The organism is Bacillus sp. SRB_331, from assembly GCF_003264175.1.
Taxonomy (GTDB): Bacteria; Bacillota; Bacilli; order Bacillales; family Bacillaceae_G; genus Bacillus_A; species Bacillus_A mycoides.
The window spans coordinates 115,343-173,013 of record NZ_NADV01000026.1; the positions used below are offsets into that span (position 1 = coordinate 115,343).

The 57,671-nt window shown below is 34.9% G+C and carries 50 protein-coding genes and 1 pseudogene (2 of these 51 running past the window's edge); 16 read left to right on the forward strand and 35 right to left on the reverse strand.

From position 1 onward, the window contains the following. Together B5P42_RS17315 and B5P42_RS17320 are read right to left on the reverse strand one after the other, a co-directional pair. A protein-coding gene (locus B5P42_RS17315) for a FecCD family ABC transporter permease (RefSeq protein WP_113734771.1) crosses the window boundary here: on the reverse strand, window positions 1-33 show its beginning. The gene continues 1,026 nt to the left of window position 1, outside the view; only the first 33 of its 1,059 coding nucleotides appear in the window; the start codon lies at window positions 31-33; the stop codon falls past the left edge of the window. Next, the gene (locus B5P42_RS17320; protein WP_113734772.1) at window positions 30-1,034 is read right to left on the reverse strand and encodes a FecCD family ABC transporter permease; all 1,005 of its coding nucleotides are present in this window, start codon (window positions 1,032-1,034) and stop codon (window positions 30-32) included. The genes B5P42_RS17315 and B5P42_RS17320 overlap by 4 nt, the downstream gene beginning before the upstream one ends. Window positions 1,035-1,206: 172 nt before the next feature. Here B5P42_RS17320 and B5P42_RS17325 point away from each other — a divergent pair, with 172 nt between their 5' ends. Beyond that, window positions 1,207-2,175 (forward strand): ABC transporter substrate-binding protein, encoded by a 969-nt coding sequence (locus B5P42_RS17325; RefSeq protein ID WP_113734773.1) that lies wholly within the window; start codon window positions 1,207-1,209, stop codon window positions 2,173-2,175. Window positions 2,176-2,556: 381 nt separating this feature from the next. Next, window positions 2,557-3,942 (forward strand): peptide MFS transporter, encoded by a 1,386-nt coding sequence (locus tag B5P42_RS17330; RefSeq protein ID WP_016093355.1) that lies wholly within the window; start codon window positions 2,557-2,559, stop codon window positions 3,940-3,942. Window positions 3,943-3,982: 40 nt separating this feature from the next. On the opposite strand, the gene B5P42_RS17335 is transcribed toward B5P42_RS17330, so the two are convergent. Both B5P42_RS17335 and B5P42_RS17340 read right to left on the reverse strand, forming a co-directional pair. Beyond that, window positions 3,983-4,162: an acid-soluble spore protein H gene (locus tag B5P42_RS17335; protein WP_002091002.1), complete on the reverse strand. Its 180-nt coding sequence runs from the start codon at window positions 4,160-4,162 to the stop codon at window positions 3,983-3,985. Window positions 4,163-4,369: 207 nt separating this feature from the next. After that, window positions 4,370-4,657: an ArsR/SmtB family transcription factor gene (locus B5P42_RS17340; RefSeq protein ID WP_001075217.1), complete on the reverse strand. Its 288-nt coding sequence runs from the start codon at window positions 4,655-4,657 to the stop codon at window positions 4,370-4,372. 498 nt (window positions 4,658-5,155) lie between these two features. On the opposite strand from B5P42_RS17340, the gene B5P42_RS17350 reads away from it, so the two are divergent. Both B5P42_RS17350 and B5P42_RS17355 read left to right on the forward strand, forming a co-directional pair. Continuing rightward, window positions 5,156-5,584, forward strand: a complete 429-nt coding sequence (locus B5P42_RS17350; RefSeq protein ID WP_113734774.1) for a TlpA disulfide reductase family protein — start codon at window positions 5,156-5,158, stop codon at window positions 5,582-5,584. Window positions 5,585-5,787: 203 nt separating this feature from the next. Then, complete coding sequence (locus B5P42_RS17355; protein WP_002029741.1) at window positions 5,788-7,407, forward strand: lactate permease LctP family transporter; 1,620 nt, start codon at window positions 5,788-5,790, stop codon at window positions 7,405-7,407. A 184-nt stretch (window positions 7,408-7,591) separates the two neighbouring features. Here the strand turns inward: B5P42_RS17355 and aspA are convergent, their stop codons facing one another. The 3 genes from aspA to gloA2 form a co-directional block, all read right to left on the reverse strand. Further along, window positions 7,592-9,028, reverse strand: a complete 1,437-nt coding sequence (gene aspA, locus B5P42_RS17360; RefSeq protein WP_016093356.1) for an aspartate ammonia-lyase — start codon at window positions 9,026-9,028, stop codon at window positions 7,592-7,594. Window positions 9,029-9,209: 181 nt separating this feature from the next. Beyond that, window positions 9,210-10,508 carry a hemolysin family protein gene (locus tag B5P42_RS17365; protein ID WP_044444467.1) on the reverse strand — a complete coding sequence of 433 codons (1,299 nt, stop codon included), beginning with the start codon at window positions 10,506-10,508 and terminating at the stop codon, window positions 9,210-9,212. A gap of 107 nt (window positions 10,509-10,615) precedes the next feature. Continuing rightward, window positions 10,616-11,002, reverse strand: coding sequence for an SMU1112c/YaeR family gloxylase I-like metalloprotein (gene gloA2 / locus B5P42_RS17370; protein ID WP_001017670.1), 387 nt, complete (start codon window positions 11,000-11,002; stop codon window positions 10,616-10,618). Between the two features lie 91 nt (window positions 11,003-11,093). Between gloA2 and B5P42_RS17375 the strand changes: the two genes are divergently transcribed. From B5P42_RS17375 to B5P42_RS17385, 3 genes are all read left to right on the forward strand, one after another. Continuing rightward, window positions 11,094-12,272 (forward strand): NupC/NupG family nucleoside CNT transporter, encoded by a 1,179-nt coding sequence (locus B5P42_RS17375; protein ID WP_113734775.1) that lies wholly within the window; start codon window positions 11,094-11,096, stop codon window positions 12,270-12,272. A 186-nt stretch (window positions 12,273-12,458) separates the two neighbouring features. Next, window positions 12,459-13,475, forward strand: coding sequence for an LCP family glycopolymer transferase (locus B5P42_RS17380; protein ID WP_002029713.1), 1,017 nt, complete (start codon window positions 12,459-12,461; stop codon window positions 13,473-13,475). A 223-nt stretch (window positions 13,476-13,698) separates the two neighbouring features. Next, entirely contained in the window at window positions 13,699-14,961 is a 1,263-nt protein-coding gene (locus B5P42_RS17385; protein WP_113734776.1) for a VanW family protein, read from the forward strand. 54 nt (window positions 14,962-15,015) lie between these two features. On the opposite strand, the gene B5P42_RS17390 is transcribed toward B5P42_RS17385, so the two are convergent. Beyond that, entirely contained in the window at window positions 15,016-15,288 is a 273-nt protein-coding gene (locus B5P42_RS17390) for a hypothetical protein (RefSeq protein WP_016097207.1), read from the reverse strand. Window positions 15,289-15,302: 14 nt separating this feature from the next. Then, window positions 15,303-15,821, reverse strand: a complete 519-nt coding sequence (locus B5P42_RS17395; RefSeq protein ID WP_002091018.1) for an RNase A-like domain-containing lipoprotein — start codon at window positions 15,819-15,821, stop codon at window positions 15,303-15,305. Between the two features lie 399 nt (window positions 15,822-16,220). On the opposite strand from B5P42_RS17395, the gene B5P42_RS17400 reads away from it, so the two are divergent. Continuing rightward, entirely contained in the window at window positions 16,221-16,769 is a 549-nt protein-coding gene (locus B5P42_RS17400) for a TVP38/TMEM64 family protein (RefSeq protein ID WP_113734777.1), read from the forward strand. A 63-nt stretch (window positions 16,770-16,832) separates the two neighbouring features. Here B5P42_RS17400 and B5P42_RS17405 read toward each other — a convergent pair whose 3' ends face one another. The 3 genes from B5P42_RS17405 to B5P42_RS17415 form a co-directional block, all read right to left on the reverse strand. Continuing rightward, window positions 16,833-18,533 (reverse strand): M4 family metallopeptidase, encoded by a 1,701-nt coding sequence (locus tag B5P42_RS17405; RefSeq protein WP_113734778.1) that lies wholly within the window; start codon window positions 18,531-18,533, stop codon window positions 16,833-16,835. Between the two features lie 175 nt (window positions 18,534-18,708). After that, the gene (locus B5P42_RS17410) at window positions 18,709-18,963 is read right to left on the reverse strand and encodes a Phr family secreted Rap phosphatase inhibitor (RefSeq protein WP_113734779.1); all 255 of its coding nucleotides are present in this window, start codon (window positions 18,961-18,963) and stop codon (window positions 18,709-18,711) included. Then, window positions 18,960-20,234, reverse strand: a complete 1,275-nt coding sequence (locus B5P42_RS17415) for a tetratricopeptide repeat protein (RefSeq protein WP_060750764.1) — start codon at window positions 20,232-20,234, stop codon at window positions 18,960-18,962. Before B5P42_RS17415 ends, B5P42_RS17410 begins: the two co-directional genes overlap by 4 nt. A 199-nt stretch (window positions 20,235-20,433) precedes the next feature. Here B5P42_RS17415 and B5P42_RS17420 point away from each other — a divergent pair, with 199 nt between their 5' ends. After that, window positions 20,434-21,897 (forward strand): nicotinate phosphoribosyltransferase, encoded by a 1,464-nt coding sequence (locus B5P42_RS17420; protein WP_002010465.1) that lies wholly within the window; start codon window positions 20,434-20,436, stop codon window positions 21,895-21,897. A gap of 223 nt (window positions 21,898-22,120) precedes the next feature. Here B5P42_RS17420 and B5P42_RS17425 read toward each other — a convergent pair whose 3' ends face one another. The 8 genes from B5P42_RS17425 to fdhF form a co-directional block, all read right to left on the reverse strand. Further along, on the reverse strand, window positions 22,121-24,475 hold the full coding sequence (locus tag B5P42_RS17425) for a heavy metal translocating P-type ATPase (protein ID WP_113734780.1): 2,355 nt from the start codon (window positions 24,473-24,475) through the stop codon (window positions 22,121-22,123). A gap of 20 nt (window positions 24,476-24,495) precedes the next feature. Next, window positions 24,496-24,873, reverse strand: coding sequence for an ArsR/SmtB family transcription factor (locus B5P42_RS17430; protein WP_002113975.1), 378 nt, complete (start codon window positions 24,871-24,873; stop codon window positions 24,496-24,498). A 350-nt stretch (window positions 24,874-25,223) separates the two neighbouring features. Further along, on the reverse strand, window positions 25,224-25,784 hold the full coding sequence (locus B5P42_RS17435) for a class I SAM-dependent methyltransferase (RefSeq protein WP_002140334.1): 561 nt from the start codon (window positions 25,782-25,784) through the stop codon (window positions 25,224-25,226). Between the two features lie 126 nt (window positions 25,785-25,910). Next, entirely contained in the window at window positions 25,911-27,326 is a 1,416-nt protein-coding gene (locus B5P42_RS17440; protein WP_002125151.1) for an amino acid permease, read from the reverse strand. 103 nt (window positions 27,327-27,429) lie between these two features. Further along, the gene (gene ald / locus B5P42_RS17445) at window positions 27,430-28,563 is read right to left on the reverse strand and encodes an alanine dehydrogenase (RefSeq protein WP_002140333.1); all 1,134 of its coding nucleotides are present in this window, start codon (window positions 28,561-28,563) and stop codon (window positions 27,430-27,432) included. Between the two features lie 369 nt (window positions 28,564-28,932). After that, window positions 28,933-30,804, reverse strand: a complete 1,872-nt coding sequence (locus B5P42_RS17450; protein WP_113734781.1) for a glycerophosphoryl diester phosphodiesterase membrane domain-containing protein — start codon at window positions 30,802-30,804, stop codon at window positions 28,933-28,935. 154 nt (window positions 30,805-30,958) lie between these two features. Beyond that, the gene (locus B5P42_RS17455; protein ID WP_002140332.1) at window positions 30,959-31,441 is read right to left on the reverse strand and encodes a helical membrane plugin domain-containing protein; all 483 of its coding nucleotides are present in this window, start codon (window positions 31,439-31,441) and stop codon (window positions 30,959-30,961) included. A 12-nt stretch (window positions 31,442-31,453) separates the two neighbouring features. Continuing rightward, window positions 31,454-34,396, reverse strand: a complete 2,943-nt coding sequence (gene fdhF / locus B5P42_RS17460) for a formate dehydrogenase subunit alpha (RefSeq protein ID WP_113734782.1) — start codon at window positions 34,394-34,396, stop codon at window positions 31,454-31,456. A gap of 295 nt (window positions 34,397-34,691) precedes the next feature. Here fdhF and fdhD point away from each other — a divergent pair, with 295 nt between their 5' ends. Both fdhD and B5P42_RS17470 read left to right on the forward strand, forming a co-directional pair. Continuing rightward, window positions 34,692-35,498 (forward strand): formate dehydrogenase accessory sulfurtransferase FdhD, encoded by an 807-nt coding sequence (fdhD, locus tag B5P42_RS17465; RefSeq protein ID WP_002125147.1) that lies wholly within the window; start codon window positions 34,692-34,694, stop codon window positions 35,496-35,498. Window positions 35,499-36,000: 502 nt separating this feature from the next. After that, on the forward strand, window positions 36,001-36,507 hold the full coding sequence (locus B5P42_RS17470) for a GNAT family N-acetyltransferase (protein WP_002010444.1): 507 nt from the start codon (window positions 36,001-36,003) through the stop codon (window positions 36,505-36,507). A gap of 362 nt (window positions 36,508-36,869) precedes the next feature. Here the strand turns inward: B5P42_RS17470 and B5P42_RS32760 are convergent, their stop codons facing one another. Beyond that, the gene (locus B5P42_RS32760; protein ID WP_002125145.1) at window positions 36,870-36,992 is read right to left on the reverse strand and encodes a hypothetical protein; all 123 of its coding nucleotides are present in this window, start codon (window positions 36,990-36,992) and stop codon (window positions 36,870-36,872) included. Window positions 36,993-37,321: 329 nt separating this feature from the next. Here B5P42_RS32760 and B5P42_RS17475 point away from each other — a divergent pair, with 329 nt between their 5' ends. From B5P42_RS17475 to B5P42_RS17485, 3 genes are all read left to right on the forward strand, one after another. Then, window positions 37,322-37,993 (forward strand): response regulator transcription factor, encoded by a 672-nt coding sequence (locus tag B5P42_RS17475; RefSeq protein WP_002010439.1) that lies wholly within the window; start codon window positions 37,322-37,324, stop codon window positions 37,991-37,993. A 77-nt stretch (window positions 37,994-38,070) separates the two neighbouring features. Then, entirely contained in the window at window positions 38,071-39,534 is a 1,464-nt protein-coding gene (locus B5P42_RS17480; RefSeq protein WP_113734783.1) for a sensor histidine kinase, read from the forward strand. Between the two features lie 146 nt (window positions 39,535-39,680). After that, window positions 39,681-40,193: a GNAT family N-acetyltransferase gene (locus B5P42_RS17485; RefSeq protein ID WP_002029700.1), complete on the forward strand. Its 513-nt coding sequence runs from the start codon at window positions 39,681-39,683 to the stop codon at window positions 40,191-40,193. Between the two features lie 34 nt (window positions 40,194-40,227). Here the strand turns inward: B5P42_RS17485 and pdxR are convergent, their stop codons facing one another. Continuing rightward, a complete protein-coding gene (gene pdxR, locus B5P42_RS17490; protein WP_113734784.1) occupies window positions 40,228-41,628 on the reverse strand; it encodes a MocR-like pyridoxine biosynthesis transcription factor PdxR in 1,401 nt (466 codons plus the stop codon). A 120-nt stretch (window positions 41,629-41,748) separates the two neighbouring features. Here pdxR and B5P42_RS17495 point away from each other — a divergent pair, with 120 nt between their 5' ends. Beyond that, on the forward strand, window positions 41,749-42,675 hold the full coding sequence (locus B5P42_RS17495) for a DMT family transporter (RefSeq protein ID WP_113734785.1): 927 nt from the start codon (window positions 41,749-41,751) through the stop codon (window positions 42,673-42,675). A gap of 181 nt (window positions 42,676-42,856) precedes the next feature. Further along, on the forward strand, window positions 42,857-43,381 hold the full coding sequence (locus tag B5P42_RS17500) for a DUF4871 domain-containing protein (RefSeq protein ID WP_002029695.1): 525 nt from the start codon (window positions 42,857-42,859) through the stop codon (window positions 43,379-43,381). 293 nt (window positions 43,382-43,674) lie between these two features. On the opposite strand, the gene B5P42_RS17505 is transcribed toward B5P42_RS17500, so the two are convergent. The 13 genes and pseudogenes from B5P42_RS17505 to B5P42_RS17560 form a co-directional block, all read right to left on the reverse strand. Then, window positions 43,675-44,877, reverse strand: a complete 1,203-nt coding sequence (locus B5P42_RS17505; RefSeq protein WP_088031327.1) for an NAD(P)-dependent malic enzyme — start codon at window positions 44,875-44,877, stop codon at window positions 43,675-43,677. A 59-nt stretch (window positions 44,878-44,936) separates the two neighbouring features. Then, a complete protein-coding gene (locus B5P42_RS17510; RefSeq protein ID WP_002125134.1) occupies window positions 44,937-46,283 on the reverse strand; it encodes a 2-hydroxycarboxylate transporter family protein in 1,347 nt (448 codons plus the stop codon). Window positions 46,284-46,405: 122 nt separating this feature from the next. Beyond that, complete coding sequence (locus B5P42_RS17515; protein ID WP_060750776.1) at window positions 46,406-47,113, reverse strand: response regulator; 708 nt, start codon at window positions 47,111-47,113, stop codon at window positions 46,406-46,408. A 1-nt stretch (window position 47,114) separates the two neighbouring features. Then, window positions 47,115-48,713 (reverse strand): sensor histidine kinase, encoded by a 1,599-nt coding sequence (locus tag B5P42_RS17520; protein WP_113734786.1) that lies wholly within the window; start codon window positions 48,711-48,713, stop codon window positions 47,115-47,117. A gap of 78 nt (window positions 48,714-48,791) precedes the next feature. Further along, window positions 48,792-49,739, reverse strand: a complete 948-nt coding sequence (locus B5P42_RS33535; protein ID WP_440582278.1) for a methyl-accepting chemotaxis protein — start codon at window positions 49,737-49,739, stop codon at window positions 48,792-48,794. Next, a pseudogene (locus B5P42_RS33540) lies at window positions 49,731-50,774 on the reverse strand (HAMP domain-containing protein); the annotation flags it as partial. The pseudogene B5P42_RS33540 and the gene B5P42_RS33535, both read right to left, overlap by 9 nt. A 293-nt stretch (window positions 50,775-51,067) precedes the next feature. Continuing rightward, window positions 51,068-51,796 (reverse strand): C39 family peptidase, encoded by a 729-nt coding sequence (locus tag B5P42_RS17530; RefSeq protein ID WP_060750508.1) that lies wholly within the window; start codon window positions 51,794-51,796, stop codon window positions 51,068-51,070. A 43-nt stretch (window positions 51,797-51,839) separates the two neighbouring features. Further along, entirely contained in the window at window positions 51,840-52,661 is an 822-nt protein-coding gene (locus B5P42_RS17535) for a hypothetical protein (protein WP_060750507.1), read from the reverse strand. A gap of 232 nt (window positions 52,662-52,893) precedes the next feature. Next, window positions 52,894-54,132 carry a sensor histidine kinase gene (locus B5P42_RS17540; protein ID WP_016101860.1) on the reverse strand — a complete coding sequence of 413 codons (1,239 nt, stop codon included), beginning with the start codon at window positions 54,130-54,132 and terminating at the stop codon, window positions 52,894-52,896. A gap of 11 nt (window positions 54,133-54,143) precedes the next feature. Next, on the reverse strand, window positions 54,144-54,815 hold the full coding sequence (locus B5P42_RS17545) for a response regulator transcription factor (protein ID WP_002091066.1): 672 nt from the start codon (window positions 54,813-54,815) through the stop codon (window positions 54,144-54,146). A 212-nt stretch (window positions 54,816-55,027) separates the two neighbouring features. Further along, window positions 55,028-55,732, reverse strand: a complete 705-nt coding sequence (locus B5P42_RS17550; RefSeq protein WP_113734788.1) for a metallophosphoesterase family protein — start codon at window positions 55,730-55,732, stop codon at window positions 55,028-55,030. Between the two features lie 407 nt (window positions 55,733-56,139). After that, window positions 56,140-57,516 carry an ABC transporter substrate-binding protein gene (locus B5P42_RS17555; RefSeq protein WP_113734789.1) on the reverse strand — a complete coding sequence of 459 codons (1,377 nt, stop codon included), beginning with the start codon at window positions 57,514-57,516 and terminating at the stop codon, window positions 56,140-56,142. Window positions 57,517-57,543: 27 nt separating this feature from the next. Continuing rightward, on the reverse strand, window positions 57,544-57,671 hold the end of the coding sequence (locus B5P42_RS17560) for a carbohydrate ABC transporter permease (RefSeq protein WP_002125118.1). The gene runs 694 nt beyond the window's last position; the window shows 128 of its 822 coding nt (coding positions 695-822); its start codon lies off the right edge, out of view; it ends in the stop codon at window positions 57,544-57,546.

Consider the following 57,671-nt stretch of genomic DNA (forward strand, 5'->3'; position numbering starts at 1 on the left):
TTTTCCAATACGAAACGGAATATACTTCTTCATTTGCTAAGCCCTCTCTTACGTGCAATATAAATAAAGAATGGGGCCCCGATAAATGCTGTCATAACCCCTACTGGTACTTCTTGTGGCATAATGACATATCTTGCTGCTATATCAGCCAAGATTAATAGTATTGCACCTAACAATCCGCTATAGGGTACTCTCCATCTGTGATCTACCCCAACAAGAGCTCTTGCGAAATGAGGAGTAACGATGCCAATAAATCCAATTGGACCAGCAACCGCAACTGAACCACCAGACAACAGTACAATAATAAGTAACACAAATGATTTCATTAAAATCGTTCGTTGTCCGAGCCCCTTTGCGACATCTTCCCCCATCATTAATGTATTTACTTTCCCTGCCATCATAAAAGATGCAATCCAGCCTATTAATAAATACGGGAATACAGATTGTAAAATCTCTAACTTTCTTCCTTGCACAGATCCGGCAAGCCAAAATAACACTTCTTCAAATGCTTTTTCATTTAATACAAGTAACCCTTGTGTTAATGATGAAAATAAAGCGCTTATCGCTACACCTGCTAATGTTAACTTAAGAGGCGTTGTCCCTTCTTTTCCTAAAGAACTAGAGGCAAATACAAGTACTGCTGCAACTGCCGCTCCTAAAAAGGCAATCCATGTGAAAGCTGATAATGATGTCACGGAAAAGAGTACAATTGCTACAACTATAAAGAACGCAGCGCCTGAATTTAATCCAATAAAATCTGGAGAAGCAAGCGGATTCTTTGTTAAAGTTTGCATCAAACAACCCGCAATGGCTAAACTAGCACCAACACTTGCTGCAATTAACGCCCTTGGTAGACGCACATTTTGAATAATAATATGCTCATTTGAACCATTAAAATGGAAAAAAGCATCTAAAGCTAATTTCCAACTCGTATTTGTATATCCGAAAATAATACTTCCCGAAATACAAATAACGACTGCAATGATTCCAACAAATAATCCAATCCATTTTGCTTGATTTGTTTTTAATAACATGCAGCGTTTCCCCTTCAATGTATAATGATACGTTGTAAGTGTATTTCAACTTAATTCTCATTGTCAACGATAATGAGAATTATTTTCAGTAATATATATTGACAATCAAAAGATAAAGGCTTAATATCATGCTTGCTATTGAAAAATATTCTCAACATGTAGGGGGTACATAATGAATTTCATGCAAAAGAAATCGTTTATAGTATTTGTATTTCTACTAGCTTTTTCACTTCTTTTAAGTGCTTGTGGAAAATCAAATAACAAAGAAGAATCAACAAAAGAAGATAATAAAAAAGAAATGATTACCGTTGAACACGCAATGGGTAAAACAGAAGTTCCTGCTAATCCAAAACGTGTAGTTATTTTAACGAATGAAGGAACTGAAGCTTTACTTGAATTAGGTGTGAAACCCGTTGGTGCTGTAAAGTCTTGGACTGGTGATCCGTGGTATCCACATATTAAGGATAAAATGAAAGATGTAAAAGTTGTTGGCGATGAAGGACAAGTTAACGTTGAAACGATTGCTTCTTTAAAACCAGACTTAATTATCGGTAACAAAATGCGTCACGAAAAAGTGTACGAGCAACTAAAAGCAATCGCACCTACTGTGTTCTCGGAAACATTACGTGGTGAATGGAAAGATAACTTCAAATTTTATGCAAAAGCATTAAATAAAGAAAAAGAAGGTCAAAAGGTTTTAACTGATTACGAAGCACGTATGAAAGATTTAAAAGGCAAACTTGGCGATAAAGTAAATCAAGAAATTTCTATGGTACGTTTTATGCCTGGTGATGTTCGTATTTATCATGGAGATACATTCTCTGGCGTTATTTTAAAAGAACTTGGATTTAAACGCCCTGGTGATCAAAATAAAGATGATTTCGCAGAGCGTAACGTATCTAAAGAGCGTATTTCTGCAATGGATGGTGATGTATTATTCTATTTCACATTCAATAAAGGAAACGAGAAAAAAGGCTCTGAACTAGAAAAGGAATATATAAACGATCCTCTATTTAAAAACTTAAATGCAGTGAAGAATGATAAAGCATACAAAGTTGACGATGTTATTTGGAATACAGCTGGTGGTGTAATGGCCGCTAACCTACTACTAGATGACATTGAAAAACGCTTTGTTAAATAATACATCTCTAGCCAACTCCCTCCAACAGAGGGAGTTGTTTTTTCAATTCACTTAAATGTCACATTATTTCATTTTGTATTTTTATTCCCAATATGTTATATTATAAAAGTAAATAAAATATTTTTTCTCTATATCAGAATAAAAATTTTAATCTAAATTTTCTGATTAATCACTATTTTGAATTCGTTTAGAATTCAATTACTACATTTGAAAACGCTTATTATCGAGTTTTCAGGGCAAAATACAATAACGGTTGAAGAAAAATAGAACTTTTTTAGAAATTTTCTTTCTATTTCCATATAATTCTATTGACTTCTAAATATTTTGTAAATTAAAATGATTACATAAATATCCGTTATACAGGATTAGGGGGAAACAAAAATGGATGCAGCTTTAAAATTAGACAAAGCTGGAGAGCAACAATCACCAAAAAAACATCCACCAGGGTTGTATTTGTTGTTCTTAACAGAAATGTGGGAAAGATTTAGTTACTATGGAATGCGCGGCCTTTTAGTTCTTTATTTAACAACTGCTGCTGTTAGTGGCGGGTTAGGATTTGATAAAGCAGTCGCAGTGCAATTATACGGTACTTTTACAGCGGCAGTATATTTCATGCCAATTATAGGCGGATGGCTAACGGATCATTATATTACAAGACGTCATGCCATTACTCTCGGCGGAATTATTATGGCAATCGGCAACTTTGTACTATTCTCAATGAATACAAAAACAGGACTACTCCTTGGATTAATACTATTAGTTATTGGTAATGGATTCTTCAAACCAAATATTTCTACACTGTTAGGTGAATTGTATGGTGAAAATGATTCACGTCGTGACAGTGCATTTACTATCTTCTATATGGGTATTAACGTAGGTGCTTTCTTCGCTCCACTTATTTGTGGATTTTTAGCAGAAGATTTCTTTAAAACAAGCGCTAATGGCGTTATTGTTATGGGATATAAATACGGATTCTTAGCAGCTTGTATCGGTATGATTATTGGACAAATTGTTTTCAACTTATTAGCTCCTCGTTACCTTGGTAAAGCAGGAACAACAGTTGTCGGTAAAAAATCAAAAAATCAACCTGTAATCGAAAAGAAACCTTTAACAAAGCAAGAGAAAAATCGTACTTGGGCAATTGTAATTTTAACTTGTTTCGTAGTATTCTTCTGGGCAGGATTTGAACAAGCTGGTAGTTCTCTAACACTTTATACAGATAAATTTGTTGATCGTACAATTTTCGGTTGGGAAGTTCCAACCTCTTGGTTCCAATCAGTTAACCCAGCATTCATCGTACTACTTGCACCATTCGTATCTATGTTATGGTTAAAACTTTCTAAAACAAAACGCGGTGATTTAAAAGTGCCAACAAAAATGGCATTAGGTATGATTTTACTAGGTATAGGTTACCTTGCTTTAACATTAGCAGTTCTAAAGACTGGAAGTAGTGAAGCAGATATAACTGTAAAAGCGAACTTATTATTCATCGTTATCACTTATCTCTTCCATACAATTGGTGAGTTATTCTTATCACCAATCGGTCTATCAATGGTAAGTGCGATTGCTCCTGTAAAATTAGCATCATTACTAATGGGGGTATGGTTAGCTGGTACGGGTATGGCTAACTGGTTAGCAGGTAAACTTGCTTCATTTACACAATCATTAGGATACCTTGAAGTATTTGCAAGTATCGGTATTATCGTTATCGTCTTAGGATTTGTACTCCTTCTCTTCTCTAAAAAAGTTGCGAGTATGATGGAATAACACAAAAAAGACGCTTCTAAAATTAGAAGCGTCTTTTTTATTATTTCTCCTCTAAAGCCGTCACGTCCACATGAACGCTCTCATCAGGATTAGATACGTCATACACTTGAGCAACTCCGCTCTGCTCGTCACAGCTCTCAATCCATACTGGTACGCCTTCATATGTAACGTCAATTCTACTTGAAGAAGATAAGATTTGTTTCACACGTGTCACATCCATACTACTATCCCTCCTTTTTCTTACTACACTCCTTTCTATCTTTTCATATCCCCTCAAAATATATTCCATCAATTTAGCACTTCAACCGATAGTTTGTTTCTTTCTAACGCGCTAATATATACGCTCTCAAATCTTCCTATTATTAGATCCTTTCCAAATAAAAAAAGACGTATATTTCACACGTCTTCTTTCCATAATATTCAAAAATTAAGAAAATAATGTTTTTACTACTTCACTTACTTTATCGTTATGAATTTGATAGTACACTTCTAACCCGCGTCTCTCAAAGCGTACTACTTTATTTTGTTTTAATTTCGTTAAATGCTGCGAAACAGTTGATTGCGGAATTTCTAATACCTCTTGTAATTGTGTTACATTACATGTTCCACGCTGCATCAGTTCCATTACTAAACGTAGACGCAATGGATGAGCTAATGCTCTTAACATCTGTACGTCTTCTTCTGAAATACGACAGTCAAATTGGTTTTGGTTCATAAAATTCCCCTCATTTTCATTTTTTATTTTCTCTTTATTTATTTATATATCTGTTCTTATATTTCCTGTTACGACATAACTTTATCAACCTATAATGCTGAGAAAATTTTCCGACTTTTATCAGCACACAGTTCAAGAAAAAATCCCACCTGATTTTGAATATTATACTATATGATACAATAAAAAAGCAAAACAAAGGGCTAGCAATACTTTGCTTACAAACGTTGTTTTATCAGGCTTTTTGTTATATTTTCACCTTACTGAAATGTACAGTAATGATATTGTAAAATACCGTCCATAATTGATAACCTATCGTAAAGTAATTTGACCATATTTAACCACTTTGTTACGATAAAAAGGAAATTTAAGTAAGGAGGATGATGTAATATTAAAAAATGGTTTATTATTGCGTTAATTAGCATTGCGGTTGGCTGGACTATTATCGATCACTTCCTATTAGACAACAAAGAAGATATAGCTTCAAAATCAAACACCCCCATTGGAACTGAAGTTGGCAATGTTGCCCGCAATTTCCTTCTAGAAACAACCACTGGTCAAGAAGTTAGCCTTACAGACTATAAAGGAAAAAAAGTAATATTGAACTTTTGGGCAAGCTGGTGTGGTCCATGCAAAATAGAAATGCCTGATATGGAAAAGTTTTATCACGATACTAAAGATATGGGGATTGAACTTGTTGCTGTAAATGCGACAGCTACTGAAAAAGACCCGAACAATGTTAAACAATTTCTTGAAGAAAACAAATATACCTTCCCCGTCCTATTAGATCAGAAAGGACAGGCAAGTGCTGCATATCAAATTATCAGTATTCCAACATCTTTTGTCATCGATTCAAACGGTGTCATTCAATATAAGCATGTAGGACCAATGACATATGAAAAAATGAAAGAATATGTCAATAATTTATAAAAGCGTATTCAAATCAATTTGATTACGCTTTTTGTCTACTTTATGAACAAAATGTTACTTTTAATACTATTATGGAATAATTATACTTTTTCACGTTGACAATAGTGTTGAAGGAGAATATACTAAGCATGTAAGTTGATTGTGAACAGTTTCACAAATAATGTGAATTTCTTCACATATAATAGATAGGAGTTGTCATTATTATGAGTACTTGGACACAAATTTATGACCCATTAAACAATATTTGGTTATCTGCACTAATCGCAGCACTCCCAATTTTTTGCTTCATTATTTGTTTAGTGGGATTCAAAATGAAAGGTTACATGGCTGGGCTTTATAGTGTGATCGTCGCTATTATTCTTGCTATATTTGTTTATAAAATGCCTGCAACTGTAGCAGTAGCATCTGCCGGATTCGGTGTTTTATCTGGATTTTATCCAATTTGTACTATCGTTATCGCAGCTATCTTCCTTTACAAATTAACTGTTAAAACAGAACAATTCAATGTCATTCGTGATAGCATTTCAAGTATTACAAATGATCAGCGTTTACAAGTATTATTAATCGCTTATTCTTTCGGTGCTTTCTTAGAAGGCGCAGCTGGTTTCGGTGTTCCAGTTGCTATTACAGCTGCATTACTTGTAGGTATGGGCTTTAATCCATTAAAAGCAGCAGGTATTTGCTTAGTAGCTAATATCGCTGGTGGTGCTATGGGTGCTATGGGTATTCCAGTTACAGTACCTGCACAATTAACTGGGCTAGATGCATTAACTGTCGGTCGTCAAGCTGTTTACATTTTGCCATTCATTAGCATTGTTTTACCGTTCTTACTTGTTTCAATGGTAGATGGATTTAAAGGCATTAAAGAAACTTGGCAAGGTATTCTTGTAAGTGGTGTTTCTTTCGCAATTACTCAGTTCCTTGTGACTTACTTCTTAGGCGCTGAACTTACTAATATTTTCGCAGCAGTCGTAAGTATGGTCGCTCTTACATTATTCTTACGTGTTTGGCAACCAAAATCTTCTGCTAAAGAAGAAAAACAAGAAGAAAAAGAATCTCATACATTCAATCAAATTTTATATGCTTGGTCCCCATTCGTATTCTTAACTGCATTTGTAACAATCTTTAATCTAAAACCAATTAAAGCTTTATTTGCTCCGGATGGTCCATTGGCAAACTTAGTATTTAACATTCAATTCCCTGGTCTTCATAATGCGGTTATGAAAACTGCACCAATTACAAAGGCTGATACACCTTTCGCAGCGATTTTCAAACTAGATGTATTCTCTTCTACAACTACTGCGATTGTATTAGCAATCATCGTTTCACTTATCGTCTACCGTGTAAACGGCAAAATGATTAAAGAATTAATGATCGAAACAATAAAAGAACTAAAAGTTCCAGTATATACAATTTGTAGCGTTATCGCTTTAGCTTACGTAGAAAACTACTCTGGTATGTCATCTACACTTGGACTTGCATTCTCTTCTACGGGAAATGCATTCCCAGTTCTTTCTCCAATCTTAGGATGGATTGGCGTATTCATTACAGGTTCAGTCGTATCAAGTGGTTCATTATTCGCACCACTTCAAGCAGTAACTGCCGATCAGTTAAACATCGTACCATCTACTCTCGTTTCATTAAACGTAGTTGGTGGTACAATCGCAAAAATGGTTTCACCACAATCTGTAGCAGTTGCTTGTGCAGCAGTTGGACTAGTTGGTCAAGAATCTGCTCTATTTAAAATAGTAATGAAATATAGTTTAATCTTCTTAGCTATTATTAGCTTACTTCAACTTAACTCTGTATTTAATATCTTCTAAAAAAAGCACCGATCCAAATGGATCGGTGCTTTTTACATTACATTTTTTTATCCCGCATTAACGGGCAGTAAAACTCCCACCCCAAAATTCGGCGAATGCGAGGGAGTTAGGTGGGAGATCAACTGCCCGTAAAAGCCCGATTGGTTCAACTAATAATCAGTGGGGGATTACCCCCCCCCACTGATTAAAGTTTCACTTTATCCTTTAATAAAGAAGCACCAGCAATTTCGGGATGTGTCATTTCGTATGGATCCAAAATAATATCAAGCTCTTCTGCTGTAAGTACACCATGTTCTAAACATAGCTCCCTAACAGATTTTCCTGTCGCAATTGCTTCACGTGCAATACGAGAAGCTGCTTCATAACCAATATGAGGATTCACTGCTGTAATAACTCCAACACTTTTTTCAACATATTGCTTAAGCAACTCTTCATTCGCTGTAATTCCCTTTATACAGTATTCACGGAATACACGGAAACCGTTATTCATAATACTGATGGATTGAATTAAATTAAATACTAATACCGGCTCCATTACATTTAACTCTAATTGTCCAGCTTCTGACGCTAAGCAAATTGTATGATCATTTCCAATTACTTGGAAAGCAACTTGGTTAATTACTTCTGCCATAACTGGATTTACTTTACCCGGCATAATAGATGAACCTGGTTGACGAGCTGGTAATTGAATTTCCGCCAACCCAACACGTGGACCAGACGCCATAATACGAAGGTCATTTGCAATTTTAGACATATTCATCATACATACTTTTAGTGCTGCAGATACTTCTGTATATGCATCTGTGTTTTGCGTCGCATCAACTAAGTGCTCTGCACCAACAAGAGGGAAACCACTAAAAGTTCGTAAATGCTTCACAACTTGTTCTATATAAGTAGGGTTTGCATTTAATCCCGTACCGACAGCTGTCGCACCCATATTAACTTCGTATAAATGTTGACGAGACTGTTTAATTCTTTTTATATCACGCTCTAGCACTCTGCTATATGCTTCAAATTCTTGTCCAAGGCGAATTGGAACTGCATCTTGCAAATGCGTACGCCCCATTTTAATAACGTGATCAAACTCTTTTGCTTTATCATGAAAAGCAGAGTGAAGTTCTTCCATTGTAACAAGAAGTTCTTCCAGCATCATAAGAGTTGCTATATGAATCCCAGTTGGGAACGCATCATTTGTTGATTGGGCCATGTTCACATGAGTGTTTGGGCTAATTTTCGCATATTCACCTTTTTCGTATCCCATACGTTCCAAGGCTCTATTTGCAATTACTTCATTAGTATTCATATTAATTGAAGTACCTGCTCCACCTTGAATCGGGTCTACGATAAATTGATCATGGAACTTTCCATCAACAATCTCTTGTGCCGCTTCTGCAATTTCTTGTCCGATATCTTTAGCTAAGTAACCTGTATCTATATTCGCAAGCGCTGCCGCTTTTTTTACAATTGCCATTGCCGTAATGAGTGACGGATGAATGCGGTATCCTGTAATAGGAAAGTTTTCTACGGCACGTAATGTTTGTACACCATAATAAGCTACACTCGGTACTTCCTTTTCACCTAAAAAATCTTTTTCTATACGTATATCCTTCGTTGCTATCATTTTTCATCACCTATACTTTTCATTCTAAATCCTTATCTAAAGAATTCGCCCTATAAAATACGAGTATCATTAAATGAATTCTTCAGTATCCACTTTCACTATATAGCACCCTTTTTGAAAGCGCAAACATTTATTTTTCTATATATACTTTTTATTAAAGTTTATATAATAGAAAATCCATTCATTCTTCTACTTTCTTTATTTCAACTCGCTTAATTTGATGCATATCCTTTTCAAGAACTTTAAAAGAAAAGCCGTGTTTCTCAATAATATCCCCCTCAGCAACGATTTGCTTTTGTACCATAATCCACCCACCAATTGTATCTACATCATCAGCGATTAAGTGTATGCCAAATAAATCATTTACTTCACTAATAAGCACTTTTCCCTCTACAATTTTACACCCTTCACTTATATGCTCTATAGGCGGGTGTTCATCTTCATCGTATTCATCTCGGATTTCTCCAACAATTTCTTCTAAAATATCTTCTAGCGTAACGATTCCCGCTGTACCACCATATTCATCATATAATACAGCTAATGGAATTCGTTTTCTTTGCATTTGTAATAGCAAATCATGAATAGGGATATTTTCTAACACTTCAATAACTGGCCTTGTATATGGCGTAATCGAGCACCCCTCGTCTCGATTACCATCCATATAACGAATAAATAAATCCTTTACATTAACCATCCCAATAATTTCATCTTTATCTTCACCAAATACGGGATATCTCGTGTACTTTTCTTGTGCGATTATTTTAATATGTGTTTCAAATGGTTCGTCCTCATATAAACCTACAACTTCCGTACGAGGTACCATAATTTCCTTTGCGACTCTATTATCGAATTCAAAAATATTATTTACATATTTAAATTCCCTTTGATTAATCTCTCCACTCTCATAACTCTCAGATAAGATTAATCGTAATTCTTCCTCCGAATGAGCTACTTCATGTTCAGAAGCCGGATGTAATCCGAATAACCCTGTTACAAGCCTTGCAGAACCATTTAAAGCCCAAATAAACGGATACATTACTCGGTAAAAGTAAATAATTGGCTTCGATAATAATAAGCTAACTTGCTCTGCCTTTTGTATAGCGAGCGTCTTCGGAGCAAGTTCACCAATGACAACATGTAAAAACGTAATAACTGCAAAGGCAATAATAAATGAAACTGTACTTGCAATTGCAGGAGATAGGTGTAGTTTTAAAAACAACGGCTCGAGTATATGTTTTATAGTGGGCTCTCCTAACCACCCAAGCCCTAAAGCAGTAATTGTAATACCTAACTGACATGCTGATAAATACTCATCTAAATTCGAAGTTACTTTTTTAGCTGCCAATGCTCCTCGTCGTTTTTCACTAACGAGTTGATCAATACGACTGCTACGCACCTTAATAATTGCAAACTCAACAGCCACAAAAAATGCTGTTAACGCAATAAGGATGGCTACCATCAGTAATTTTAAAATATCCACATATGTCCTTTAGCTTTCTTAGCTAAAGTTACACCTCCTTTAAAAAAGAAGTTTCACTTTAGTTTCTTCATTTATTTGAAAGCAACCCTATATAAAATTCACCAATTTCAAGCCTCATACAATTCTAAAGGCAAGCCATCTGGATCTTGGAAAAAGACAAATTTTTTATCCGTAATTTCATCCATACGTATCGCTTCAGTCTCCACACCGCATTGTTTTAAATGGTTTACAGCTTCTTCTATATTTGTAACAGCAAATGCTAAATGTCTAAGTCCAGCTGCTTCTGGAAAACTTGGGCGCTCAGGTGGACTAGGAAATGAAAATAATTCAATTTGATACTCTTCCCCTACACATAAATCTAACTTATAAGAATCTCGTTCTTTTCTATATACTTCATTTATCGCTTTAAAACCTAATATCCGAGTATAAAAATCCTTTGACAGTTCATAATTCGAACAAATAATTGCAACGTGGTGCACTCTACATATATTCATGCTCTCTCTATTCCTTTCTTTACCAAAGATGCATATTCTCCCTTGAAATGAAAAACATATATAGCAGAATATCTCTTTTAGGGGGCTTACTATGAAATTTATTACTTTTTTCGTGGGACTTATCGTTGTTTTCTTCCTTGCTTATATTGCTAGCAACAATAAGAAACATATTAAATTTAAACCAATTTTCATCATGCTTATTATACAATTGATTTTAACCTATTTATTATTAAATACAGAAATTGGTCTCATACTTATTACGGTAATTTCTAGCCTGTTTACGAGGCTACTTGAGTATGCTGCCAGTGGTATAAACTTTGTATTTGGCGGTCTTGCAAATAAAGGGGAAATGCCATTTTTCCTTAACGTATTATTACCGATTGTCTTTATCTCCGTCTTAATTGGTATATTACAACATTTCAAAATACTACCATTCTTTATTCGTTGGATTGGTTTCTTTCTTAGTAAAATAAACGGTCTTGGGAAATTAGAATCTTACAACGCCATCGCTTCCGCTATTGTCGGCCAATCAGAAGTTTTTATTACGGTTAAAAAACAATTAGCCCAAATTCCAAAACATCGACTATATACACTTTGCGCCTCTGCTATGTCAACAGTATCTATGTCCATTGTCGGTGCCTATATGACAATGATTGAACCAAAATATGTAGTAACCGCACTCGTTCTCAATTTATTTAGTGGTTTTATTATCGTACTCATTATTAACCCTTACGACGTTAACGATGATGAAGACATTTTGGTAATAAAAGGGGAAAAACAAAGTTTCTTTGAAATGCTTGGAGAATACATTCTTGATGGTTTTCGTGTAGCAATTGTCGTCGGTGCTATGCTCATTGGATTCGTCGCATTAATGAGTTGCATTAATGACCTATTCCTCATTATATTCGGCATTACTTTCCAACAATTAATAGGCTATGTATTCGCCCCTATTGCATTTCTTATCGGCGTACCAAGTTCTGAAATTGTCACAGCGGGTAGCATTATGGCAACAAAGCTTGTAACAAATGAATTTGTAGCAATGATGGATCTTAGTAAAATTTCCAGCACTCTCTCTATCCGTACAGTTGGTATTATTTCTGTCTTCCTCGTTTCTTTTGCCAACTTTTCTTCCATTGGAATTATTTCCGGTGCGGTAAAAGGGTTAAACGAAGAACAAGGAAATATTGTTGCCCGCTTCGGCCTAAAATTACTATACGGCGCTACTCTTGTTAGTATTTTATCTGCGATTATTGTAAGTATTATGCTTTAATTAGGTAAAATTTTATCATTTTCTTATCCCTGTCTTTTGTATACAATAACGAATAGATGTCTTATAAATAATCAATACATCTATTTTTTATACATGTACAATACCTTTTATTTAGCGTAAAATATTTTTTATGTGTTTTAATACGCTTCTAGATGTATACACTTTGATTGTTTTAAAGGAGAAAAAATGATGAAATCCGACATTAACAACGAAACTCGAGCCAAAAAAGGACGCTCAAAGAAAAAGCGCCTACTTTGGTTCATTCTTATTCCATTACTTATTGTAGCAATGGGAGCAGGAGGCTATTCCTTCCATATATACAGTAAAGCAAAATCCGTCTTAAGCAACGCTTATTCTGAACTCGGCCGAGGAGATAAATCCAGCAAACGTGAAAAAGCTGTTAAACCTATGACTGATAATATTTCTGTCCTGATCATGGGTGTTGATGAAAGTGATATCAGGGAAAAAGGTTACGGAAAAGCGACTCGTACAGATGCATTACTACTTGCAACAATTAATAAAAATGATAAATCTGTTAAACTAGTCAGCATTCCACGTGATTCACGCGTCTTCATTAAATCACGTGATAAATATGATAAAATTACACATGCACATGTATTTGGTGGTGTAGACAGCACAATTGATACAGTAGAAAAATTTTTAGATGTACCAGTTGATTACTATGTAAAATTTAATTTCAAATCCTTTATCAAGATTGTTGATTCTCTAGGTGGTATAACTGTCGACGTTCCAGTTGAGTTCACAGAACAAAATAGTAGCGACGAAGCAGATGCAATTCACCTAAAAAAAGGGCGTCAACATTTAAATGGAGAAGAAGCACTTGCACTAGCTAGAACGCGTCATATTGATAGTGATTATATGCGTGGTCAACGACAACAACTTGTTTTAGAGGCTATTGCTGAAAAAGCCCTATCTCTCAATTCCATTAATAAAATCGGAAGCCTATTAGATGCTGTCGATACAGACTTAAAAACAAATTTAACTTTTGATGATATGATGACTATTGCAAAAAATTCAATGGATTCAAATTTAAAAATGGATAAATTGCAAGTGGAAGGTACTGATAAATATATAGGTGGTATTTATTATTACGTTCCAAACGAAAAGAGTGTTAATGATATATCGACAACACTTCAAGAACATCTCGGTGTTACGAATAAAAATGAGCATAAAAAATTATAATAAAAAGGCTGCNNGCAGCCTTTTTATTATAATTTTCAACATATTTCTCATGCATATTGTGACAAAAAGAGACAATTATTACAGCAGTGTAACGTTTTTTATGAAAACATTACACACGTAGTGAAAATAATAGTATACTAGGACGTACATAATGTTATTTTCATCATTTTTATACAAAAAATGTAATACATATATTTATACAAATTTTTCTGGGGGGAAATAAATGAAGCTAAGCAAAATACTGATTGGTTCCGCTATTGCTGGTGGCATATTACTTTGTGTTGGTGGTATTGGTGGATATCAATATGTATCCAAATTAAATAATCAACTAAATACAACTGCACTACCAAACACTACATTTGAAGGTATTTCTCTTGATGGAAAAAATAAAGCAGATATTCAAGCCCTTGTTAATCAAAAGGTGAATGAATTAAATCAAAAACCTCTTAACTACGTATTCCAAAATGATAAGCAAAATTACACGTGGAAAGATTTAGGAGTAGATTATAAAGAGAAGGATATTGTCGACAATATCTTTAAAGAACAAGAAGGGAACGTAATGAATCGTTACAACATGCGTAAGCAAGCTGAAAACGGTGAAGTAAAACGTGACTATAAATTAACACCACAATTAAATACAACAACTTATGAAACCTTTATAAAGGATAAATATAATGAAACATTAAAAAATCCTGTCAACGCCGAATTAAGTGTTGAAGGCTCTACAGTAAATATTAGCCAAAGTCAAAATGGAGAAAAAATTGATAAAGGAAAATTAACCGATTTAACAAGCGCAGCTATTACTTCTGGCACACCCGATGTTGTATTACCAGTTACACTAATAAAACCTGAACGTTCTACAGAAGATATACAACAAATGGGGATTAAAGAAGTGATTGCTGAATATTCTACCCCAATGGCTGGCCGTAATGGAAATCAATCCTATAACGTAAATAAGTCAGCTAATACGTTAAGTGGAGTTATTGTAGCACCTGATGAAACGTTTAGTTTTAATGGCCGTGTTGGCGTAACTGATGCTGCACATGGTTATAAATCCGCAGCAGTATATTCACAAGGTAAAGTTATACAAAGTGCAGGCGGAGGCGTTTGCCAAGTAAGTAGTACTTTATACAGCGCAGCTTTAAGGGCAGATTTAGGAATTGTTTCTCGAAGCAATCATTCTATGCCCGTAAATTATTTACCACTTGGGCAGGATGCAGCAGTGGCAGATTATGGTCCGGATTTAAAATTTAAAAACAATACAGGTAAGCATATTTACATTCAAGCATTTTCAAATGGCGGTAGTATTACTACACGTATTTTCGGTACAAATACTGGTAAAAATGTTGAAGTTTCTTCTCAAGTAATTAGTAATACTGGTGATAAAATAACAGCGGTTACGTATAAAAAAGTAACACAAAACGGTGAAGTACTCTCAAATGGACAAATTTCAAAAAGCGTATATAAAAGTGCCCCAAAACAATGAGATAATATCAAACGGACAAATTTCAAAAAGCGTATACAAAAAGGCGTGATCTACTCACGCCTTTTTCTTTTGCAATAATAGTAAAAAATTTTCCAAATGATCTTTCGTTTCTTCTAAAGACCACACACGATTGCCTTGCTTCGCAGCTAATACGCACGCTTCTTCCCACGCATTCTTTTTCTTCATATTTACTAATTCATCGCGTAATTTCAAAACAATCTCTTCGTCCTCTTGCTCTATAAACTCTTCCATCACGCTTACTATTTCATCCTCATGAATACTTAACGTACAGTATGATTTAAGAAAGTATTGTAATGTTGGATACATATATACTCCCCCCTTTATTTATCTGATGGATAAGAAGTAATAATCTTAAATCCTAGATTTCCTGATTTATCTCTCGCTAAAACAGTAACAGTCTTTACTAGTTTGTCTTTTACAATCATATTTTTCTTTATTACTGTTTTTCCAACTGGGAATGAATGAGTTGTATTCAATACAAGACGAGCCTCTTTAGAGTTTTTCAACCAATCCTGAATTTCTTTATCATGTTGTTTTAAACTATCTTTCACAGCCTTTGTCGCTGTTTCCTTATCATAGTATGTACTTGCCGCTGAAACTTTATCTGTCTTCAAACGATTCTTCAAATCCTCTTCTGATTTGCCTACATGCCTTTCAATCGTATGACCATTTTTAGGTGGCCCTTCCATTTCATCTAAAATATTATCACTAATTTTTTCTACTGATGTAGAATGATCCTCTTTTGGTTTTTCTGTTTTTTGTTCTTTTCCTGCACATCCACTTAAAATCAGCATTAGTGCCAATAAACTACTCAAGAAAAGACTACTTAATCGTTTCATCGTATCACCTCTTCCATGATTATTATCGTAACTCCACTAAAAGTCAATTTCACAAAGAAAAAATGTATACAGTTTTAAAATCCTCATTCATTTTGCTATATTTTCCACCCCCCTTTCATCAAATCACTGTTTTTCGCCCTTTTTAAAATATACCCCCATGTTTTTATAATTATTTCCCAGATAAAAACACCAATCGAAACACTCCATAAACCCTTTAAATACAGGATTTATGGAGTGTTTTTTAAACAAACTAAATATACCCCTACTTTCATATACCCAATACCTATATAAGGTATACAATTCCCTTTCTATCAACTGTTTTCTACATTATGTAAATTTGCACTTGCCTATACAATGTAAATATGGTGTAATGCAAAAAAAGATAAAGGATTTTAAAGAATGGCTGAAACAATTCAAAACTTCTTAACAGACTATTATTCAATCGCAATTCCACTTAGTATCTCAATCAACATCATCATCAGTCTTTTAGGTTTTATCCCTAGTATTTTTTTGACCGCCATTAATATACAGCTCTTCGGTGTAACAAATGGCACAATCATTTCGATCGCAGGTGAGGCATTAGGGGCTATTATCTCGTTTTATATTTATCGTATAGGCCTTCAAAAGTTCACTCACGATAAAGTAAATACGTATCCAAAGGTAGAACGCCTTCTTTACGTAGAAGGCAGAGAGGCATTTCTACTAGTCCTATCTTTTCGTTTTATTCCTTTCATTCCGTCCAGTATCGTTACTTTATTTGCAGCTCTAGGCAAAATGTCATTACTCTCTTTCAGTATTGCCAGCACAATAGGGAAAATACCGGCTTTATTGATTGAAGTATATTCTGCATATCATGTCATTAACGGAACAAATGAAGCGAAATGGATTATTACAATCGCAGGTTGTGTTGGATTATTTTATTTGTGGAAAAAATGGAGAAAAAAATAAAGAAGGAGCATAGGCTCCTTCTTTATTTTTGAGGTATTTTATTAATAACTATCCCTTAAAGCCTTAGTTTACACCAACAGCACTAAATGATTGCTTAACTGCTGCTACTTCTGCAGAGCTAGCACCATATAAATCAGCTGCAGCTTGTACTGCACCAGCACGTGCTTGACTAAATGTAGTAGATTGCGTGAAATACTGTGTATTTGCACGGTAGTAAATCGCACCTAATTTATCTTTACCGATACCAGTTACAGTTACACCAGAATGCGTACCACCATTTGCTAATAAATAAGCTTGTTTGTTAATGATACCACTGTTCGTATGAACTCCACCGTTATCACTTGAACCAGTGTAACGCTTAGAATAATGGTCTGGATCACCATATTTCGTTGGATCACTCATAGAGCGAAGCGCGTCTCCTGCTTTACCAGGCGTGTAAATATCTTCACCAATCTCCCAATCTGGATTACGGTTATCATAGAACTCTACTAAAGTACCAAAAATATCAGAAATTGCTTCATTTAATGCTCCTGATTCATTTTGATAAATTAAATTCGAGCTATTTTCCGTAACCGCATGCGTTAATTCATGACCAATTACATCAATTCCACCAGATAATGAAGTAAACGTTACACCATCACCATCTCCGTATACCATTTGTGATCCGTTCCAGAATGCATTATTATAATTACTTCCGTAATGAACTGTTGATTTTAACGGCGCTCCTGCATCATTAATAGAATTTCTATTAAATGTAGCTTTATAGTAATCATATGTTTTACCTGCATAGTAATGAGCATCTACCGCTGCTGCATCATACGCTGCATTGAAAACATTATCTGCATCTGCCCATAATGTTCCTGGTAATGTTGAACGGTTTTTCGCATCATATGTGAAAATCGTTGCCCCGCGTGTATTATCTTGTAAATAGTAAGATGATCCAGATAATGTTGTATTAAGCGACTTCGTATCTCCTAATACACCTTTACCAGTCCCTACTTTATTTGTTCCTGTTACAGGCTTTACAACTGCTTTTGCATCCTGCTTAGGAACCTCTTGTTTAACTGGAGACTTATCATCATTCGTCACATGATCGATTGTATTAAACTTATTTAACACTTTACCGCTTTCTGCCTCAATGAAATAGTAGTAGTTTCCTGGGCTCGGGTCTAAGAAGTTTAAATTCACAACGTATGCGTATGTTGTATCTTCACCATTTTGATATACATATAAGTCCGCCTTTGGTTCTACTTCATACTTCGGCGTTACTCCTAAATCTTGCTGCGCGATTTCAATCGCTTTTGCGCCTTCAATCTTATTTTTATTTTTCAACTTTTCCTTTTTGTCTAAATCAGGCGCAACTGTTCCAGACAATACTTTTAAAGAACCATCTTTACTTACGTGAGCTACTTGAGTAGAACCCCATACAGGCACTCCCTCGTAAACTTGTTGCATACGCACTACCGTTGAATCAGTTACTGCATCTTTCTTCACTTGTTTCACTTTGAAAGAATCTTGCGCACTCTTTTCCCCTAGCTTATAATCACCTTTTGCCGCGTTTAAGTAATCAAACACAACAGATTCCGCTTTCTTGCCAGTTGCTCCAGTTAGATCACCAGAAATAAATTCAGGTGACTGCACCGTCTCATTGTACTTCTTCGTAGAGAGTACATTTTTAGAATCCGCAAACGCAGAGCCTGTCCCTCCAAACGTTGTAACTGCCATTCCTGTCGCTAACACTAACGCTAAACTCTTCCTTTTCATATAACCTTCCCCCTAATAAAAAATTTTTGAAAAAGAGTAATTTTATATTAGCATTATGTTTCCACTATTAATATACTAAAAATTCAAATAATTAATTTCTCAAGTTTTGTAGAATTTTGAGGAACAAATATTGAAAAACCCCTTTCCGATTGGAAAGGGGTTTTTCAATATTTTCTTAACCATAAATATCTGGATTAGAATAATTTATGTCGCTTTTTTCCGAAAAATTAAAACCATAAATATCTGGATTAGAATATTGTATACTTCCTTCTTGTAAAGAGTTCAATCCATAAATATCTGGATTAGAGTAATTTACTGATCCTTCTTTCAAGGATTTTACTCCATAGATATCTGGATTAGAATAGTTAACCCCAAAAGACAAAATTGCCACTATACTCATTCCTACCACACCATACATACGGCTTTTCAATTCAATTCCTCCTTTTCTTCTAAAACTTTAATAGCTTCTTTATAATATCTATTACTTTCTTCATACTTAAATTCATTTTCCAAATACATAGCTAATTCTAAATAAGCATTTTTCAATTCTTTCATACTACCTACACTCTTAAAGAACGGAATAGCCTCATTCTCTAAGAATCTCTTAAATTCTTGAGGTTCACCAAAATATTTATACTTAAATATAAAAAACGAATAAATCATTTTATTATATTTTTCATCACTACGTGAGCAATCAATTCCTTTTTCTATCCATTCCTGCGCCTCTTCATAACGCTTAAGATGAATGCATTGTTTAGCGAGCCCATAAATCGTTTCAATATAATTCATATTGACTGTCTGCTGTAATTCAAAACTTTGGAGAAAATAGTTCTTTGATTTATCATGCTCATTTTTATAATGATATAATTCTCCCATATTATTTAAAGTCATAGCTTTCATCATGTCTTTTTCCGCAAAAGAATCTACTTCTCGCAATATACTTTCATAAATCTTTAAAGCTTCTTCATATTGCGCTTTTTCTACATAACTTAAAGCAATAATCGTTTGGCAATTTATTACATAACGGAATTTATATTCACTACGGAATCCTTCCATAGCAATATGAGCAAAATGCATAGCTAAATGTGGGATATTTAGATGACTATACGCTAGACTCAAGTTATAATATATCCCCGTTTCATAATACCCTTGCTCCTTAGCCATTTCTTCTGTCTCAATTAAATACTTCAAACTTTCTTTATGCTTATATTGCAAACTAAGTAATAGAGCTTTACTATACGTATACAACATCTTCTGAAAAGGTGAGTACTTCTTGTACACTTTTTTCAATCTATCCAATTCTTCTTCAACAGCAGGAAAATCCCTTTTCATAATTAAATAACGTGTATACAGCAGTTTATAATAATTTATAATTTCAAAATCCAACACATGCTTCATTTCACCTTGCAACTCTTCGTATATGCGCTCTACTTGTTGCTTGTCCAAATGAACTAATGCATTCAACCACTCGTCCAACTTCACTTTCACATCTTCTTCTACATCTCTCAAATCCGTCACAGCAATTTCTAGTCTTGTGCAGAGCAATTGTAGAATTTCTTCTGATGCTTCAATCTTTCCATTTTCGATCTTACTTAAGTATGAGACAGAACAAATGCCCTGACATAATTCTTCTTGTGTCATTTTTTGCTGTAGCCGTTTATAAAAAACTTGCTTGCCTATTTTTTCTAATGTTTGTTGCATTGTCCTCCTCCATTCTCATTACCCCCACTACTCTAATAATACATAAAATCTAGAGAAATATAAATTGATAAATGTAAATTTTCTAAAAAATATGCATTATTTCATTTTTTTCTCTCTTGACTTCAATCCCCTATTACTTCTTTGCTACGAAAGGGGAAAAATTGGTATACTATAACCAAATTACGGAGGTGTTTTCGCAATGAATCATTATAAAGACGATAGTTACGCCTTACATACAGATTTATATCAAATCAACATGGCTTATACATATTGGAAAGATGGTATTCATACTCGCCGTTCTGTTTTTGATCTATACTTTCGAAAGCTTCCATTCGAAAACGGCTATGCTGTTTTTGCTGGTCTTGAAAAAATTGTAGAGTACATAGAAAATTTCAGCTTTACCGAAAGTGACATCGCTTATTTAGCAGAGCTGCAATTTGAAGAAGACTTCCTTCATTATTTACAAAACATGAAATTTACTGGCACGATTCGTAGTATGCAAGAAGGCGAAGTTGTTTTTAATAACGAACCATTATTACGTGTTGATGCACCGCTTGGCGAGGCACAAATAATTGAAACTGCCCTCTTAAATATTGTAAATTACCAAACATTAATTGCTACAAAAGCTGCACGTATGAAGCACGCTGCAAATAATGATGAGCTTTTAGAGTTCGGTACAAGACGCGCTCATGAGTTTGATGCTGCCCTTTGGGGAACACGAGCTGCCTTTATTGGTGGTTTTTCATCTACAAGTAACGTTCGCGCAGGGAAACGATTTGGCATCCCTGTAGCTGGCACACATGCCCATTCTTTCGTTCAAGCATATCGCGATGAATATGTTGCATTTAAAAAATATGCTGAAACACATAAAAAATGTGTATTTCTTGTCGATACATACGACACATTAAAATCTGGTGTTCCAAATGCGATTCGTGTTGCAAAAGAGTTCGGGGATCGTATCGATTTTTATGGCATTCGCCTTGATAGTGGTGATATGGCATATTTATCAAAGGAGGCCAGAAAACAACTTGATGCAGCTGGATTTACAAACACAAAAATTATCGCTTCTAGCGATTTAGATGAATATACGATTATGCACTTGAAATCTCAAGGGGCAAAAATTGATGTATGGGGTGTTGGTACAAAGCTGATTACATCCTTTGAGCAGCCAGCATTAGGGGCTGTTTACAAACTAGTTGCGATTGAAGATACTGACGGGAAATTAAATGACACGATTAAAATTTCATCTAACCCTGAAAAGATTACAACTCCAGGGCTTAAACGAATTTATCGTATTATTAACCGTGTTAACGATCATGCAGAGGGCGATTATATTGCTTTAGAGTCAGAAGAACCCGGAAAAGAAGAGCGTTTAAAAATGTTTCATCCAGTTCATACATATATAAGTAAATTCGTAACAAGCTTTGAAGCACGCGAACTGCATCAAGATATTTTCATTAACGGTAAAAGAGCGTATGAATTACCTAATATATTAGATATTCAAAAGTATAATGAACGCAGCCTCTCACTATTTTGGGAAGAGTATATGCGAACTTTAAACCCTGAAGAGTACCCTGTCGATTTAAGCCAAGAATGTTGGGATCATAAAATGAATTATATTCAAACTGTTCGAGAACAGGTTGAAAAAAACATACAAAAATAAAGTGAAGCTTTAATCAGTGGGTTTTGTCCCTCCCCCACTTCTCCATTTTTCAATACTATATGGATATTTGTAAAAAATATATTGAAATAATAAGAAGAATATTATTATTTTGCAAATTTATATATTACATTGTTCAAAAACAAAATAATATTTGATATTATTTTCTTGAGTCCATTTCAACAAAATAACCAATAAAAAAGAGGACGCAATTGCGTCCTCTTTTTTATAAATCTTTTACTCTTAGTACACGCATTGCATTTAATACTGCAAGTAACGTCACACCAACATCTGAGAAGACTGCTTCCCACATTGTTGCAATACCAAAGGCGCCGAGTAATAACACTAACCCTTTTACCCCTAATGCAAATATAATATTTTGCCATACGATGCTACGTGTACGTTTTGCAATTTTTACTGCTGTCACAATTTTTGAAGGCTCATCAGTCATAATAACGATGTCAGCAGCTTCAATTGCTGCATCTGACCCTAAGCCGCCCATCGCAATACCAACGTCTGCCCTTGCTAGTACTGGCGTATCATTAATACCATCACCGACGAATGCAATCTTTTCTTTACCGCGTTTTGCTGCATCAATTTTTTCGATTTCTTCTACTTTTTGGTGTGGTAATAATTCGGCATGAACTTCATCTAAACCTAATTCTTTACCAACAGCTTCCCCGACTGATTTTGCATCACCAGTTAACATGACTGTCTTCTTAATACCTAGTTCTTTTAACTTTTGAATTGCTTGTTTTGAATCCTCTTTTACCTCATCAGAGATAACAATATAACCTGCATATTTACCATCTACAGCAACATGAACTAGTGTACCTACTGTATTTGGTTGCTTAAATGTAATGTTTTCTTTGCTCATTAATTTAGCATTACCTGCGAAAATTTCTTTTCCTTGTACTTTTACAACCGTACCATGACCAGAAATTTCACTATAGTCTTCAATAGCATTTTCATCGATTGATTTTCCATATGCATTTCGAATAGATTGTGCAATCGGATGATTTGAATATACTTCTGCAAATGCTGCATATTCTAATAGCTCTTCAGCTGTGATACCTTCACTAGGCTCCATCTTCGTACCTTTAAAGACACCTTTTGTTAATGTTCCTGTTTTATCAAAAACGATATATTTCACATCATTCAATGCTTCTAAATAGTTACTTCCTTTTACTAAAATACCACTTTTAGATGCCCCACCAATACCGCCAAAGAATCCAAGAGGAATCGATACAACGAGCGCACATGGACAAGAGATTACTAAGAACACTAAAGCTCTATAAATCCAATCGGAGAATGTAGCACCCTCTAAAATAAGTGGTGGAATAAATGCCATTATTGCTGCTGTTATAACTACAACAGGAGTATAATAACGTGCAAACTTTGTAATAAAGTTTTCTGTTGGCGCTTTTTTGCTACTTGCATTTTGTACTAAGTCTAAAATTTTCGATACAGTGGATTCACCGAACTCTTTTGTAACTTCGACAATTAATACACCATTTTGGTTTACAAAACCACTTAATACGTCATTACCAACTTCTACTTCCCTCGGTACAGACTCACCTGTTAACGCTGAAGTATCCATCATTGATGTTCCCTCAACTACTTTCCCGTCTAACGGTACTTTTTCACCTGGTTTTACGATAATATACTCACCAATTTGCACATCTTCTGGTGATACTTGTTTCGTTTCGTTTCCAACTTTCACATTCGCATAGTCAGGACGAATATCCATTAATGACGTAATTGATTTTCGAGAACGATTTACTGCAATACTTTGGAAGAGTTCCCCTACTTGGTAAAATAGCATAACTGCTACCGCTTCTGGATATTGTTGAATCGCGAAAGCTCCTAAAGTTGCAATTGCCATTAAAAAGTTTTCATCGAACACTTGGCCGCGAGTTATGTTTCTTACCGCTCTCCAAACGATATCTCCACCTATTAATAAATAGGCAAGGACGAATAATGGAATTGTTATCATTTGCGGTAATCCGGCTAACGCAGCAATTCCTGTCAAAATTCCACCGACTACTAATCTTCCTATCATCTTTTTCACATTTCCATCACCATGATCATGGTCGTGTCCTTTTTCCTCTTCACGAACAACTTTTACATCAGGCTCTAACTTTTGAACAACATTTTTTATATTTTGTACAGTCGATTCAAGTTCTCGTTTATTTGCAACTTCTACTCGTAATTTCTTTGATACGAAATCAACAGTCGCTTCTGAAATTGTTGGCATTTCCTTTACCTTATTTTCAATCTTCATTGCACAATTTGCACAGTCTAAGCCTTCTAATACAAATACTTCTTTTACTGATTTTGTTTTTTGCTCTTCTTGCACTTTAATATGTGGCTCTAATTTTGTAACAAGTTGCTTCGCTTCCGTAACAACTTGATTTTCTTTATTTTGCGGTGTTTCTAAAAGCATCGTTTTTGTTGCAAAGTTTACGGAACAAGATGTTACCCCTTCTATATTCCCAACACCTTTTTCAATTTTCATTGCACAATTTGCACAATCTAAACCTTCTAGCATAAGTTTTTTTTTCACTAATGCTTCTGCCATCGTTCTCCCTCCTCGCTTTTTTATTCTTCCTCGTTTACGTGTTCAAACGCTTGCTCGAAGATATGAATTACGTGTTGATCAGCTAATGAGTAATAAACTACCTTTCCTTCTTTACGGTTCTTTACAAGCTTTGCTTGCTTTAATACACGAAGCTGATGTGAGATTGAAGATTGCGTCATTCCTAATAAATAAGCTAAATCACAAACACACATTTCAGCTTCAAATAATGCATGTAATATTCTCGTACGTGTACGGTCACCTAATACTTTAAATAATTCTGCTACTTTACTTAAACTTTCATCAGTCGGAATTGTTTGTTTTACTTGATCCACGATTTCCTCGTGAATTACCGTTTGAGAACATGCTTCCTGTTGCGTTTCTATTTTATTTCCAGCCATTATAGCTCACCTCTTTAATTGAACATATGAACAATCATTCATATATCTTATACTCTTATTATATGAGCGTCTGTTCATATGTGTCAATAAAATCCGTAAGATTTTTTTGACAATTTCGTTCACATTTCAAAATAAACACATAAATATTCTCCGCATCTATCATGCTCTTCATACAAAAAGGATGCACGAAAGCTATCGTACATCCCTTCTTATTTATCCCGCATTAACGGGCAGTAAGACTCCCACCTCAAAATGCAGCTGGAACAAGGAAGTTAGGTGGGAGATTAACTGCCCGTAAAAGCCCGATTGGCGAGGGCTAATAATCAGTGGGGGATGAAGCCCCCCACTGATTAAAGTTTCACTTTATTAACTTTCACTGCATCCACAATTAACGAAGCGAATCCTAATTTACCATCTTGATTTCTATGATCAAAACGTTTCGATCGATAAATAAATCCACCGTTCTCTTCCCAATCACTATAATGAAACTGGCCATTCTCATCACAGTATTCTAAAAGCTTTACTTGAAAACCTGCTGCTTCAAACATAGATATAATCGTTTTGTAGTTATGTACAATTTTATGACTTGCAGCTGGATGATCTAACGGACCGGGTCCTCCCACTTGCACACCACGCTGATATTCTTCATTGGGGAAAAATGCATCCGGCACTGCACAACGAATATAACCATCATCTTGTAAAAACTCAAAGCATATTTTAGCTGCTTCTATACCTTCTTCATACGATAAATGCTCCCATACGTGTTCAGCTAAAATTACCGATAAAGAATTAGGCTGAAATTTATTAAGCCACGTTTCTCTTTTTAATAAATTTAATTCTTCTTCATTCGTATGTAACCAACCTGGGTTATTATTATATCCCTCTGCTCCAACGACAACTTTCGTCTCCATCTTTCCACCCCTTCTTATATTCCGACATAAAAATTCGACAACATAACATTGGTCTCCTTTATTTCCCCAAAAGAAAAAGCCTTGCGCGCTCCCTAGACGCACAAGGCTTACTAACTTTATATCCCTTTAATTAGCTTTTTCTAAACTATCTTGCGAACTTCCATCGTCTTTTAAATGACTATGTTTTTTCGAATAAACAAAGTATACAACCACTCCGATTGCTAACCAAACACCGAAGTATATCCATGTTTTTAACGGTAGATTTACCATTAAGAATAGACAGCTTGCAACTGAAATAATCGGTAAGATTGGTACAAGTGGTACCATAAATCCACGTTGTAATTTCGGATGCGTTTTACGAAGAATGATGACAGTTACACCAACCATCGCAAATGTTAATAACGCTCCAATATTCGCTAAATTCGACAATTCTTTTAAATCGATAAATCCGGCAATTAAAGCACTACCAATTCCTGTTAACCAAACTGAAAATGTTGGTGCTTCTGTCTTCTTGTCAATTTTCGCAAAAGATTTTGGCAATAAACCGTCACGGCTCATAGCGAAGAATACACGTGTCGTAGCGTAGATGTATGCGAAAATTACAGCCATAATACCAATTACAGCTCCAATAGCGATTACACCAGCCACTTTATCTTGTCCTACAACTTCTAATACATAGGCCATCGCTTCAGGTACATCTAATTCCTTATAAGAAACCATACCTGTCATAACGAGACAAACTACAACATAAATGATTGTACAAATGACTAATGAAGCAATAATACCAATCGGCAAATCACGTTGTGGATTTTTCACTTCTTCAGCAGAAGTTGCTAATGCATCAAATCCTAGGAAAGCGAAGAATACTGCTGCTCCTCCGGCAAAGACTCCACTTAAGCCGTACGGTGCAAATGGTATCCAGTTTTCTGGTTTCACATAGAATACACCAACTGCAATGAATAAAACAACAATACCAATTTTAATTAATACCATTATGTTATTCACACGCTTACTTTCTTTTGTACCTCGTGATAATAACCAAGTTATCACCAACGTAACGATAACTGCGGGTAAGTTCACCATACCACCTTGCGATGGAATCGTTAACAACGCTTTTGGAATTTCAAGTCCCAATCCACTCACTAAATTATTGAAATAACCTGTCCATCCGCCAGCTACTGCGGCAGTCGTTACGACATATACGGATAACAATGTCCACCCCATTAAATGGGCAACAAACTCACCAATTGTTGCATATGAATATGTGTACACACTACCTGAAACAGGAAGTGCAGATGCAACCTCTGCATAACATAAAGCTGCAAATCCACAAACAATTGCTGCAATCATGAATGAAAAAATAACTGCTGGACCAGCATCTCTTGCTGCTACTAATCCCGTTAATACTAGAACTCCTGTACCAATTATCGCACCAATCCCTAGCATTGTTAGGTCAAATGCCCCTAGCGTTTTCGTCAAAGTTTTACTTTTACTTTCCCCTAACAATTGCGTAACGGATTTCTTTTTAAATAGGTTGGCCACGATGAATGCCCCCTTTTACCAAGAAGAGCTAAGAGGTATTATCTCTTAGCTCTTATCATGTTGTTTTATATATTGTTCGATTTTGTTTTGTATAATGCTTCTATTAGCAAGATACTGTTTCTGCTTCTAATAATTCTTTAGCACCTTTGTACTCTACACCGTGAGCTTCTGCAACTGCTTCGAATGTTACATAGCCTTCTAATGTGTTAATACCTTTTAATAATGCAGAGTTGCCTAGGCAAGCTTCTTTGTAGCCTTTGTTAGCAATTTGTACTGCATATGGTACTGTTACGTTTGTTAATGCAAGAGTTGATGTACGTGGAACCGCACCTGGCATATTTGCAACTGCATAGTGAACAACGCCGTGTTTTTCATAAGTTGGGTTATCATGAGTTGTAATACGGTCAGTTGTTTCGAAAATACCACCTTGGTCAATCGCGATATCTACAACAACAGAACCTTGTTCCATTGATTTAATCATTTCTTCTGTTACAAGTTTTGGCGCTTTTGCACCTGGGATTAATACTGCACCGATTACAAGATCAGATTCTTTTACAGCTTCTGCAATATTGTAAGGATTAGACATTAAAGTTTTTACTTGGTTTCCGAAAATGTCATCTAATTGACGAAGACGTTCTGCACTTAAGTCGATGATTGTTACATCCGCACCTAGTCCAACTGCAATTTTAGCAGCATTTGTACCAGCTTGTCCACCACCGATAATTGTTACTTTACCACGTTTAACTCCTGGAACACCTGCAAGTAAGATACCTTTACCGCCTTTGTTTTTCTCAAGGAATTGCGCACCGATTTGTGCAGCCATACGACCAGCTACTTCACTCATAGGTGCAAGTAATGGTAATGAACGGTTTTCTAATTGTACTGTTTCATATGCGATAGCAACAACTTTCTTTTCAATTAACGCTTTTGTTAATTCTGGCTCTGGAGCTAAGTGTAAGTATGTGAATAAGATTAAACCTTCACTGAAATGTTTGTATTCGCTTTCAACTGGTTCCTTAACTTTCATAACCATTTCCATGTTCCAAGCTTCTTCAGCTGTATCAACAATTTTTGCTCCCGCTTCAACATACTGAGCATCTGTGAAACCAGATCCTACACCTGCATCCTTTTGAATGAATACTTCGTGATTGTTACGAACTAAATGTACAACACCTGCTGGTGTCATTGCCACACGGTTTTCGTTGTTTTTAATTTCTGCTGGTACCCCAATACGCATAATGAAATGCCCCCTTATAATTAACAGAAAAAAGAAAGTCTTTTTTCTTTTTGTAATAATTAATAACTTATGTCCTTATTCTAGCATAACTTAAAAATTATGAAAACGCTAACATACTATTTTTTTAAAGTTTATATATTTAGAATAGTGTAAATATACGAAACATTGATTCTATTGGGTTGTTTGTACTATCTCATTATCTATCACTCTATTTACATTATATCCATTCAAAACGCATAGTAATTATTTATTATTTGACAATAATGTAACAATGCAAAAAAACTAAGTAGTTACGTATACATATACACTTATTACTTTGTACAATACTTTAGAAATATATTCTTTCCATAAAAAAACAGCTACTAGCATTTAGCCAGCAGCTGGATAGATCATAAATAACTTTGAAAATAGATCTTCTGTCGTCTCGGTAATTTTATCAAACATATCACTTTCACGATCTTCTTGCTCTTTTAACATCTTAATTGTTTCACGTGCGTCTTCAGGATAATCGGTAATGATACCATCCACGTTTAACTTATAATATGCCTTTAAACTTTCCATATCATTTACTGTCCATACGTAAATTGGCTTGTTTATCTTCCTTGCTTCTTTTACTAATTTCTTATTTAACATGTATTCTTCTGCTACATAAAAATCAGCCTTCACATTCTTTAAGTCAGCTCTACTCGCATACAGTATATATCCTACTTTTATATTTGGATTTGCACGTTTAAACTCTTTAATAAGCGGATAGTGTAACGTTTGAATGACACATTGCTTCTCAAATTCATTATCTTTAATCGCTTTTAATACTTTGTTTACGAAATCTTTTTCGCCACCATGGAGCTTCACTTCAATATTAAGTTTGATTTTTCCTTTTGCCAGCTTAATGATCTCATCAAGTGTACTTATTTGTCCTGAAAACCCATCTTGACTAAGGGTAAGCTGTCTTAACTCCTCCATCGTTAAATCTGACACGTGAACATTAGCATTCGCAAGACGTTTTAGCTTCAAATCATGTATAACTGCTAGTTCACCGTCTTTTGTTTGCAGTACATCAATTTCAGCGTAGTCTGCTTTGGCATCAATAGCCCCCTGCAGAGCTTCTTTCGTATTCTCTACACCTTTTGAAATATAACCACGGTGAGCCATAATAATTGGTTCTTTATATGAATTTGAAATAAACGTTACAATGAAGGCAACGACCATTCCGGCAGTAATAATTCCTACAATATATACACCAATAAATTTCCAACGATGTTTTTGGAAGAAACATTTATCTGCTTTTGTTTTCGAATAATCTAATCCTTCTTCTAATAAAACATCTTCAACCGGAACCTTTTGTAAATACAATCGTGTTATTGCCATAATATAAAATGGCGTCACGATAAAACTAAATAAATACAATGTACTCGTTAAAAATACAGACATTGTTGATTCTGCTAATAATGCAAATGTTCCCTGTGGATTTGTAAATTCATACATGCCCCATAGACACAATAAATACATTCCAAAAAATACACCGTACACAATCCCTATTGAAATAAAAAATCCTACTAAAAAGAATAGTACTTTAAAAAAACTTTCTTTTACTAACGTTGCACTTTTACGTGCTGCTGTGCGAAACGGCTTTTGCTCTAAAACAACAATAGGTAGAACAAAAATCCAGCGAAGGTTCAAATACGCAACTACAGCAAAGAACGTGTAATAACCAACTTGTCCCATCGTTGTCTTAAACAGTTCTCCTGTAATAAAGTTAGGAATTTGAATTTGCGGAATTAATGCCGTTTCATATCCAAGATTTAAAAGAGGTAACAATACGACAGCATATAAAATAAATCCTGGTAAGCAATATGTGAAAAGAGTAGGTAAATACGTTACGGTTTTATATAAAATCGGACGTAATTTCACCTTTTGTCTTTTATGAGCGAAGTACGAAATGATAATAAGCACCGCAAATTCCGTAAAGATAAGAAACAGTGCTAACAATGATAAAATTACGATTGCCAAAATGCCGTATGGTGTCTTTAAAAACGCTAATAATTCATCATTCGTCGCATTTGCATAACCACCAAAATACAATAACTTATTAAAAATGATCCCAAATAGCGGGACAAATACAACCGCTGCTAATAATTTATAAGCAAGTTGAAAGGTTAATACATTCCAAAAAGCAAATCTAACTGTTTGAAAGGAATGTCCCATTACCCCTGGTATAGATAGTCTTTTACGGTGTTGCATATATTCCTCCACATTCTAAAACGATATTTGAGATGGATTCCATATTTCCATTTCCAACCCATCTTTTTAATAATAATATATTCCGCTTAACATGAACACTCTTATACATACAATGAAAAAGTGATGGCTACTTGCCATCACTTTTTCATTTACTCTATTTTTTCTCTAACCCTTGACCAAATGCTTTCAAGAAGCTAAAACCGAATGTAATTGCTCTATTGATATCTGGATCTTTTAACACTTTAAAGAAATCCATCACTTTTGTTTTTTTACCACTATTTAATTCCTCTGTTGCAAATTGTAATCCAGTGACTAAACTAGATGTTATTTGTTTCGTTATTTCTGGGTCCACTGAAGATAATGCCTCTCCTGCCCCCATCATATTGTTTAATGCATTTTTTACTGGTTCACGATTCAATTGTTCAACAGCTATTTTGGAAACATCTTCTTTTGCAGCAAGTAAACTAATTGCTGCATCTAAAATTCCAGCTTTTTGCAACTGCGCTAATAGCTGCATCGTCTCTTCTACTGCTTCTCTATTTTCAGCTAGATCATTTAACAACTCATCTGTTACTTGCTGTTTTTTTTCTTCTTCTGTTACAATCTTCTTTTTAATTAAAGTAATCTCTTTTGCCATTATCTCCGCCCCCTAATTCTGGTCCACAAGTGATACGTATTGTTTTCTTTGCCACTTTCGCTCGATTTCAACACCATTTTGCGGATGACGTTTTTTATCTCTCGGGTTTGAAGATGGTAACGGACGATTTCCTTTTTCACGTAATACGCGCAGTTTCACCATTGTTTGTTTATAAGCTGGTGTACACGTATAAATGTCTGTTGCTGTTCCTGTTAAAATATTGATTGCCTCTTCATTTACTGTTGCATGCATCGGCAAATATAACTCATTTCCAGTTACACGATCTGTAACAAGCGCTTGTACTTTGATTTTTCCAAATGGTGATGCTAACTCTACAAGACCACCATCTTTCACATTGCGTTCTTTAGCAAGTTCAGGTGAAATTTCAACAAATACTTCAGACACTTTAGATAAAATACCAGCCGACTTATTCGTCATATTCCCTTCATGGAAATGCTCTAGCATACGGCCATTATTTAATAGTAAATCATACTCATCTGGTGCTATAACTGGCGGAACCCATTCATCTAGTGATAAACGTGCTAGTTTGTCTGGGAAGTTAAATCCATCTACATATAATAATGGTGTATCACTACCATCATGGCTACCCCAACATAAACTATTCCAGCCTTCTAGACGGTCGTACGTCGCTTGAGAGTATAACGGTGCAAGCGATGCAATTTCGTCCATAATTTCACTTGGACTTCCATAATTCCAGTCTCCGCCCAGTGCACGAGCTACTTTTTGTAAAATCCACCAATCTGGTTTTGAATCACCAAGCGGTTTCAATACTTCGTATAATCTTTGAATACGGCGCTCTGTATTCGTAAACGTTCCTTCTTTTTCTAAGCTTGGTGCTGCTGGTAAAATAACATCGGCGAAACGAGCTGTTTTCGATAAGAACATATCTTGAACAACAAGGAAGTCTAAATTCGCTAAAATATGTTGTACATGGTTGGCATTTGAATCTACTAAAGCCATTTCTTCTCCCATAACATACATACCACGTAGTTTTCCTTCTTCGGCCGCAAGTAACATTGCGATATTATTTAATCCCGGTTCTTTCGGAATGGTAGTACCGTATGCTGTTTCAAATTTCGCACGATGCACATCATCTGAAACAGCTTGGTAACCCGGAAGCCAGTTCGGTAATGTCGCCATATCACAAGCACCTTGTACGTTATTATGCCCGCGTAACGGATACGCACCGGCACCAGGACGACGGTAGTTACCTGTAACGAGAAGTAAATTTGAAATTGCTGCTGACGTTGTACTTCCTCCTGTATTTTGAGTTACACCCATTCCCCAAAGTACACAAGTACCATCTGCTTCATATACCATACGAGCCATTTCTTTTAACTGAGCTTTAGAAATCCCTGTAATTCCCTCAGTATAATCAAGCGTATATTTTTCTAGCATTTTGCTATATTCATCAAAATTCTTTACATTTTCAGCTATGAACTTTTTATCGTGCCAATCTTGATCAATAATGTATTTCGTTATCCCAGCAAGCCATACATAATCCGTCCCTTGACTCGGGTGAACAAATATATCAGCACGCTCCGCCATTTCATGTTTACGAAGGTCTGCGACAATTAGTTTTTGTTCATGTAATTTATGAGCACGCTTCACTCTAGTTGCAAGTACAGGATGTCCTTCTGTTGGATTTGCCCCAACAATAATAACAAGACCTGCCTCAGCAATATCTTTCACTGTTCCAGCATCTCCGCCCATACCGACAGTTTTAAATAAACCGTCTGTTGCTGGAGATTGGCAATAACGGGAACAGTTATCTACATTATTTGTTCCATATATTTGACGAGCTAGTTTTTGCATAAGATAGTTTTCTTCATTTGTTACTTTCGAAGAAGAAATAAATCCAAACGCATCGCTACCATACTCTGATTTAATATGTTGCATATTAGATGCAACAACTTCAAGAGCCTCTTCCCATGAAGCCTCAACAAACATATCTCCTTGGCGAATTAACGGCTTTGTAATACGCTCTTCACTGTTCACAAAGTCCCATCCGAATTTTCCTTTTACACATGTGGAAATACCATTAACCGGTGCATCTGAAACAGGTTGCACTTTTAAAATTTGACGATCTTTCGTCCATACTTCAAATGAACAACCTACACCACAAAATGTACAAACTGTTTTTGTCTTATTAATTTTCGTCTTACGCATCGCGGACTCTACTTCTGAAACTGCTAAAATACTGCTATATCCAGGCTCTACATCTTTTACAAAATCAATCATTGGATTTAGCACATCTGGTTTTAAACCAGTCATAAATCCAGCTTCTCCTAGCATCGTTTTTTCCATTAATGCATTACAAGGACAAACTGTTACACATTGCCCACAGCTAACACAAGACGAGTCATTTATACTCACACCATTGTCCCAAATAACACGTGGACGGTCTAAACTCCAATCAATCGATAAAGTTTCATTCACTTGTAAATTTTGGCATACTTCTACACACTGCCCACAAGCAATACATTGATTTGGATCGTATCGATAGAATGGATGCGACGTATCCACTTCGCATGCACTTACTTTCGGTTCATATGGATATTTCTGTTCTTCAATCTCCATCATATGTACTGTATTATGGACTTTACAGTTACCATTATTGTTATCACATACTGTACAATACAATAAATGATTCTCTAATATTCGGTCCATCGCTTCAGTTTGTGCTTCCTTTGCACGTTCCGATTGCCTCTCAATATGCATGCCATCTTCCAACTTCGTCGAACAGGCACGTAATAAACTTCCATTCACTTCTACAATACATGTATCACAAGTTTGAATAGGATCTACCTCTGGTACATGACAAATTTGAGGATGTTCTAAATTACTTTCGTTAAACAATTGGAGTATCGTCTTTTCACCTGATACGAAAAATTCTTTACCATCAACGGTTACACGGGCTGTCTGTTCTGTCATAGTTTCCCCTCTCCTTACAACTAACTGTACAACACAATTATGAATCCGTTTTCATAATTGTGTTGTACATATTTTTGAAGCGCCCTGTTGAAATACTTTCCTTTGGAAGTCGATTCTAGATGTTATAAGGTATAACTACGAAAGCTTGAAAATGTCGCTATTCTACAAATCTATTATATCGTACATATACAATAATAACCAAAATAATCTGCCATCTTCTTGTTATTAGATGCTTTTGTTTTTTCGATGTTTTATGATAAATATGGAGAAAAATACATATAAAGGGGAATTTAATATGGGGCCTATTCAAGAAACATATACAATTGTACGTTATCAATCTGGTACATTTTCAAAACAAACCGATGAGGTTGTTACGGAATCTCCCATTACAATTAAATTAAATAGCGAAGAATACGTAACAGTTGTATGCACTCCTAATTACATTGAAGATATGGTAACCGGTTTTTTAATTTCTGAAGGAATTATTTCTTCTTATAAAGATATTGAAGAATTATGGATCCAAAAAGAAAACGGAATTGTCCATGTAAAATCATCAAAAATTAATCCGCTCTATCAAACTTTATATAATAAACGGTACGTAACTTCTTGTTGCGGGAAAAGTAGACAAGGTTTTGTTTTCGTCAACGATGCAGCAAAAGCAAAAAAGTTACATGATATACATATAACTATTACTCCGGAAGAATGTTTTCACCTAATGACTTCCTTACAACAATCTTCAACTACATTTCGCCAAACGGGTGGTGTGCATAATACCGCTTTATGTGATCGAAATAACATTCTTTTATCAAGAATGGATATCGGAAGACATAATGCGCTAGATAAAATATACGGTCATTGTTTACGAAACAATATCTCTGTTCAAGGGAAAATCATTGCGTTTAGCGGACGCATCTCATCTGAAATTTTGTTAAAGGTTTCAAAAATAGGTTGCGAAATTGTACTATCTAAATCAGCTCCAACTAAACTAGCTCTGCAACTCGCCCACGATTTAGGTATTACCGTAGTAGGATTTATTCGAAATGGATCTTGCAATATTTATACACATCCAGAACGAATCGATGGCTACAAAATAAACGATTGAATACGTAAAAGAAAGTGAAAATTTAATCAGTGGAGGGTTTTTCCCTCCTCACTAATTATTAGCCCAACCAATCGGGCTTTTACGGGCAATCCGACTCCCACGAATAGTTGGATAAAAATGACTCCTTTACAAAGCGGGAATTTTAGTTATAAAAATGTAACATATTAAAACCTTGAATAGTTAATAAAGTTAATATATAATTTCATTACATAAAGTGAAACTATAATCAGTATGGGGGTGTTCATCCCCCACTGATTATTAGCCTTCACCAATCGGGCTTTTACGGGCAGCCCGACTCCCACCTAACTTCTTTGCTCCAGCCGAATTTTGAGGTAGGAGTTTTACTGCCCACAAATAGCGGGATAAATAAAATGAAAACATAGTAGCATAATCTTTTCATTCTTTTACAAATTAAGAAAGAATAGTCACAGAATACATTTAACTAAACTTAATCTTACAAAGTTAATGAATTAAATTTGAATCAATCTAGGAGGTTACAACTATGGAAATTCGCTTATTAACAACAGAGGATGCAGAAATTTATTTGAAAGTGTGTATGGAAGGTTTAATGAAAAACCCTGAGGCTTTTAGCTCTTCTTATGAAGATGTTCTTAAACAGGAAAACCCTGTCGCTGCTATGGCAAAGCGATTAAGCAATCCGGATAAGTATACTCTAGGTGTCTTCAAAGATAATGATTTAATCGGTATTGCTACTCTAGAAACAAAGCCATTTATTAAGCAAGAGCATAAGGCAAAAATCGGCTCGGTTTTTGTTTCTCCAAAAGCGCGTGGCCTCGGTGCAGGACGAGCTTTAATTAAAGCGATTATTGAAAATGCCGATAAATTACATGTAGAACAGCTTATGCTTGATGTTGTCGCTGATAACACTGCTGCAAAAAAATTATATGAGTCCCTCGGCTTCCAAACTTACGGTGTACAAGAACGGTCCTTAAAACATAATGGCCAATATTGGGACGAAGAGCATATGGTTTTATTCTTAAATAATTAACATTTTAATATAATTTTTCAAAAGCATCTTCTTATTAATTAAGATGCTTTTTTCATTACAACAATGTAATCTTCATGTCACCTTTATCGATCGTTCCAATCCTTTCCATTCGTTATACTAAAAATATAAAGTGAAACTTCACTCAGCGAGTAGGATCCGTCTCCCGCTAATTATTAAATGAACGTATAGCATGCAATTGATATGTAGAGGAGAATGTAACATGAAACAAAACAAACAAGCTATCTTTTTAATATTTGCTACAGCAATTGTAACTTCTGGATTAGCAATTTTACCTTGGTTTATTATATAGAATACATAAAAAAAGCTTATTGCTTCTTAAGAAGCAATAAGCTTTTTTTCTATTATAAAATCCCGAAAAATTTATTTACACAACTTATCATAATAAGCATAGATACCGCAACACACATTACAACCGCATTACGATCTTGCTTTTCTTTTTGTAAATGCTCTACTTTTTTACTCATGTGTACAATCCCCTTTTAAAAAAAGTGTGAGATAGGAAATTTTTCTTATCCGATGCGAGGTGAATACGAAAACCCTCTCTATCTCACATACACAATAGAATGGAATTGTCATTTTATAAATAAAATGACATGACGTTATGTCGCAACATAGGGTATTTGTGTCGCTACGTTTTCTATTATAAAAAATAGTTGTGCAAAACTAGTGCATTTTTTATGTCAATTGCCCTGATTGAAAAAATCAGCCATCCATTCAATCACATAAAAAGAGTTTTTTATTATTTTCATGTAAACTATACAAGTAGAATGAATAGTTTGGGGTGCACAAGATTATGGTGAAAATTTTATTAGTAGACGATGAAGAACGTATGTTACGATTGTTAGATCTGTTCTTAAGCCCTCGTGGCTATTTTTGTATGAAAGCTACTTCTGGCCTTGAAGCGTTAGAATTAATCGAACAAAAGGACTTCGATATTATTTTATTAGATGTTATGATGCCGAATATGGATGGGTGGGATACTTGCTATCAAATCCGTCAAATTTCCAACGTTCCAATTATTATGCTAACAGCTCGCAACCAAAATTATGATATGGTCAAAGGTCTGACTATGGGAGCAGATGACTACATTACAAAACCATTCGATGAGCATGTATTAGTCGCGCGAATCGAGGCTATATTACGCCGTACGAAGAAAGATGGCTTTGTTAGCTTCAATGGTATTGAGTGGGATAAAACGAAACATACTGTTACAGTTTATGGTGAAAGAATCTCACTGACTCCTATTGAATTCTCGTTACTTGGACTCTTTTTACAAAATACAAACCGTGCTTACAGCCGTGATGATTTAATTGAAAAAATTTGGGGATATCAAACAGACATCGAATACAGAACTATCGATTCACATATTCGTAATATCCGTGATAAATTACGCAAAAAAGAATTTCCAGTTGAAGATTACTTAGAAACCGTCTATAAAGTCGGATATAAATGGAAAAGTGAATAATTACTTTAATCAGTGGGGATGGATAAAACCCCACTGATTAAAGTTTCACTCTATATGAAATAAGGTATGGTGAGAAAATGAGCAAACTTTCCCTTAAAGTTGGGACATACTTTTTAATATTAGCTTTATGTATTGAAACAATTGCCTTCGTATCTTTTTATAAGAACCTTTCAAACATACGTATTGAAGAGGAAACCCTTGCTCTTTTAGAGAAAGGAAATCGCTATAGTAAAATGATTAAAAACCGCGCGAAGTGGGGTGCATATTCTAAAGAAAAGCAACTCACAGAAAGCGCTGAACACAGTAAACGGCCTAAACGTGCTGTGTACCCCGAGTTTGATATCAACACTGAGGCTGAACACTTAGTTGAATCAGAATTAATTGCTAACTCTGATATAGCTATCATTATAACAGACAATAACGGCAAAATTATTTCTACCTCAGAACCCGTAACGAAAGAAATGCAAAAACAACTTACTTGTAAAACTGAGACTATCCCAGAAGGTGGATTAATCGTTGAAAAAAACTGGAAAAAATCAAAATTCATCTCAACAGTAAGCCCGCTGGAAATTCAAGGATTTCAAGGTAAGTTATATATGTTATTAAAGACATCTTTCTTAGAAAATATGTTACTTAAACTCATGAATCAATTTCTTATCATTAGTGTTTTGACAATTATTTTAACTACTATTTCTGTCTTTGTTTTTTCTCGTGTTATTACAGAACCGCTTATAAAAATGAAGCGGGCGACAGAAAAAATGTCAAAATTAAATAAGCCGATTCAATTAGGAATTAAACGAAATGATGAACTTGGAAGCTTAGCAAAAACGATTGAAGATTTATCTAGTGAACTTACGTATATGAAAAAAGAACGAAACGAATTTCTCGCTAGTGTAGCGCATGAATTACTAACTCCATTAACCTATATGAAAGGTTATGCAAAGGTAGCAAAAAGAGATTCTCTAACGAAAGAAGAACGTGAAGAATACTTACAAATCATTGAAGACGAAACGGATAGTGTAACCGATCTCGTACAAGATTTATTTATGCTTGTACAATTAGAGCAACACCAGTTTGTTATAAAAAAACAAAAAGTAATTCTTAAACCATTTTTAGAACGAATGGTTGAAAAAACAAAAACAACATTAACAAACAAACAAATGCAACTCCATGTACATTGCAAAGATGATTTAGAAGTTTGCATAGACGAAAGACGTATGGAACAAGTTATGTTAAATTTATTACACAATGCTTATCAACATTCACCAGAAAACACTTCTATAATAATACGTGTACTAACCAGTGCAAATACTTTTACAATAAGTGTACAAGATGAAGGTGAAGGTATTCCAAAAGAAGATATCCCACATGTTTTTGATCGCTTTTACCGTGTCGATAAATCCAGAACACGAGCTACAGGTGGAAAAGGTATCGGACTGGCTGTTGCAAAAGAAATTGTAGAACTTCATAATGGTTCTATTGAAGTTAAAAGCGAATTAGAAGTCGGAACAGAATTTATAATTGAATTACCATTTGTATAATATATGCGTGAAATCACCAGTAGTAGTCAACACTACTGGTGCTATTTTATTTATAAAACCAACTATTATAAGCTAAGCTTTTGAAATTATTCTTATTTCAATATAAAATATAGGTATAACTGTCAAAGATTTGGAGGGTGATACAATTGGATATCCATGTATTAACAAAAGACGAAGCAGAAATTTACTTAGAACTTCGAGTAGAAGGATTAAAACAAAATCCGGAAGCTTTCAGCTCTTCTTATGAAGATATTATTAATAAAGAGTGTGCTATTGAATATAAAGCCCAAAAATTAGCACAAGATGAGAACTATACACTAGGTGCATTTAAAGATGGCACTTTAATCGGAGTTGCAACACTGGAAACGAAACCATATGTAAAACAAGAACATAAAGCAAAAATCGGTTCAGTATACGTGTCTCCAAAAGCACGCGGACTTGGAGCGGGAAAAGCACTTATTAAAGAATGTCTTGAGCTTGCTAAATCTTTAGAAGTAGAGCAAGTTATGCTTGATGTTGTTGTCGGAAACGATGGTGCAAAAAAACTTTATGAGTCATTAGGCTTTAAAACATTTGGCGTGCAAGAACGTTCATTAAAATATAACGGACAATATTGGGATGAAGAGCATATGGTTCTTTTCCTAGATGAAGAAAAATAATAAAAAAACATCCTCCATTTATGAGGATGTTTTTTTACTTTCTTGTAAACCATGCTGTATATAATAATTGAATGGCCTCTTCAATTTCTTCCTCTAATAAAGTCGCAAATCCAAGCAATACTGTACTTTTGGGAGAAGTCCCTTCCTTATAATATATCGAAGCAGGATACACTTTAATACTCCTTTCAGCTGCAGCTTCCATTAATTCTTTCTCTTCCATCCCATTATGCACTTTTAATAAAATATGTAGGCCGGAATCTTCCCCTATTACTTCAATGCGATTAGAAAAATATTTTTCTAATACCGAAACAAGACGGTCTCTCTTCTTTCGGTACACAACACGCATTTTATGAATATGTTTTTCCCAATGCCCGTCATTTAAAAACTTCCTAATGATCTCTTGATCCATTCTTGAAACGCTTTGTGTGTAAAATAAATATTGTTGTTGATACTTTTTAATCAATTTCTTTGGTAACACCATATAGCTCATCCGTAATGATGGCAACAATGCTTTAGATAGCGTCCCCATATAAATAACTTTCCCGTCTGTATCTAACCCTTGCAGCGCTGGAATCGGCTTTCCTGAATAACGGAATTCACTATCATAATCATCTTCAATAATATATCTTCCTTCATCTTTTTTTGACCATTGTAAGAGCTGCATCCTTCTCGTAATCGGCATAATCATCCCATATGGAAACTGATGAGAAGGTGTAACAAACACAATATTAGCTGAACTATTTTCTAACTCTGAAATACAAATACCATCTTTATCTAAAGATAACATTTGAACATTTTGTTCACCCTGCTCGAAAACAACCATCTTTCGGTGGTAGCCTGGATTTTCAACTGCATAACCACTTCCTTTTAACAATTGAAATAACAACTTCACTAATATTTGCGTACCAGCTCCGATTACAATTTGACTAGCCGAACATCGCACACCTCTTGATTCATATATATAGCTCGCTATTTCTTCACGCAAGCTCACTTCACCTTGTGGATGTCCAAGAAAGAGTAATTCTTTATTCTCTAATTGCCATACCTCGTTCGTAATTTTTCGATATACATGAAACGGAAAAGTGCTAGTATCCACACCCGTTTGAGTGAAGTCAAATTTATACACCTGCTCTTGAAAAGGTACTTCCCCTATTACCTCTTCGCTACCTTCCGCATGAATCATTTGCTCGATTTCACATACAAAATAACCTTTTCTAGAAATCGACTCAATATATCCTTCGGCAAGAAGTTGCTCATAAGCTGCCTCTACTGTATTTTTACTTACTTGTAAATATGTTGCTAGCTTCCTCTTAGCCGGTAATTTCGTAAAAGCCGGAATCGTTCCATCTTTAATCTCTTTTTTTATATACTCATACAATTGTACATACAATGCCGTCTTACTATTTGCATTCAAATTAGGCGTTAATTCTAACACAATAACTGACCCCTTTCAAAAAAACATAACTGATACTTTTTACAGTACCAGAAGTTCTATATAATTTCTTTTATCATGTAACGCATTAATAATCAAATACTAGAGAGGAGATGCATGATAATGAACAAAAGTAGACGTATTGGACTCATTATGATTATTACAGGAGCCACATTATGGGGATTATCTGGACCGATGATTCAATGGCTATTTCAACATACGAATGTATCATCACTTGATTTTTTAACAATTCGCTTGTTGCTTGCAGGAATATTTATTTTGTCTTTCTTACTAATAAAGAAACAAAACATATTTCAAATTTGGAAACACCCTAGACATTCTATACAGCTTATTATTTTCTCTATTCTTGGCATGCTTGGTGCGCAGTACGCTTTTATCGAAACAGTTCATATTAGTAATGCGGTCACAGCAACACTCTTTCAATTTCTAGGCCCTGTTCTTATTACAATGTATGTTGCATTTGAGCAAAGAAAATTCCCCGCTTCTATGCAAATACTCGCAATTATAACTGCGCTAACAGGAACATACTTTATTATTACAAATGGCTCAATCGAAAATATTGTTTTATCTAAAGCAGCTATTACTTTCGGCCTATTAACAGCGATTGGTTTTGCGTTTTATACCCTTCATCCGGCTTCCCTTATTAAAGAATGCGGAACAACTATAGTAATTGGCTGGGGGATGTTAATTGGAGGGATTGCACTGCTTATTTGTAATCGTTCTTTTGGGTGGAATCAGATTTCGCAAACTTTCACACTTCAAACTTTTTCTATGCTTATTCTTATCATTATAAGTGGCACTCTTTCTTTCCTTCTTTATATCGGGAGTCTTAAATATTTAGCAGCAACAGAAACAAGTATTTTATCTAGCATTGAACCACTTGTAGCTGCCATCGTTTCAATCGCTTGGCTTAATGAATCTTTTGGAGCATATCAATTATTAGGCGGAGTATGTATCGTCCTTTCTGTTATTTTCTTAACAATGCCTCAAAAAGAGAGAGAACCAACCTTTTCAACTGAACAAATATAAAGTGAAACTTTAATCAGTGGGGGGTTCCATCCCCCACTGATTATTAGCCCTCAACAATTGGAATAGAAAATGTCAAAAGAGGTCGTACAAAACTTACGACCTCTTTTTATGATTTAAAGGAATTGTCTCGTCTTCTAGCAAATACAATTACACTAACAATAAAATTTAGGAGTGTGGCACCATGAAAAAAATCGGAACTATGCTACTTTTCTCCTTCCTCATTACTGGCTGCGCGCAATCGCAACCCGATTCAACAGCACCTAAAAAAGAAGTAATAGAAACGTCATCCTCTCAAATTAACGCACCTTCCTTTTTTCACCTTAGTGTCTTAAAAGATGTAAATTGGGAAGAAGCACCATCATTCGTAGAAGGAAAAATACCGTTAAAAGGCATTGAAAGAAAAATTGCAATGGCTGATAGCTCTATTATCGCAAATGAGCAAAATGAAATAATGTGGTTCTTCCTGGATCCTGAAATGCCAACTGGAAAACTATCTATTATCGCGTTAAAACAAGGAACTACAACTCCAACACCAGTACTCTTTCAAAAAGAAACCTCCAAACAAACTTGGACTACTTCAAATACAGTCGATACAACCGTAAAGGAACTCCCTCTCGTAATGTCACTACCTTCATCTGGATTATGGGTATTAAACATATATGTGAATGAAAGATATTATGATCAATTTGTAATCAATGCCGAATAAAGTGACAAAACTGAAACACTTCCTTACAACAATGTAATTTCTACGTCACGTACTTCGATAGGTGGATTATCTCTCTTCTCTTATACTTAAAGTAAGAAATGACGCGAGGAGAGATGAGAGATGAAAAAAATGATAGAAGTGATCGTAGCAGTAACTGAGGTTTTAATAAATGGTAAACAAGTTGCAATGGAGTTAAATAAATAATGAACGGGGCTTGAATAAATTTACACTTCTTCATTATTTTGATTTCTTATCTCAAAAAAAGCAGTGCCTTTTTAAGGCGCTGCTTTTGACTATTTATAACTTGGCATTTTCGTAATCTGTGCCACACCTGAATCAATGGCTGCTTTCGCTACTACTTCTGCAACACTTGGAACAACTCTTTTATCTAATGGATTTGGAATTACATAATTCGCATTACGCTCTTCGTCCGTAATTATGTTAGCGATCCCATATGCTGCTGCTAATTTCATCTCTTCTGTAATATCAGTCGCGCGTACGTCTAATGCACCACGGAATATACCAGGGAACGCTAATACATTATTTACTTGATTTGAATAATCAGAACGACCAGTTCCAACTACAGCAGCTCCAGCTGCTAATGCGTCCTCTGGGAATATTTCTGGGATTGGATTCGCCATTGCAAACACAATTTGTTTCTCGTTCATCGTCTGTATAAGTTCTTTCGTTAATACGTTTGGAGCAGATACACCGATGAAAATATCAGCTTGATGAATCGCTTCCTTTAATGTTCCACGTACATATTCTCGATTTGTCTTCTTTGAAACTTCGATTTGCGCTTCGTTCATCCATGTTTCACCTTCACAAACAATACCTTCTAAACTAACTAACGTAATGTGTTTTGCGCCAGCTTTTAATAATAATTTTCCAATTGCAATTCCTGCCGAACCCGCACCGTTAATAACAATTTTCACATCGTCCATTTGTTTACTTACAACTTTTAATGCATTAATAACAGCTGCTAAAACAACAATAGCCGTCCCATGCTGATCATCATGAAATACAGGAATATTCGTTTCTTCTTTTAATCGTCTTTCAATTTCAAAGCAACGTGGTGCTGCAATATCCTCTAAATTAATTCCTGCAAATGTAGGCTCTAAATTTTTAACAAGGGTAACGATTTCATCCACATCAGTCGTCCCTAAACATAACGGGAAAGCATCTACATTCGCAAACTTTTTAAATAAAATACTTTTCCCTTCCATAACAGGCATAGCCGCTTTCGGTCCAATATTCCCTAAACCAAGTACTGCTGTTCCATCTGAAACAACTGCAACCATATTCCCTCTTGCTGTATAGTCATACGCTGTTTCTTCATCTGCCGCAATTGCTTTGCAAGACTCTGCTACCCCCGGTGTATAAGTCAAACTTAAATCGTCCGCTGTATTCACTTCTACTTTACTTGTAATTTCAATTTTCCCTACTAACTCTTTATGCAATAACAATGATCTTTCATTAATTTGTTTTTCTAACATACTTATAATCTCCCCTTAATTTGACAAGCTAGCTATATGAATATAGCTAGCTTGTTTGATCATGAAAACATTTTTAATAAAATTGTCGCTGTTACGACCATTGCAGCCCCACCTAAACGCGTTGAAATTTGTGCGAACGGCATTAATTCCATACGATTTGAAGCTGATAAAATAGCAACATCTCCAGTTCCACCTAAACCGCTATGACATCCAGTTACAATCGCTGATTCAACTGGATACATTTTCATCACTTTCCCTACAAGAAAACCTGACGCTACCATTGTAAGAACAACCGATGCGCACACAACAACATATCCTACCGAAAGAACTGCTGCTACGTCTTTTAACGGAATATATAGCAATCCTAAACCGACCATTAATGGCCATGTTAAATTCTTTGAAATAAATTTATATAAATGGAATGCTCCTTGCTCCATTTTTGCTGGCATTAGATTAAAGTACTTCACAATTGCCGCTGAAAAAATCATAATGATTGCTCCTGGAATACCGATAAACTTAGAAGCGAATCCTCCGAAAATAAAGAATGTACATGCAATCAATAATCCTGCTCCCATTAATGAGAAATCAATTGGTTTTTCTGTATTTTGCTCCTTTAATAAATCTGCTTGATTGTCTGTTTTTACTAATACACCATTACCACTAAGCTCAGGTCTCTTCTCACCTAAACGCTTCATATACCCTGCACTCACGATTGCAAACATATTCCCAATAATAGCTGCCGGAATAAGCTGTGATACAAACGTTGCTGATGATTCATTTAAAATATCACTATAAGCTAGCGACAATGGTAAAATCCCTTCTCCGATACCACCACTCACAATTGGTACGATGATAAAGAAAAATGTCTGCTTCATTTCAAATCCAAATAGTGAACCGACTAATAAGCCCACTGCTACAGAAGCTAACGTTCCTACTACTAAAGGAATAAACATACGAACGAACCCCTGCACTAACACTTTACGGTTCATTCCCAAAATACTTCCAACTACTAAACAAGAAATATATAAATATAAAAAGTTCGATTTTTTCATTAACATAGTCGCAGCTTCCATTGAAGCTGGATTCATCCAGTTAAAAAATACAAGTAACGATGGAATAAATAATGAGAGAATTGCTGGACCACCGATATTTTTTAATATTGGAATTCTCATTCCAATATCACCTAAGAAAATACCCATGATCATAATAACTGCAAAACCACCAATCATATCTGCTGGTAATTTATTATATACAGATGCTCCATAAATAATAGCAGCCAATACTACATATAACGGTAAAGGTATAACACCGATTTTAACGTTCATAATTTTAGAAGCGAAAGATTCACTTTTCAATTCATTGCCTTCAGAAAATGATACCGCTTCCACATTTTTTTGAATTCCCATATGGCACCCCCTTGTTTTCTTAATAACAATATTAAAACGCTTTCAATAGTAAAAATAGTTTTTGTAAGTTTTGTAATTGGTTTTGTAATTAAAAAAAGTATAAGCGACTTATAATAAGCCGCTTATACGTAAAAGTCTATTTTATTCCGGTCAATACACCTTAATTTACTCACCGGTCTTCCCACATTTTGATACACCATTTCATTCTCTAATACTCCGATTTCAGTCAAAAACATTACATACTTTCGAATAGAAACTCTCGAAACCCCTACTAATTGCGCCATTTCATCAGTTGTAAATGCTTGTCCATTAAGTGATTCGATTTTCTTCCAAATTAATTGCAATGTTTGCTTCGTTAATCCCTTTGGAAGTTCTTTATTAACAAAAGATTCTCTTTTTTCTTTTTGCAAAATTAATGAATCTAATTCCGATTGACTAATTTTTTGTTGTTCTTTCATAAAAGTAAGTTTTTCTCGATATACAGTTAATGCCTCTTTAAATCGTTCAAATGTAAATGGTTTAATTAAATAATCTACTACGCCATATTGTAATGCCTTTTTAATACTCACCATATCATGTACAGCTGAAATCATCATAATATCAATTTCTTTTTCTTGATTCCGAATATACATTAACAGCTCAAATCCAGTCTCTTTAGGCATAAAAATATCAAGTAATACTAAATCTACTCGTGATTTCTCTAATACTTCTATCGCCTCTTTTACTGATTTAGCTGCATGAACAAGTTCAAATCCTCCCACTTGCTCTAAATAATGCGTATTTAACATCGCAACCATCGGATCATCTTCTACAATCAAAACTTTGATCATCTTATCTCTCATCCCTACTTTTAGGTATTTCAATCGTTATTATCGTTCCCGCTCCTAACAATGAATGAACATAAATCCTCCCATTTATTCGCTGTATGCTTTCCTTTACAAGATGCAAACCATACCCCCGATTATCACCCTTTGTGGAATAACCTTTTATAAATAATGCATCAATTTCATCTTCTTTTATGCCTTTCCCCGTATCTTGTACTGTAATGATTAATGTATCCCCATATTGTATTCCAACTTCAACCTGCTTCTTCTCACAATTCATCACTGCGTCTAATGCATTATTAATCAAATTTCCGACAATGGTGATCAGTTCATGAATGATACGTTCATCATATATTTCTGGTAAGTAAGAATCTTCTTTTATAATTAACTTTATATTTTTCTCTCTAGCATAACTAAGTTTACCTAGTAAAAATCCAGCAAATACTGGGCTTTGAATTTTTTTCATAATCCCCCCAATTTCATATTGATGCTCTGATACCATACTACTTACATATTTCTGCAATTCTTCATACTGTTTCATATGTGTTAGCCCTAATACGACATGCATTTTATTCATAAATTCATGAGATTGAGCCCGCAATGCTTCTGCATATAGCCTAATACCAGTTAGTTCTTCTGCCAATTTTCTGATTTCTGTTTTATCACGAAATGTTGCAATCACACCAACTATTTCTCCTTTTACATATAAAGGAACACGATTCGTAACAATCGTAATTCCATAAATATTTTGTTCTTCATTTAATTGTACCTCTCCAGTTTGTAACACTTCTTTTATACGTGAATTCGGCATATACAATTCAACGTCTTTACCAATAAAATCTTCTTCAAGTCCACTTTTCTTAAATAACCGTTTTGCCTCATTATTGATTAAAGTTACGTTCGCCTCTTTATCTACAGCAATAATACCTTCCTTCACCGAAAGCAACATCGTATTTCTTTCTTCAAGAATTTTCGCTATCCTATGCGGTTCCAGACCAAACAGACTCTTCTTTATATGTCTAGCTAGCAATATCGCTCCTATAATGCCAATTAACAATCCAACTCCGACACCTATATAAATAATATGTCTACTTTCCTTAACTCTCTCTTTTACATTATCAGCTGAAATACCAACAGCAACCGCACCAAGCTGTTCACCTGTGTCAGCAAAAACAGGAACGAATACTCGCATTGAAATACCTAAAGTTCCTTCTGCTAAAGATACGTGTTCCTTTCCCTTCAATACCGTTCCTTCATCCCCTCCAACGAAATGATGACCTATTTTTTGGGGATTTGGATGAGATTTTCTTATTCCATCCATGTCCATAACGACAATAAATTGAACACCTGTATTTTTTAATATCCTATTTGTATACGTTTGGATGGCGGAAGTATCTGCTTTCCCAATTAAACCATCGATTACCACCGAATCATTCGCTACAATATGTGCAATCGTTTTTGCCTTCTCTGCTTGGCTTTCTTCTGTCGTTCGTTCAACATTATGGCTGATTAAAATATCTGTCACAAGTAAAGAAAAAATGACAACAGTACAAACTAACAATGTAATCGTTTTCCATAAATTCCATAGTCTTTTTCTTTTTTTCATCCCGTTAATGACTCCCCTAATTGCTGAATAGAAAAATAAGTAAGGTGATATTATTTTCACCTTACTTATTTGCTGTTATTATACTTTAAATTTACTAGTCATTGCTTGTAGTTCTTCGGCCATCTCAGCTAAGTTTTGCGAAGCCGAACTAATTTCTTCCATCGAATTTACTTGTTCTTCTGTTGAAGCTGCAACACTTTGCATACTAGCTGTATTTTCTTCTGCAGCCGCTGCAATTTCATCAATAGCGTTTGTCACTTCATTTGCATCTCCAGCGATTCTCTTCGTTGTTTCTACCATTTGATTAACTTGAGAAACAATATGAGTAGTAGAACTTAAAATTTCTGTAAAACTTACTTTCGTTTTTGTTACAACATCTAAGCCTTGTTGAACTTCCCCACTCACATTATCCATTGCCTTAACAGTATGTTCAATATCAGCCTTAATTTCTGCAATTAAATTTGCAATCTCTCCAGATGATTCTCCTGATTGCTCTGCTAATTTTCTAACTTCATCAGCTACAATAGCAAATCCTCTTCCCTGCTCACCTGCTCTTGCCGCCTCAATAGCCGCATTTAAAGCTAATAAGTTCGTTTGAGTAGCAATATTTTGAATTGCTTCAGAAATAGCTCCTACCTGCTTTGATTTCTCATCAAGAAGTTTAATAATAGCATCTGACTCGGATACCGATTTAGAAATAGACTGCATTTGTTTTGCTGTTTGTTCAACCAATTCTTCCCCTTCTTCAGCTCTTTCTCTCGCATGTAATGAGGAGATAGAAATTGATTCCGCGCTTCCAGTTACATCTTGAATTGCTGTATTTACCTGTTGTAATGTAGCCGCACCTTCTTCAACACCTTGACTTTGTGATTCAGCCCCACCTGATACTTGTTCCATTGCAATTGTAATTTGATCTGTCGCATCATTTGCTTGCTGTACGCTCGCTGTTAACTCTTCAGCCGATGCAGCGACATGTTCTGCTGAAAAACTAATTTGAGTAATCACATCTTGTAAAGAGGCAGACATTTCATTAAATGAATCCCCTAATTTTCCTATATCATCCTTGGAGTAAATAGTAATTTTTTCTGTCAAATCCCCCTTACTAATCTTATGTGCCGAATCAGCTATTTTTCGTAATGGCCTTGTAATAGAATTTGTAATGAAATAAATTAATACACTACCAAATGCAATAGCGATAGCAATGACAATCAAAGTTTTATAAAACACTGGATTCGCAGCTTGGGTAATTTCTTCGTCAAACATAACTCCAACTATCTTCCATCCTGTTTTCTCATTTGTTGCAAAGATTAAATTCTTTTTATCAGCTTGTTCTGTATAAGATACATTTCCTTGTTTGTCTTCATAAATTGGTTTAATCCAAGGCTCAGTAACCTTTGAACCTGGTTTTCTAGACGGATGACTAACAATTTGCTTATTTTGATCTAAAATAACTGCATAGCCTTTTTCACCAATGTTAATCATTTTTGAAACCTTTAGGATGTTATCCAAATTCAAGTTAATCCCTATAACACCTTTACCATCTTTTACTTCCTTAGCAATTGTCACTACCATATTTTTAGTAGATGCTGATTGATATGGTGCAGTAACAATTACTTTCCCTTTATTTTCATGTGCTTCTTTATACCAAGATCTATCTGTTGGATTATACCCATCAGCCATTTGGATAAATGGTTCTCTTATAAACTTTCCCGCCTGTGTTCCAATATAAATACCTCCTACTTCTGGATGAAGTTTTATATATTGCGCTAACTTCGTTCTTACTATTTCTTCTTGTCCGTTTGGATATGTATCCTCTGTTAAGATGTCTGCAAAGTACGTCGCATCAACAAATTTCTCTTCTATATTTTGAGAAATAACAGTATTTAAAACTGAAATATTCTCCTTTGCTTTATCGGTCATTTGATGTTCAAAATTTGTTTTGGCAGTTTGATATGAAACACCACCGATAATAAGTCCTGGTATAGTTAAAATAATAAAAAATGAAATGATTAATTTTTTCTTGATACTCATACTTTTAACCCAGTTAAATATATTTTGCATAATAAGCCTCCTTTATGTAATAGAACACTTGTGTAATTTTATACAATCAACATGTATAAAACAATATATAATGATAACATGTAATTTTTTCGTCAATTATGCATTTTTACATATCCACTTCTCCTAAACATTTTAATCCTAAAAAACAAGAGAACTTTAGCATATATAATAAGCTAAAGTTCTCTTGTTTTTTAACAGCTTCTCTTCAAAAAGATCTGCAAAACTTCTCTTACAATTCCTTAAATCTTTATCCTTCACCTTATAGTTATATAGTTCATGCTCTTCTTCCTAATTTATTTGGAGTTATTTACATAGCTAATTGCCTGACTCCCCATCTGCACCCATGCCTGTTCAAATTTTCCTCTTGGCACTTTTACATCTAAGCTATCATCGAGGGGATCTCGAATATATACAGATTCCTTATCGTACCCAACAAGTACAACACAATGTTCATTATACGTAATAGAAACATCCCCACTATTTGTTTCCCATGTAGTAAATTCAGCTTCATCTAAAGGAGCATATGTTGCATTCGTAATCATGACTACCGGGTGCCCTGCTTTTACACTCATATAAATTTCTTCTATACTCTTCCCTGTTAAGTCCACAGCTTTATTCGGTAAATATTTTTTTGCTAACTGAAAAAGTGGTCCGTGATATACACCGTATCCGGATTCAGAAAAGGTATAAATATTCCCTACAAATCCTTCATTCGGATTCCCACGTACACCATCTTCCATAAAATTAACTTTTTTTATTTCATTTGCTAATTTCATCTTATCTACAGAAACACCTGCGTATTGTAACATCATCGCTAAACTTGTTACTTCGCAGCCTCTATCTAACTCTGGTAATTGCTGAATTAAAGGCACATTTGATAACATGACTTTTTCATCGTTATTACTAAACTCTATTCGTTTTTGACTTTGTACACTTGAAAATAGTAACCCCTTTACTTTCTCTACATACTTTGTAATTCCATTTGTATATGCACCCCATACCCCTATACATAGTAAGGCCATACATATATACCACTTCCATTTTCGTATCACTCTCACGCCCTTTTTAATTCGTTAAATACGAATAAAACGCATCAGCATCTGTTTGAACCATAGGAACAAACTTAAGCTCTTTTCCCTTTTCAGGTTGTTCAAGATTTATCTTCTCCGCTAAATCTTGAATCTTCAAATTCGTTCTGTCCATACCTAGCTCATCTGCTATTTCTATTACCTTTTGCTCATTTATTTCTCTTAATACTTGATATATATCTTTGCCATATAAATCAATATGATATTTTTTTGCTTCTTCCTGTACTTTTTGTTCGTACACTTCTTGTGCTAACTCTTCCATCTCTTTTCCTTGTTGAGCAATACCTAGCTTTTCTGCTTCTTCTCTAACTTTCGTTCCGTAGATTTCTTCCTCAATCTCTTCTATTTCTTTTCCTTCAGTTGAAACACTAAGCTTTTCTGCTTCATTATTAATTTTAATCTTATTAATTTGATCAATTAAACTTACAATCGACGTATTCTCTATAGATATTCCTAGTTTCAACGCTTCTTTCCTCACTTTTGTTTCATAAATTTCTTCTGAAAGAATTCCAACATCTTTCCCTTCTGCCGAGATACCTAATTGATTAGCTTCTCTTCCTACTTCGGTCTCATGAATTTCTTTTTCTAACGTAATTTGTTCTTTCCCATCCGTTTCAATGCCTAACTTTTCCGCTTTTTCTTCCGTATGCATTGCATGTATTTTCCCATCATTTAATTGTTCTTTACTACGCTGCGTGTAATCTGTCTTTCCTTTTGTCATTCCAGAAGGGGAGGCACCCCCTAATATACTTAAACTCATTACTCCAATAGTGAATACCGTCATCATTTTCTTTTTCAAGACTTCTTCCTCCCTCTCACGCTTTCTTTTTCCAGCTTTCCCATAAATTTTTTTATACTATACATAAACTTCATCTCTGTTAGAAATAACCTTATGATTTATCCAGTTCATTCAAAAAAACTTACATCTTTTCTTTCCATCACAAGTTTCCATTATGTAATACATGCTACAAGTTATTCCTTAACTTTCCCTTAAAAAAGACGACCTTGTAAAAACAAGGTCGTCTTCTCACTTATAATCTTTGATTTTTTGGGAAAATCACTTCAAAACAAGTTCCTTCTCCCCATTTGCTCTCTACCGATATTTTTCCATAATGCTTTTCTACAATCCAATTAGCGATTGAAAGACCTAACCCAGCTCCTTCTGACATACTTCTTGCTTTGTCTCCTTGATAAAAACGATCAAATAAATTTGGAATATCTTCTTCTTTAACTCCTATCCCATTATCTTTCACCCTTATACGAATTGAATTACTCGTTTGTGTGCAATCAATTTGAATATGCCCATCTTCATTCGTATACTTCATCGCATTATCTAACAATATGACCATCATTTGATGGATTCTCTCTCTATCACCCATAAACGTTATATCACGTTCTACTTTTAATATCATCGCTTTTTCTTGATAAGAGGCAATTTCTTTATATGGATTTATAATTTCTTCTAACAACTTATCCAGTTCAAATGTTTTCTTATCCATCTCAATTTGATTAGAATCCGAACGTGCTAACAACAATAAATTGCTAACGAGTTTCGATAGCCGCCTACATTCTTTTGAAATTGTAGAGATATCCACGGCTTTTTCTTCTATCGTAGCGGATGGGGACTGGAATAATACATCCGTTTTTGATTGAATAACTGCAAGCGGTGTTCTTAATTCATGTGATGCATCGGAAACGAATTGCTGCTGTTTCTCCCATGAATTTTGAATAGGTATGAGTGCCCTGCCAGCTAGGAAAAAACCGATACCTATTGCACATAGACTGCCTATGCTACAACCTATTATGAGAATTAAAAATAAAGTATTTAACATTTCTTCTTCAGCTGTTGTATCACGTACAATTTGAACTATTTTTCCATCTTCTTGAAACGCAAACGTTCTAAAATATCGTCCTTGCACTTCAATATCTTGCAAATCCCCTACCTTTTTTGGAGAAAACTTTTCCAAATCCCCTTCAAAGTTAGAGCGAAATTTATGGTTATCGCCTTCTATCTCCACTATTTTTCCATTCCAAGTTATTATAGTTATCCGTGGGTCTCGAATTTTGATATTCTCTATACGTTTTCTTGGTGGTGGCATTTTAACATCAAATTTTTCTCTATACTGAGTTATCATTTTTATAGATTGATCCACTTCATTATAAGTACGCTTGTATGTGTACGAATAAATAATACTACCTAATACACCTATTAATAGGATAAATACTAACGAATTCAATATAGTTAGACGAATACGTGTCTTTTGAAACATGCTTCCCTTTCTCATTGTTCTTTTAATATATATCCAATACCACGAACGGTTTGAATATCTTTCTGATAACCGAATGGTTCTAATTTTTTACGTAAATGATGTACATACACTTCTACAATTGCTACTGTCGTATCAGAATCAAATCCCCAAACACGATCAAAAATTTGTTCACGCATTAAAATCTTTCCGCTATTTTGAATGAGATACTCTAGTAGCTCATATTGTTTTAATGTCAGCTTAATACCTTGTCCATCTACTTGAATGTCTTTATCTTTTCCGAACAATTCAATCCCTTTATAGCGAATGGTCTGCTGTGTTGTTAAACTACCACTTCTGCGTAGTAATGCACGAATTCTCGCTTTTAATTCAGGGGCCTGAAACGGTTTAACAATATAATCATCTCCACCAAAGTCCAATCCTTTCACTCGATCTTCTAAAGAATCCCTCGCTGTCAAAAACAGGACTGGCGTTTCAATCTTTTCATCACGTATTTTTTGAATCACTTCAAATCCGTCCATTTCTGGCATCATCACATCAAGCAAAATTGCATCATAAATGTTTTGCAGCGCCAAAAACAAGCCGTCTTCCCCATTCATTGCCGTATCCACTTCAAATTCATCACGTAAAATTTGTACGATAGACTCTAATAACGAGGCATTATCTTCTACTACAAGTAAGCGCATATTCTCACCTTCCACAATCTATTTCAACTCTCTTTATTATTGCATCTCTTCTCTTCATAACGAAATAATGTAATCATATTATGTAATTTCATTTTCAACTATTTCCTTCTAAAGTTTTGCTCGATATAAAATTTTGAACCTTTATTATAAAGGCTCTTTCTTAAATTTTGCTTAATAAAAAATTGAAAGAAATAAGATTCCTCTTATCTCTTTCAATTTTTTACTACATATACCTTTTTACTTGGCAACTCCAAACAATTTAACTGACCACCATACACAGCCCCGCCATCAATTCCAATAATACGATTACTACCAAAATACACTCCGCAATTCTCACTACCATGAAGCGTTTTTGTTTCCGTATGGCCAAATACAACAACCTTTTCGCCGCTATATCCATTATGAAATTCATTACGGATCCACATTAATGTATATGGTTCTGATTCAGAAACTCGATTCATCGGCTCAACACCAGCATGTACAAAGATATACTCTTCTGTTTCAATGTAATGATCTAATTCTTGAATAAACGTTACATGTTCCTCTAATATATGAGATTGTAAAATCGGTTTTTGGAAGTTTTCCTCATTAACCGCAATGCCTTCTTCTACAAATCCATAGCTATATAACGTTTTATCCCCACCATTCCTTTTTACCCAATGGTTCCATGAACGTTCCTCATCTGTCGTTAACGCCTTAATCATCATATCTTCATGATTGCCCTTTAGAACGAGGGCTCCCGCTTCTTTTAACTCTTTTACCTTTTCAATTACTGCACGCGCATTTGGACCACGATCTACATAATCCCCCAACAAAATTAATTGATCCTGTTTTGCATCGTAGTGAGCTTCTTCCAATAATTGTTCGAACTTTTCTATTTCTCCATGAATATCACTAATAACAAGTATTCTCTTCATTTCTTCCCCTTCTTTCTAAACCATTCTCTTTCTAATTATAATTCAAAACGACAGAAACTTCTGAATCACATTTATTACAAACTAAAACTATTATCCTTACAACAATGTAAGTCTCTTGTCATCCAATTCGATAGTTGCAATTACTATATTTCTTTATACTAAAAGTAAGAAATGAAACAAAAAACAAGGAGAGATGAGATATGAAAAAAGTGATGGAAGTTGTAGTAGCGGTGGCAGAGGTTTTCGTAAATGGGAAACAAGTTGCAATGGAGTTAAACAAATAATGAAAAAGACAAAATTCATTCTAGACCCTTTACTCATATAAAAGAGATAAGACTTCATCATTTCTTTGATCCCTTATCTCCCAATAAAGAAAGCCGCATCCTGAAAAAGGATGCGGCTTTCTCTTATTTTTGACTCGTACGAGCTGAAATACTAATTGCTCTATCTGTTGCTTTTGCAGCTTCAGCTAACGCTTCTTTACTATTTTTCCCGTCATACATTGCTTCTAATGCTTTTACGACTGCATCTCTTGATTCTGGGAATACACTAATTAATGCACCTTGAGTTGCTGGAGATTGCTTCGTTGCTTGTAATTGCTCTACCGTTACTTTTAACTGCGGATACTTTTCATACTGCTCTTTTACTAACGGCTCATTATATGCATCTGGATTAATTGAGAAATATCCTGTTGCAGTATGCCATTTTGCTTGTACATCTGGCTTCGTTAAATATTTCATAAAGTCCCAAGCACCTTGCTGCGTTTCTTCTGAAACCATATTCGTCATCCATAATGATGCACCGCCAATAACAACACCATTTTGTTTCGAATCTTCTGGATACGGAATATACGAAACGCCTACATTAAACTTAGATGCATCAATTAAATCACGAACACCAGCTGAAGAATCTAAATACATAGCAACTTGTCCAGACTGGAACGCAGCACGAATATCATCCCAACTTGCTCCATACTTTCCAAGTGCACCAGCTTTATTTAATTCATCTAACATCCCAAATACTTTTTGACCTTCTTTTCCGTTAAATACCGCTTTCTTTGCAGCATCTTTACGGCCGTTTTCGTTGTCTACATATAAAGCACCTTGTGTCGCTAACAACTCTTCAAAGAACCAACCATAATTCAGCATTGAAAATCCATACTGCTTTACATTTCCGCCTTCTTTAATCGTTAACTTTTTCGCCGCTTCTTTTAACTCATCATATGTTTGCGGAGCTTTCTCTGGATCTAATCCAGCCTTCGCGAAAGCATCCTTATTATAAATTAATACTGGTGTAGATGAATTAAACGGCATAGAATACATTTTTTCATCAATTGAATAATAGTTCGTAATTGCTTTTTCTAATTTTGATGTATCGTACTTATCTTTTTTAATCCAGCTATCGATAGGCGTAATCTTTTTGCTATCAATCATATACTTCGTTGTAATTTCACTCGATTGAACAAGAGCTGGCGCTTCTTTCGTTGCAGACATCGTTTTAAATTTCGTTAAAGACTCTTCGTATGTTCCTTGGAACTCTGCCTTTATCTCGTATTTATTCTGCGACTTATTATAGTCTGCAACAAGCCCATCTAGTACACCTTGTGTTTTTCCACCCATTGCATGCCAGAAACGAATTACAGTTTTATCACCATTCTTTTCAACTGGAGCTACTTTTGCCTGTGCTTCAGGTTTCCCCTCTGTTTTACTATTTGAACAAGCTGCGCCGGTTAATGCCATTGTGGCTGCCATTAAAAGAGCAGCACTTTTTTTCAATAAACTCATCTCAATCCCACCTTTTCCTATGTATGCTTATTTAATTGCACCTTTTGTTAATCCTTTTTGTAATTGCTTTTGCCCTAAAAATAGTAAAATCAACGTTGGAATGACGATAACCGTAACACCGGCCATTACACTGCCCCAATCAGTTGCAACTTCTT

Coding starts and splice junctions, on each gene's coding strand:
- B5P42_RS17320 (WP_113734772.1), bottom strand. CDS start 1,034: ATGTTATTAAAAACAAATCAAGCAAAATGGATTGGATTATTTGTTGGA.
- B5P42_RS17325 (WP_113734773.1), top strand. CDS start 1,207: ATGAATTTCATGCAAAAGAAATCGTTTATAGTATTTGTATTTCTACTA.
- B5P42_RS17330 (WP_016093355.1), top strand. CDS start 2,557: ATGGATGCAGCTTTAAAATTAGACAAAGCTGGAGAGCAACAATCACCA.
- B5P42_RS17335 (WP_002091002.1), bottom strand. CDS start 4,162: ATGGATGTGACACGTGTGAAACAAATCTTATCTTCTTCAAGTAGAATT.
- B5P42_RS17340 (WP_001075217.1), bottom strand. CDS start 4,657: ATGAACCAAAACCAATTTGACTGTCGTATTTCAGAAGAAGACGTACAG.
- B5P42_RS17355 (WP_002029741.1), top strand. CDS start 5,788: ATGAGTACTTGGACACAAATTTATGACCCATTAAACAATATTTGGTTA.
- aspA (WP_016093356.1), bottom strand. CDS start 9,028: ATGATAGCAACGAAGGATATACGTATAGAAAAAGATTTTTTAGGTGAA.
- gloA2 (WP_001017670.1), bottom strand. CDS start 11,002: ATGAATATATGTAGAGTGCACCACGTTGCAATTATTTGTTCGAATTAT.
- B5P42_RS17375 (WP_113734775.1), top strand. CDS start 11,094: ATGAAATTTATTACTTTTTTCGTGGGACTTATCGTTGTTTTCTTCCTT.
- B5P42_RS17380 (WP_002029713.1), top strand. CDS start 12,459: ATGATGAAATCCGACATTAACAACGAAACTCGAGCCAAAAAAGGACGC.
- B5P42_RS17385 (WP_113734776.1), top strand. CDS start 13,699: ATGAAGCTAAGCAAAATACTGATTGGTTCCGCTATTGCTGGTGGCATA.
- B5P42_RS17390 (WP_016097207.1), bottom strand. CDS start 15,288: ATGTATCCAACATTACAATACTTTCTTAAATCATACTGTACGTTAAGT.
- B5P42_RS17395 (WP_002091018.1), bottom strand. CDS start 15,821: ATGAAACGATTAAGTAGTCTTTTCTTGAGTAGTTTATTGGCACTAATG.
- B5P42_RS17400 (WP_113734777.1), top strand. CDS start 16,221: ATGGCTGAAACAATTCAAAACTTCTTAACAGACTATTATTCAATCGCA.
- B5P42_RS17405 (WP_113734778.1), bottom strand. CDS start 18,533: ATGAAAAGGAAGAGTTTAGCGTTAGTGTTAGCGACAGGAATGGCAGTT.
- B5P42_RS17415 (WP_060750764.1), bottom strand. CDS start 20,234: ATGCAACAAACATTAGAAAAAATAGGCAAGCAAGTTTTTTATAAACGG.
- B5P42_RS17420 (WP_002010465.1), top strand. CDS start 20,434: ATGAATCATTATAAAGACGATAGTTACGCCTTACATACAGATTTATAT.
- B5P42_RS17425 (WP_113734780.1), bottom strand. CDS start 24,475: ATGGCAGAAGCATTAGTGAAAAAAAAACTTATGCTAGAAGGTTTAGAT.
- B5P42_RS17430 (WP_002113975.1), bottom strand. CDS start 24,873: ATGGCTGGAAATAAAATAGAAACGCAACAGGAAGCATGTTCTCAAACG.
- B5P42_RS17435 (WP_002140334.1), bottom strand. CDS start 25,784: ATGGAGACGAAAGTTGTCGTTGGAGCAGAGGGATATAATAATAACCCA.
- ald (WP_002140333.1), bottom strand. CDS start 28,563: ATGCGTATTGGGGTACCAGCAGAAATTAAAAACAACGAAAACCGTGTG.
- B5P42_RS17450 (WP_113734781.1), bottom strand. CDS start 30,804: ATGCAACACCGTAAAAGACTATCTATACCAGGGGTAATGGGACATTCC.
- B5P42_RS17455 (WP_002140332.1), bottom strand. CDS start 31,441: ATGGCAAAAGAGATTACTTTAATTAAAAAGAAGATTGTAACAGAAGAA.
- fdhF (WP_113734782.1), bottom strand. CDS start 34,396: ATGACAGAACAGACAGCCCGTGTAACCGTTGATGGTAAAGAATTTTTC.
- fdhD (WP_002125147.1), top strand. CDS start 34,692: ATGGGGCCTATTCAAGAAACATATACAATTGTACGTTATCAATCTGGT.
- B5P42_RS17470 (WP_002010444.1), top strand. CDS start 36,001: ATGGAAATTCGCTTATTAACAACAGAGGATGCAGAAATTTATTTGAAA.
- B5P42_RS32760 (WP_002125145.1), bottom strand. CDS start 36,992: ATGAGTAAAAAAGTAGAGCATTTACAAAAAGAAAAGCAAGATCGTAAT.
- B5P42_RS17475 (WP_002010439.1), top strand. CDS start 37,322: ATGGTGAAAATTTTATTAGTAGACGATGAAGAACGTATGTTACGATTG.
- B5P42_RS17480 (WP_113734783.1), top strand. CDS start 38,071: ATGAGCAAACTTTCCCTTAAAGTTGGGACATACTTTTTAATATTAGCT.
- B5P42_RS17495 (WP_113734785.1), top strand. CDS start 41,749: ATGAACAAAAGTAGACGTATTGGACTCATTATGATTATTACAGGAGCC.
- B5P42_RS17500 (WP_002029695.1), top strand. CDS start 42,857: ATGAAAAAAATCGGAACTATGCTACTTTTCTCCTTCCTCATTACTGGC.
- B5P42_RS17505 (WP_088031327.1), bottom strand. CDS start 44,877: ATGTTAGAAAAACAAATTAATGAAAGATCATTGTTATTGCATAAAGAG.
- B5P42_RS17510 (WP_002125134.1), bottom strand. CDS start 46,283: ATGGGAATTCAAAAAAATGTGGAAGCGGTATCATTTTCTGAAGGCAAT.
- B5P42_RS17515 (WP_060750776.1), bottom strand. CDS start 47,113: ATGATCAAAGTTTTGATTGTAGAAGATGATCCGATGGTTGCGATGTTA.
- B5P42_RS17520 (WP_113734786.1), bottom strand. CDS start 48,713: ATGAAAAAAAGAAAAAGACTATGGAATTTATGGAAAACGATTACATTG.
- B5P42_RS33535 (WP_440582278.1), bottom strand. CDS start 49,739: ATGTCTGCCTCTTTACAAGATGTGATTACTCAAATTAGTTTTTCAGCA.
- B5P42_RS17530 (WP_060750508.1), bottom strand. CDS start 51,796: ATGGCCTTACTATGTATAGGGGTATGGGGTGCATATACAAATGGAATT.
- B5P42_RS17540 (WP_016101860.1), bottom strand. CDS start 54,132: ATGTTTCAAAAGACACGTATTCGTCTAACTATATTGAATTCGTTAGTA.
- B5P42_RS17545 (WP_002091066.1), bottom strand. CDS start 54,815: ATGCGCTTACTTGTAGTAGAAGATAATGCCTCGTTATTAGAGTCTATC.
- B5P42_RS17550 (WP_113734788.1), bottom strand. CDS start 55,732: ATGAAGAGAATACTTGTTATTAGTGATATTCATGGAGAAATAGAAAAG.
- B5P42_RS17555 (WP_113734789.1), bottom strand. CDS start 57,516: ATGAGTTTATTGAAAAAAAGTGCTGCTCTTTTAATGGCAGCCACAATG.